At 59.6% G+C, this 41,094-nt stretch carries 53 protein-coding genes, 1 pseudogene and 1 riboswitch (1 of these 55 only partly in view); of the genes and pseudogenes, 47 read left to right on the top strand and 7 right to left on the bottom strand.

Translation table 11 applies throughout. The annotated features are described in order from the left end of the window. The 3 genes from AC1DU9_RS11665 to AC1DU9_RS11655 form a co-directional block, all read right to left on the bottom strand. The coding region (locus AC1DU9_RS11665) for a hypothetical protein (RefSeq protein WP_477810186.1) at positions 1 to 296 on the bottom strand (296 nt) is incomplete at its 3' end. Between the two features lie 193 nt (positions 297 to 489). Then, a complete protein-coding gene (locus AC1DU9_RS11660) occupies positions 490 to 738 on the bottom strand; it encodes a hypothetical protein (RefSeq protein WP_477810185.1) in 249 nt (82 codons plus the stop codon). Between the two features lie 268 nt (positions 739 to 1,006). Further along, the gene (locus AC1DU9_RS11655; RefSeq protein ID WP_477810184.1) at positions 1,007 to 1,894 is read right to left on the bottom strand and encodes a S24 family peptidase; all 888 of its coding nucleotides are present in this window, start codon (positions 1,892 to 1,894) and stop codon (positions 1,007 to 1,009) included. Positions 1,895 to 1,998: 104 nt separating this feature from the next. On the opposite strand from AC1DU9_RS11655, the gene AC1DU9_RS11650 reads away from it, so the two are divergent. The 33 genes from AC1DU9_RS11650 (at position 1,999) to AC1DU9_RS11490 (ending at position 25,810) form a co-directional block, all read left to right on the top strand. Then, the gene (locus AC1DU9_RS11650) at positions 1,999 to 2,193 is read left to right on the top strand and encodes a Cro/CI family transcriptional regulator (RefSeq protein ID WP_151213157.1); all 195 of its coding nucleotides are present in this window, start codon (positions 1,999 to 2,001) and stop codon (positions 2,191 to 2,193) included. An 83-nt stretch (positions 2,194 to 2,276) separates the two neighbouring features. Beyond that, on the top strand, positions 2,277 to 2,699 hold the full coding sequence (locus AC1DU9_RS11645) for a phage regulatory CII family protein (RefSeq protein ID WP_477810183.1): 423 nt from the start codon (positions 2,277 to 2,279) through the stop codon (positions 2,697 to 2,699). Positions 2,700 to 2,768: 69 nt separating this feature from the next. Continuing rightward, positions 2,769 to 2,933, top strand: coding sequence for a hypothetical protein (locus AC1DU9_RS11640; protein ID WP_477810182.1), 165 nt, complete (start codon positions 2,769 to 2,771; stop codon positions 2,931 to 2,933). Positions 2,934 to 2,944: 11 nt separating this feature from the next. After that, on the top strand, positions 2,945 to 3,721 hold the full coding sequence (locus AC1DU9_RS11635; RefSeq protein WP_477810189.1) for a helix-turn-helix domain-containing protein: 777 nt from the start codon (positions 2,945 to 2,947) through the stop codon (positions 3,719 to 3,721). Further along, on the top strand, positions 3,721 to 4,482 hold the full coding sequence (locus AC1DU9_RS11630; RefSeq protein WP_477810181.1) for a replication protein P: 762 nt from the start codon (positions 3,721 to 3,723) through the stop codon (positions 4,480 to 4,482). Before AC1DU9_RS11635 ends, AC1DU9_RS11630 begins: the two co-directional genes overlap by 1 nt. After that, positions 4,475 to 4,684, top strand: a complete 210-nt coding sequence (locus AC1DU9_RS11625) for a hypothetical protein (RefSeq protein WP_477810180.1) — start codon at positions 4,475 to 4,477, stop codon at positions 4,682 to 4,684. The genes AC1DU9_RS11630 and AC1DU9_RS11625 overlap by 8 nt, the downstream gene beginning before the upstream one ends. Continuing rightward, a complete protein-coding gene (locus AC1DU9_RS11620) occupies positions 4,681 to 5,976 on the top strand; it encodes a tyrosine-type recombinase/integrase (protein ID WP_477810179.1) in 1,296 nt (431 codons plus the stop codon). Before AC1DU9_RS11625 ends, AC1DU9_RS11620 begins: the two co-directional genes overlap by 4 nt. Positions 5,977 to 5,981: 5 nt before the next feature. Then, complete coding sequence (locus tag AC1DU9_RS11615; protein ID WP_477748633.1) at positions 5,982 to 6,296, top strand: hypothetical protein; 315 nt, start codon at positions 5,982 to 5,984, stop codon at positions 6,294 to 6,296. 9 nt (positions 6,297 to 6,305) lie between these two features. Then, positions 6,306 to 6,869, top strand: coding sequence for a hypothetical protein (locus AC1DU9_RS11610; RefSeq protein WP_477748634.1), 564 nt, complete (start codon positions 6,306 to 6,308; stop codon positions 6,867 to 6,869). 230 nt (positions 6,870 to 7,099) lie between these two features. Beyond that, on the top strand, positions 7,100 to 7,318 hold the full coding sequence (locus tag AC1DU9_RS11605; RefSeq protein WP_143519183.1) for a hypothetical protein: 219 nt from the start codon (positions 7,100 to 7,102) through the stop codon (positions 7,316 to 7,318). Next, a complete protein-coding gene (locus tag AC1DU9_RS11600; RefSeq protein ID WP_477748635.1) occupies positions 7,306 to 7,815 on the top strand; it encodes a lysozyme in 510 nt (169 codons plus the stop codon). Before AC1DU9_RS11605 ends, AC1DU9_RS11600 begins: the two co-directional genes overlap by 13 nt. 73 nt (positions 7,816 to 7,888) lie before the next feature. Further along, a complete protein-coding gene (locus AC1DU9_RS11595) occupies positions 7,889 to 8,338 on the top strand; it encodes a hypothetical protein (protein ID WP_477748636.1) in 450 nt (149 codons plus the stop codon). A 346-nt stretch (positions 8,339 to 8,684) separates the two neighbouring features. Beyond that, positions 8,685 to 9,230, top strand: a complete 546-nt coding sequence (locus AC1DU9_RS11590) for a hypothetical protein (RefSeq protein WP_477748637.1) — start codon at positions 8,685 to 8,687, stop codon at positions 9,228 to 9,230. Continuing rightward, positions 9,202 to 11,259, top strand: coding sequence for a terminase gpA endonuclease subunit (locus tag AC1DU9_RS11585; protein ID WP_477810178.1), 2,058 nt, complete (start codon positions 9,202 to 9,204; stop codon positions 11,257 to 11,259). The genes AC1DU9_RS11590 and AC1DU9_RS11585 overlap by 29 nt, the downstream gene beginning before the upstream one ends. After that, entirely contained in the window at positions 11,256 to 11,471 is a 216-nt protein-coding gene (locus AC1DU9_RS11580; RefSeq protein WP_030132153.1) for a hypothetical protein, read from the top strand. The genes AC1DU9_RS11585 and AC1DU9_RS11580 overlap by 4 nt, the downstream gene beginning before the upstream one ends. Then, positions 11,468 to 13,078, top strand: a complete 1,611-nt coding sequence (locus AC1DU9_RS11575; protein WP_477748639.1) for a phage portal protein — start codon at positions 11,468 to 11,470, stop codon at positions 13,076 to 13,078. The genes AC1DU9_RS11580 and AC1DU9_RS11575 overlap by 4 nt, the downstream gene beginning before the upstream one ends. After that, entirely contained in the window at positions 13,075 to 14,484 is a 1,410-nt protein-coding gene (locus AC1DU9_RS11570; protein ID WP_477748640.1) for a S49 family peptidase, read from the top strand. The genes AC1DU9_RS11575 and AC1DU9_RS11570 overlap by 4 nt, the downstream gene beginning before the upstream one ends. Further along, positions 14,484 to 14,846 (top strand): hypothetical protein, encoded by a 363-nt coding sequence (locus AC1DU9_RS11565; protein ID WP_477748641.1) that lies wholly within the window; start codon positions 14,484 to 14,486, stop codon positions 14,844 to 14,846. Before AC1DU9_RS11570 ends, AC1DU9_RS11565 begins: the two co-directional genes overlap by 1 nt. 23 nt (positions 14,847 to 14,869) lie before the next feature. Continuing rightward, positions 14,870 to 15,790, top strand: coding sequence for a phage capsid protein (locus AC1DU9_RS11560; protein ID WP_429581231.1), 921 nt, complete (start codon positions 14,870 to 14,872; stop codon positions 15,788 to 15,790). A 100-nt stretch (positions 15,791 to 15,890) separates the two neighbouring features. Further along, positions 15,891 to 16,265, top strand: coding sequence for a head-tail joining protein (locus AC1DU9_RS11555; RefSeq protein WP_477810177.1), 375 nt, complete (start codon positions 15,891 to 15,893; stop codon positions 16,263 to 16,265). Continuing rightward, a complete protein-coding gene (locus AC1DU9_RS11550) occupies positions 16,246 to 16,896 on the top strand; it encodes a hypothetical protein (RefSeq protein ID WP_477748643.1) in 651 nt (216 codons plus the stop codon). The genes AC1DU9_RS11555 and AC1DU9_RS11550 overlap by 20 nt, the downstream gene beginning before the upstream one ends. Further along, entirely contained in the window at positions 16,880 to 17,410 is a 531-nt protein-coding gene (locus AC1DU9_RS11545; protein WP_477748644.1) for a hypothetical protein, read from the top strand. Before AC1DU9_RS11550 ends, AC1DU9_RS11545 begins: the two co-directional genes overlap by 17 nt. Next, positions 17,410 to 17,982, top strand: a complete 573-nt coding sequence (locus AC1DU9_RS11540; RefSeq protein ID WP_477748645.1) for a phage baseplate assembly protein V — start codon at positions 17,410 to 17,412, stop codon at positions 17,980 to 17,982. The genes AC1DU9_RS11545 and AC1DU9_RS11540 overlap by 1 nt, the downstream gene beginning before the upstream one ends. A gap of 7 nt (positions 17,983 to 17,989) precedes the next feature. Next, the gene (locus tag AC1DU9_RS11535; protein WP_141228920.1) at positions 17,990 to 18,346 is read left to right on the top strand and encodes a hypothetical protein; all 357 of its coding nucleotides are present in this window, start codon (positions 17,990 to 17,992) and stop codon (positions 18,344 to 18,346) included. Next, on the top strand, positions 18,343 to 19,173 hold the full coding sequence (locus AC1DU9_RS11530) for a baseplate assembly protein (protein ID WP_477748646.1): 831 nt from the start codon (positions 18,343 to 18,345) through the stop codon (positions 19,171 to 19,173). Before AC1DU9_RS11535 ends, AC1DU9_RS11530 begins: the two co-directional genes overlap by 4 nt. Before the next feature lie 3 nt (positions 19,174 to 19,176). After that, positions 19,177 to 20,055 carry a phage tail protein I gene (locus AC1DU9_RS11525; protein ID WP_477748647.1) on the top strand — a complete coding sequence of 293 codons (879 nt, stop codon included), beginning with the start codon at positions 19,177 to 19,179 and terminating at the stop codon, positions 20,053 to 20,055. Continuing rightward, entirely contained in the window at positions 20,055 to 22,268 is a 2,214-nt protein-coding gene (locus AC1DU9_RS11520; RefSeq protein WP_477748648.1) for a phage tail protein, read from the top strand. Before AC1DU9_RS11525 ends, AC1DU9_RS11520 begins: the two co-directional genes overlap by 1 nt. Before the next feature lie 20 nt (positions 22,269 to 22,288). After that, positions 22,289 to 23,110, top strand: a complete 822-nt coding sequence (locus tag AC1DU9_RS11515; protein WP_477748649.1) for a hypothetical protein — start codon at positions 22,289 to 22,291, stop codon at positions 23,108 to 23,110. Between the two features lie 14 nt (positions 23,111 to 23,124). After that, positions 23,125 to 23,592: a hypothetical protein gene (locus AC1DU9_RS11510; RefSeq protein WP_477748650.1), complete on the top strand. Its 468-nt coding sequence runs from the start codon at positions 23,125 to 23,127 to the stop codon at positions 23,590 to 23,592. A 100-nt stretch (positions 23,593 to 23,692) separates the two neighbouring features. Next, positions 23,693 to 24,835, top strand: coding sequence for a phage tail sheath C-terminal domain-containing protein (locus AC1DU9_RS11505; RefSeq protein ID WP_477748651.1), 1,143 nt, complete (start codon positions 23,693 to 23,695; stop codon positions 24,833 to 24,835). Positions 24,836 to 24,846: 11 nt separating this feature from the next. Then, positions 24,847 to 25,359: a phage major tail tube protein gene (locus AC1DU9_RS11500; RefSeq protein ID WP_030132168.1), complete on the top strand. Its 513-nt coding sequence runs from the start codon at positions 24,847 to 24,849 to the stop codon at positions 25,357 to 25,359. 38 nt (positions 25,360 to 25,397) lie between these two features. After that, positions 25,398 to 25,649 (top strand): phage tail assembly protein, encoded by a 252-nt coding sequence (locus tag AC1DU9_RS11495; RefSeq protein ID WP_477748652.1) that lies wholly within the window; start codon positions 25,398 to 25,400, stop codon positions 25,647 to 25,649. A gap of 20 nt (positions 25,650 to 25,669) precedes the next feature. Continuing rightward, on the top strand, positions 25,670 to 25,810 hold the full coding sequence (locus AC1DU9_RS11490) for a GpE family phage tail protein (protein ID WP_081729416.1): 141 nt from the start codon (positions 25,670 to 25,672) through the stop codon (positions 25,808 to 25,810). 30 nt (positions 25,811 to 25,840) lie between these two features. Here the strand turns inward: AC1DU9_RS11490 and AC1DU9_RS11485 are convergent, their stop codons facing one another. After that, entirely contained in the window at positions 25,841 to 26,089 is a 249-nt protein-coding gene (locus tag AC1DU9_RS11485; protein ID WP_477810176.1) for a hypothetical protein, read from the bottom strand. On the opposite strand from AC1DU9_RS11485, the gene AC1DU9_RS11480 reads away from it, so the two are divergent. From AC1DU9_RS11480 to AC1DU9_RS11455, 6 genes and pseudogenes are all read left to right on the top strand, one after another. Then, positions 26,088 to 26,651 (top strand): hypothetical protein, encoded by a 564-nt coding sequence (locus tag AC1DU9_RS11480; RefSeq protein WP_477748653.1) that lies wholly within the window; start codon positions 26,088 to 26,090, stop codon positions 26,649 to 26,651. The two genes, AC1DU9_RS11485 and AC1DU9_RS11480, sit on opposite strands and share 2 nt — an antisense overlap. Before the next feature lie 122 nt (positions 26,652 to 26,773). Continuing rightward, entirely contained in the window at positions 26,774 to 29,581 is a 2,808-nt protein-coding gene (locus AC1DU9_RS11475) for a phage tail tape measure protein (protein ID WP_477748654.1), read from the top strand. Between the two features lie 49 nt (positions 29,582 to 29,630). Next, positions 29,631 to 30,059 (top strand): phage tail protein, encoded by a 429-nt coding sequence (locus AC1DU9_RS11470; protein WP_095052219.1) that lies wholly within the window; start codon positions 29,631 to 29,633, stop codon positions 30,057 to 30,059. Next, positions 30,056 to 30,262 carry a tail protein X gene (locus AC1DU9_RS11465; RefSeq protein WP_477748655.1) on the top strand — a complete coding sequence of 69 codons (207 nt, stop codon included), beginning with the start codon at positions 30,056 to 30,058 and terminating at the stop codon, positions 30,260 to 30,262. Before AC1DU9_RS11470 ends, AC1DU9_RS11465 begins: the two co-directional genes overlap by 4 nt. 8 nt (positions 30,263 to 30,270) lie before the next feature. Next, on the top strand, positions 30,271 to 31,317 hold the full coding sequence (locus AC1DU9_RS11460) for a contractile injection system protein, VgrG/Pvc8 family (RefSeq protein WP_477810175.1): 1,047 nt from the start codon (positions 30,271 to 30,273) through the stop codon (positions 31,315 to 31,317). 1 nt (position 31,318) lies between these two features. After that, positions 31,319 to 31,639 (top strand): annotated as a pseudogene (locus AC1DU9_RS11455) (cell wall hydrolase); the annotation flags it as partial. Between the two features lie 393 nt (positions 31,640 to 32,032). Here AC1DU9_RS11455 and AC1DU9_RS11450 read toward each other — a convergent pair. Together AC1DU9_RS11450 and AC1DU9_RS11445 are read right to left on the bottom strand one after the other, a co-directional pair. After that, entirely contained in the window at positions 32,033 to 32,224 is a 192-nt protein-coding gene (locus tag AC1DU9_RS11450) for a hypothetical protein (protein ID WP_477748657.1), read from the bottom strand. 1,268 nt (positions 32,225 to 33,492) lie between these two features. Beyond that, positions 33,493 to 33,855: a winged helix-turn-helix transcriptional regulator gene (locus AC1DU9_RS11445; protein ID WP_223457219.1), complete on the bottom strand. Its 363-nt coding sequence runs from the start codon at positions 33,853 to 33,855 to the stop codon at positions 33,493 to 33,495. A gap of 113 nt (positions 33,856 to 33,968) precedes the next feature. Here AC1DU9_RS11445 and AC1DU9_RS11440 point away from each other — a divergent pair, with 113 nt between their 5' ends. Beyond that, a complete protein-coding gene (locus tag AC1DU9_RS11440) occupies positions 33,969 to 34,703 on the top strand; it encodes an SDR family NAD(P)-dependent oxidoreductase (protein WP_477810174.1) in 735 nt (244 codons plus the stop codon). Between the two features lie 70 nt (positions 34,704 to 34,773). Then, entirely contained in the window at positions 34,774 to 35,373 is a 600-nt protein-coding gene (locus AC1DU9_RS11435; protein WP_223457223.1) for an NADPH-dependent F420 reductase, read from the top strand. 167 nt (positions 35,374 to 35,540) lie between these two features. Here the strand turns inward: AC1DU9_RS11435 and AC1DU9_RS11430 are convergent, their stop codons facing one another. Continuing rightward, positions 35,541 to 35,993 (bottom strand): winged helix-turn-helix transcriptional regulator, encoded by a 453-nt coding sequence (locus AC1DU9_RS11430; protein WP_223457225.1) that lies wholly within the window; start codon positions 35,991 to 35,993, stop codon positions 35,541 to 35,543. A gap of 154 nt (positions 35,994 to 36,147) precedes the next feature. On the opposite strand from AC1DU9_RS11430, the gene AC1DU9_RS11425 reads away from it, so the two are divergent. The 6 genes from AC1DU9_RS11425 to AC1DU9_RS11400 all read left to right on the top strand — a co-directional run. Then, on the top strand, positions 36,148 to 37,116 hold the full coding sequence (locus AC1DU9_RS11425) for an SDR family oxidoreductase (RefSeq protein WP_223457227.1): 969 nt from the start codon (positions 36,148 to 36,150) through the stop codon (positions 37,114 to 37,116). 85 nt (positions 37,117 to 37,201) lie between these two features. Further along, positions 37,202 to 38,143, top strand: a complete 942-nt coding sequence (locus tag AC1DU9_RS11420) for an SDR family oxidoreductase (RefSeq protein ID WP_223457229.1) — start codon at positions 37,202 to 37,204, stop codon at positions 38,141 to 38,143. Positions 38,144 to 38,256: 113 nt separating this feature from the next. Beyond that, a complete protein-coding gene (locus AC1DU9_RS11415) occupies positions 38,257 to 38,877 on the top strand; it encodes an NADPH-dependent F420 reductase (RefSeq protein WP_477810173.1) in 621 nt (206 codons plus the stop codon). Positions 38,878 to 38,966: 89 nt separating this feature from the next. Next, positions 38,967 to 39,179, top strand: a complete 213-nt coding sequence (locus AC1DU9_RS11410; protein WP_477810172.1) for a hypothetical protein — start codon at positions 38,967 to 38,969, stop codon at positions 39,177 to 39,179. 233 nt (positions 39,180 to 39,412) lie between these two features. Beyond that, positions 39,413 to 39,464, bottom strand: a riboswitch (Fluoride riboswitch). Positions 39,465 to 39,706: 242 nt separating this feature from the next. Continuing rightward, on the top strand, positions 39,707 to 41,089 hold the full coding sequence (locus AC1DU9_RS11405) for an NfeD family protein (RefSeq protein ID WP_477810171.1): 1,383 nt from the start codon (positions 39,707 to 39,709) through the stop codon (positions 41,087 to 41,089). Positions 41,090 to 41,091: 2 nt separating this feature from the next. Next, positions 41,092 to 41,094: the 5' portion of a hypothetical protein gene (locus tag AC1DU9_RS11400; RefSeq protein WP_477810170.1), read on the top strand. Its footprint extends 162 nt past the window's final position; only the first 3 of its 165 coding nucleotides appear in the window; it begins with the start codon at positions 41,092 to 41,094; the stop codon falls past the right edge of the window.

The raw sequence follows: 41,094 nt of genomic DNA, 5'->3' as shown, positions 1-41,094 counted from the left end.
GATTTTGCGCACTCTAGGCGCTTCTCAAGATCGGCATGGATTTTTGCCAAAATGTCTTGAGACTGCTCAAGAGATGGAATGATCTCATCTTCTGTGAAAACGCAGTTTTTTGCAGTAAGGACTTGAGCGATCAAACTATGAATAGCTTCATTGAACGCATCCATTTGGCGGCGCATAAGGACTAGCGCTTCAATAGTCCCATCGATCACGCGCAGCAGATCTAGCGATCTAACTGCCTCGCTTCTCAGGTAGTCACTCATGCGCTCCATGCGATCATTTTGAGTGATGCCGTGCATTTTGCCTCCGTCATCCATCTTTTAGCCCCAGGAGTGGGACTGGGCAGCGATTATGGTCGCCGCTGTTACTATGTCAAGCGCCACGAAATGCAGCTTGTCTAAAACGTGGCGCGTACGAAACGACTATAGGTCAGACGCTAGGGGTTTGCACTGGTTCCACCATGCTATCGGCTGATTGGTAAGATTATTGAAATCAATTGAAATCCCCAGCCTTTCCGCTTGTGATCAACCCCGCCTTCACCTCATCAGCGTAAGCAGTCAGCCGATCCTCATCAGCATGGAACACGGTGCACATTCTCAGCACGGCTTGAGCATCTGCCTCGTTCCCGGTCAAGCTCAGCCGTTCGGCGATCCGCATCAGCTCAACCGCTGGCCACTTCAGATCGGAGGCGATACCCTGGAGATCGCGCTTCAGGTCCTGCTCTGGTTTGTTGAGTCCCATCATCGCCCCTTACAAATCCCCATCACACTAATCCGGTATTTAACCCGCCAGAGCGATTCTCAGTGCTACCGCAGTCTCCAGCAGCTTATTCGCCTGGGCCGAGACGGCTAGAGCCAGTTCTTCATCTCCTGCATCTCTAAGCATTGCTGCTAATCGAGTAGCTTCCCCATCTCAGCCTCGGTGGTGCGGACGGATTCGCCTATATGGTATCGAAGTGAGTGCGCCATGCCATCAACCTTCAAGCCAGATCACCAGGCCTCGGTGCCAGCTACACTAGATGCGCGTTCCACACCAACAGAACGCGCGCTTGGATGAACGTCATATCTCGACGAATCATCCGGTCTTTGTGCCGGGTGTTGTCGGAAATCATCTCGAAGTGATCTTCATCGGCAACTTGCAGTCGCTTGATGTAGATGTGGTCGTCCCACGAAAACAGATAGATCCCRTCACCGACGAACTCCCGAATGTGCACGTCGACGATCAGCGGGTCGCGATGCTTGATTGTCGGTTCCATCGACTGGCCCCAGCCGGTGACCATCTTCAAGTGGTAGTGCTCTTCGAAGTCCACGCCCAATTCACGCAGATGCTTGGGACTTACCCGTACGTCCTGAAACATTTCTGGGTAATCGGCAGCGATCTGCCCGCCACCCATTGCAGCGCGGATGTCGTAATGAGCGATCCAAACTTCATCGCCGACCAGGCCTGGGCGCGAAAAGTCAGCCGTAATGACATTGGTTTTCTGGGGTTCTTCAGCAGCATCAAGCAAACGCTGTCGGGCATCAGGTGAAAGCCGCTTTCCGCTCCGAGCAAGCATTTCCTTTACCAAATCGGCTGCGCTTGTCCCTTCATCTTGGGCGCCTATGTCATGTCCAGCCATGGGAACCGGGACGCTGGTCAGTTTTCGTATCTCTTCTGCCAGGCGAGGGCTGAATGACTCAACTGGCTCTTGGAGCATGCGCGAAAGAACTGAAGCGAACTGTGCGTTGAGCGGATTAATCCCTTTGAAATAGAGATTTACCGCAGCGGGCGTCATTCCGGCAGCGTCGGCGATTTTCTTCTGACTCAGCTTCATCTCATTCTTTTTTGAAAGAAACAGAGCGTGCGCAGCTTCGCATTCGGCCATGCGGTCCGGCGACAGGATTCGTTTTTTAGTCATCGCGCGAATTTATACCAATGGTTAAAAATGAGAAGAAACCATCGGTATTGATTATAAATTAACAGATGGTTAATATCTGCCTTATCTACAAGAGAGGCACGACCATGAATGAGACTTCCCTCGACAAGTTCGTGGCTGACAAAGGGCAGTCCGAAGCCGCAAGGCTTCTCCGCGTCACTGCCCCAGCCATCCATAAAGCTTTATCCGCAAAACGGGATATTCGCGTGCTTGAGCTCCCCGATGGGAGCTTCCAGGCAAGTGAACTGCGTCCGTTTCCATCCCAAAAATCCGCTGCATAAGTCATCCCTGTCGTTGATCTGTTGAGCGAATGATCGCCGAGCAGCTTCAGCGGTGCTACGGAAACAAATTTGAGGTTTTACGAATGGAAGATTTCTTGAGGGCTTGCCACACCACCGTCAAGGAAAGCGGGGCAGAGGAACTGGCGGGGAAAATGTGCATGGCGCACGTGAGCCTGTTGCAGCGCTCGAACCCGGACAACGCCGCCCATCACCTGACCATCGAGCATCTTTTCGGAGTTCTGCTGCACACAGGTGATATGCGCCCATTGACCGCTCTGGCCGATCAGTTCGGGTACGACTTGGTGGCGAGGGAAAAGCCTGCCGCCAAGCCTTTGATGGTTGCGCTTGGGCAACYATCGGCTGAGTGCGGAGATGTTGGCCGGCTGATCTTTGATGCTGCCGAGGATAACCACATCAGTCAGCACGAAAAAGCCCAAGGCGAGAAAGCCATTTTGGAAGCAATCGATGCGCTGCAGGTTCTGCGCGAATCACTAAAAGCAGCCTGAATCGCAGACACAAAAAAGCCGGGCTGCAACCCGGCTTTTCAACAACTTGTAAAACTCTGTGGGGCCATTATGAACACGATCGTTGCTCCAAGCAATACGATCATCATGTCAAGCCGGAAGATCGCCGAACTCACCGGCAAACATCACCACCATGTCGTGTGCGATATAGAAGTGATGGTGACTCGATCAGGCAACGTCACGCTGGTTGAACAACTTCAAGGAATTACGTTTTGAGTGTCCAAGCAATGTCATGGGCGCTCTCTCTGCCCACCCAATCCCTGAAAGACTCAAGCGCGCGTCACGTGCTGTTGTGCCTTGCCAACTATGCCGGTTCGAACGGTGCTGGCGCCTTTCCCTCTGCCTCGACCCTGGCTCAAGACACCGGACTGTCCGAGCGCACCGTCCGTTACAAGCTGGACGATCTAGAGAAGGTCGGGCTGATCCAGAAAGGTAATCAAGCCATCGCAGCCGTGCATATCGATCGTCATGACCGTCGCCCAGTCGTTTACGACCTTCAACTCTCGCGGGGTGCAATTCCTGCACCCCGTACAAACCGGGGTGCAAATGACGCAACGGGATGCAACTCACAACAGAACGGGGTGCAGCCTGGAACAGAACGGGGTGCAGCGGCTGCACCCAATACGTCAATTAACCATCAAGGAACCGAACAGCAGCCGCAACGCGAGATTTCCGATGTGATCGCCGAGCAGGACCAAGCCGCCATCGATGCGCTGGATGAACGCCAACGCTTCGCCATGTTCGCCACCTGGGTACCGAGCGAGAAAGGATTGGCTGATCAACTCGCAATCGCCGGGCTGCCTGCTGAGTCGGTGACTGATGAGTTGTTCGCTGATTTTAAGGGCTTCTTCGTTGCCAAGTCTATGACCGTCGACAGCCCGTCTGGCTGGTGCTTTCGACTGGTCAAGTGGATCAAGCGTGAGCAGGTGAAGCGTGCCGGAGGCCAATCTGCGCAGCCTGACTTCGATGACTCCAGCTGGGCTGATGATCTGGGGGATTTGTGATGGAGATGAAAGCGCCGCGTAGCGCTACTCAACTGCTCAGCAAGATGGGAAACCTGCCACCCGTTGCGCTGGTTCAACCTAAACAACTGCCGCCCGGCACCACCGATGTCGTTAACGCATTGTTCAAAGAGCTACAGGCGATTTTTCCGGCATGGAAACAGGCCTGGCCCGACGACGATGCCTTGCGAGCTGCAAAACGTAGTTGGATCAAGGCGTTCATCGTCGCTGGAATCAATACCCTTGAGCAGATCCGGTACGGGCTTCAGAACTGCCGACAGTACGGCGGCGATTTCGCGCCGAGCGTTGGTAAGTTCGTGAAGTGGTGCCAGCCAACGCCTGAGATGTTGGGCGTCCCTTCACACGATAAGGCTTTCCGCGAAGCCCTGGTCAATTTGGACCCGAGCCGCGCCTCTTCCCGTGTGTGGTCGCACCCAGCGGTACGTCATGCCGCGCTCCAGTGCGAGATGCACAACCTGAACAGCTTGGTGTCGGAAAAAGCCTGCAAGGTTTTCGATCGGGCGTACGACATCACGATCCGGATGCTGGTCCAGGGTAAGCCGCTTGAGGATATCGCCATCGGCATCGGRCATGACTCGCAGAGACCAGAGGTGCAGCTTGCTCAGGAGTACGGTGATGCGCGGCTACTGGCAACCATGGCTCGGCAATCCATTCCTGTCGATGGTCAAACCGCCCGTGCTCAGTTGCTGTCTCGTTTCGGTATTCGAAATAAAACAAACATCGAAGGCCACTCCAATGCCTGATCGTCTGCTGGCTGTTCCTGACCCGGAGAACTACCGCTTCGCCGTGTTCTGCTGCTCTTACAAGTGGGATCTGGGGAGTACTCCCGATCACGCATTAGCGCTGTTTGTTGATCAGGCGATGGCCGAGCGTTATGGCGCATCAATGTGGCCGAACACCTTTCAAGTCGTCGATCTTTTGGGGCCCGCAGGTAGCCCGCAATGACCGCCCAAGTGAAAACCCTGACCGTGAAACTTTCGGATGCCGAAATCGAGCGCAGCGCCAAGAAACTTCACGTCCGCGACCTGCGAGATGCGAGTCACCCGGCGTTGCACTTTCGCTTCGCGAAGAATCGAACCCGCGGTTCTTGGTACCTGCTCAATAAGCGCACTTGGAACAAGATCGGCAACTTCCCCGACCTGAGCACAAAGCAGGTGGTCGCGGCACTGCCAGCGGTTCGTCTTCGGGTCGCTGCTGATGAAGGGGCGAACCTTTCCAAATGGAGTACCACTGGCGAGCTGCTGGCCTGGTACGCCGAGCGCATGGCCCGTGACCGCAACCTGTCCGAGAAGCGCAAGAAGACCGGCGCCTCGATGATCAAGTGCCACCTGCTGCCGCGCCTCGGTGGTCTGTTGCTGACCGACATCAACAAGGCTGGTCTCGACAGCCAGCTGATGTGGCCGTTACAGGAAAGCATTTCCATCGACTACGTGCGTTCGGTGTTCCAGCTGCTGGCCCTGGCTTTCCGTCAGGCGCTCAAGCTGGGCCTGATTTCGTCCAATCCAATGGCGAGCATGAAGTTCAACGACTTCTCCAAAGCCAAGGTCGGGATCAAGCCTTCACGGTTGCGTGGTACCCAGCTCCAAGACCTGATGACTCGCTTGCTCGGTGCCATGGCGAGCAACCCTTCGGACGGCCTACTGGCTCTGATGATGCTCTGCCATGGCACCCGCATCGGCGAAACCCGGCAGGCACGCTGGTCGCACATCAGCCTGGCTGAGCGTGAGTGGTTCATTCCAGCCGAGCACACCAAGACCGGCGTCGAGCATCACCTGCCGCTGACCGATCAGGTACGCAAGGTGCTCATCAGCTATCGCGAGATCCAGCGAGTCAAAGGGTATGACGGTCAGTTCCTGTTCCCGTCCCGTAACGGAAAGGCAATCAGCGAAGGGCAGGCGAGTGCCGTGTTCGTGCGGCTGGGGGAGGGTGAGTGGACCAGTCACGATCTGCGCAAGGTAGCTCGTACCGGATGGGCAGACCTCGGCATCGACCACTTGATCGGCGAACTGCTGATCAATCATGCCATGGGCCACAACGTGAAGGTGTACATCCAATCGGACGTGATGGGTCGCAAGCGGGATGCCCTGGAGCAGTGGCACGCGCATCTAGATAAAAAGGGTTTTGACCAGATTCATATGTTGACCGGCGTTAGATTCGGAGATTCCGGTAATGCGCTGGAAACCACAGAACATAAGGCCTGCGAGTCCATTCAAGAATCAACCATAGGCGAGGATTAAAAACGATGAAAAAGGTCCATGGCCCCGCCTTCCGGAAGCAGATGATTGACCTGACCCAGTGCCCGGCATGTCATGGGAAAGCAGTCATCAGCGGCCTGTTCCACCAGATCGACTGCGACCGGTGCAATGCTTCCGGATGGGTTGCCGCCGGTACCGGTGAAGCGCTGCCGTTGCAGGATCTGGTCACACAACTGAGCTTCAAGTTGCAGCAGGCCGATCAGCAGCTATTGGGGCACCGTCGGGCATTGAGCGGCCCGGCGCAGCAATACGAACGAAACAACCGCCGCGGTGCCGGCGGATCGAACTACACAGGGGATTGAGGGAACGCCATGGGCATTTATAAAGACGTGATGGGCACGCTGGTCCGCGTACTGGCCGCCGACAACATCGATAACAGCACCAAGCAGAGCTGGCAAAAACTGATTGATGCTGATCTGCGCCAGGGTGGTACGGGCAGCACCATTTCGGTCCGTGACAAGTTCGACTATGACTGCTGCCTGCATGCGTTGTTGCACCGCGAACTGGCACCGGCGCAGTGGGATGTGCTGATTGCAAAGTACTCGACCCATAAGGCCAATAAGGTCGACTCCATCGGTCGCTTGATCAGCCGGATAGTGTCTCCAGCCCCTCAGTTGTTTATCTACAAAGCAGTCACCGCTTGGGCCATTCCGAAACTGTGTGGTGTCCAAACCAGCAAGCGCTCCACCGACATGATCGTGTTGCCTGCCGAGTTCTATGACATGAATACCTGGGACATGGAGGGCAAGCCGGAGTCGACTCGACGCCGTTGGAAGACCGGCATTGCCAAGTGCTTGGAACGCTTAGAAGAGGCCGCAGTGGTGCATGCCACGGAGATATTTGATAGGGAAGAAATATTCATCGACGCTGCTTGACTATGATGGCGGAATGATCGTAAATTGCCCCCATCATGTCGATCTTACGCGTTATGAGATTCGACGACTTAAAGCCCGGCCATCGTGTCGGGCTTTTTGCTTTCTGCACCACTCCTAAGCCTCGCCACTGTGCGGGGCTTCTTTTATTTCACTCTCCCAAAGTTGGAGCGTGAGCAACCTTCAAGCCCTCGGCTCTCAACGGCCGGGGGCTTTTTTATGGGGACAGAAAAGTGAACACAGAATCTGGCCTTGCGGTGACGGTCGCGAAAGCCGCGCCGCCGGTGGCGTATTTCAGCAGCACCACGCTTTTCGGCTTTCAAATTAGCCACCTGATTGGCTGGATGACTCTGCTCTATACCCTGTTGCTGTTGCTCGATAAGGCGTTCCCGTCCTGGCGCACCACGCTGGTTAGTTCGGTTACGTCAGCGGTGACGGCATGGCGAAAATAAAGCTGCCGGCCGCGCTTCTGGCGGTGTTGGCTGCCGGTGGTTCGGCCTATCAGCTGATGGACGTGGCAGTCCCCATCGTCGAGGGCAACCCTCTGCATGCCTATCTAGACATTGGCGGCGTTCCTACCATCTGCGGAGGGGTGACCAAGGGTGTGAAGTTGGGCGATGTTGAAACAGTCGAGGGCTGCACGCGCCGCAATCGTGAGGCCATCGACATCGGACTGAGGGACGTTGCGCGGTGTGTAACCACCCACGACCTGATGCCCGAATCGATGAAAGCGGGGTGGGGCTTGTTTGCCTACAACGTCGGCGGCCCAAAGTTCTGCGGCTCGACAGCGGCCAGCCTGCTTCGCCAAGGGCAGTACGTGCAAGCGTGCGATCAACTCAAGCGGTGGCGATACGTTGCCGGTAAGGATTGCGCGCTGAAGAGCAGCAAGTGCGACGGCATCATTCATCGTCGCTCCCTGGAGGAAACCTTATGTGCGTGGGATTTGTGATCGGCGCGCTGGTAAGTGTTGTCGTGTTCCTGCTGGCCACCGTGGCGGTCGGTCCGTATCAAGTGGTGATGGTATGAAGCTGATTCCCTGGGGTATCGCGTTGCTGGTCGCGGCCTTGGCGCTCTGGCGCATTGAGGCCGTCGATTCGGCCCGCGCGTTGGCCGAACAGGCCAGCAGCAATGTCAGCAATCAGCTGACAACCGAACAGCAGCGAACCGCCGAACAGGCGGGGGTGATCGATGACCAGCGTGCCCAACTGAAGCAAGCGCAGACCGCTGACCGCTTGTTCCGATCATTGGCGCAGACCATCGCTAAGGATGGTGCCGTTACGCGTAACGCGCTACAGGAGCTTAAAGAGAATGATCAAGCTATCGCCGATTACCTGGCCGGTGCTGTACCTGCTGCTTACGGGGTGCAGTTCGCCCGTCCAGAAACCACCGACCCAACCCAGTACAAGCCAAGCGCAGCCCTGTCCGCTGGTAGCCTGCCGCCTGCCGGCACGCCCGGCGGTGCTGGCCAATGAGCAATGGGAGGATGCCGTGTTAGTGACTGAAGACGCCTTGAAGACCTGCGCCGCCCAGGTGCTGGCCTGCATCCAACAACAGGCACCCACCACGCGCCATGATGGTGCGTCGATGGGTCTGGGTCCCTCTGGCTCCAAAATTTGAACCTACGGTCGTCAGGCCCGCGCGGCTCGCGAATTTTTCGGTTTTCGGAAAAGCGCGCCCTTTGTCCACCTTTATCGTTCAATTTTTGAACAGGTGGTCACGTGCAGCCCTTGAATTTACTGGCAACGTGTGCGCCGAACGAGAAGGGCAAGGTGGACAAATAGGCCAAGCGCTCGGCCACCTCTTCGCATTGGTCGACCTATGCCGCTGATTCTGAATAAACGCGAATACGCCGATGCCCGGGGCATGTCCGAACGGACGGTTACGCGTTGGCTTGGCGAGGGGTTGCCGCATGAGGGAAGTGGCAAGAAGGGCGACCCCTTGCGCATCGACATGGCCAAGGCCACCGCTTGGGAAATTGCGCGGGAGGTGGCAAGGCAACTGGGCGACGGCAGCACGCTTGAAGGTCAAACCACCAGCAAGGAACAAGAAGAACTGATGAAGCTGCGCGCCGACCGCAAGACGCGGGAAGCCGAAGCCGAGTTGCGCGCGTTGGAGCTGGGCGAAAAGAAAAAGACCTTGATCGACATCGACCTGGTCGAGCAGACCCTGGCCAGCGCACTGACACAGATGGCGATGATCCTGCGCCCGGTGGGCCGCAAGGTGATTCCCAAAGTATTCACCGCGCGCAATGAAGCGGCGGGCTTGCAGATATTCGACGACGAACTGACCCGGGCCATGTCGGTCGCGGCCGACATGCTGGAGGCGCTAGACATCCATGCCGCACCGTCTGAAGAGGATTCTTAAGCGGGGGGCCAAGGTGTTTCGGCCAGCGCCGCTGCGCGCGGCGTGGCTGTGGGCCAATCAGAAGCGTGTTCTGCCGCCGGGCAGTCCTGAGCCGGGGCCGTGGAACAGCGATCGCGCACCTTGGGTCAAGGGCATCACCGAAGCCATCCGCGACCCGCTGTTCAAAATGGTGACCGGCGTGATGGGCGCGCAGATGTCCAAGACCGACGGCGTGCTGTTAAACGCGGTTGGCTGGCGGATGGACGACGATCCGGGTCCGGTGCTGTACATCGGCCCGACTCGCAAGAACGTCGAGTCGGTGAGCAAGGATCGTTTTTCCAAATTGCTGAAGTCGGTGCCGTCGCTGTTTGAGGCGCTGGCCAAGGGCAAGCAAGACACGATCAATGAAAAGTTCATCAACGGTCAGCGCATCGGCTTCGGCTGGGCGGGCTCGGCGACTGAGCTGGCGTCGCATCCATCGCGCGATGTGTTCGTCGATGAACGCGACCGTATGGGCAATAACGTCGGCGGCGAAGGCGACCCGATCAGTCTGGCCGAAGCGCGTATTTCTAACTTCATCGACGGCAATGTGACGGTCGTTTCGACACCGACCGTTGGCAGCGTGGAAACCGAAACCGACGACGATGGCCTGGAGCGCTGGCGGCCGTCGGACGATGTCCATTCGCCGGTGTGGAAGCTGTGGCAGGAAGGCACGYGGCACGAATGGGCCTGGCCGTGCCCGCACAAGGGTTGTGGTCGGTACTTCATCCCGCGTTTTTCGACCTTGTACATCCCCGACGGGGCGACGCCCAAGCAGGCCTTGGACGACGCCCGGCTGTTCTGCCCGCATTGCTCGGCGATGATCGCCGAGGAATCGAAAGAGTGGATGAATGACCGTGGTGTGTTTGTCGCCCCGGGCCAGCGCCTGGTCGGCTTCAACGTGGCGGGTGCGCAGATCGAGCAGGGCGGCGTGACGGTAACGGTCGAATTCGGTACCTACCTGGCGCCGCTGGAGGCAGACACTTCGGCGTCGTTTTGGGTGTCCGGGTTGTGCTCGCCCTGGCAGACCTTTGGCCAGCGCGCGCGCAAGTTCGTGGTGGCCATGTTGTCGGGCGAGCCCGGCCGGATGCAGGCCGCGATTAACACCGCATTCGGCGAGCTGTTCATGGTCAAGGGTGAGGCGCCGGCCTGGCAGTCGGTTGCCGCGCTACGCCGGCCCTATGCCTTTGGCGAGGTGCCGCGCGGGGTGCAACTGATCTTGGCCGGTGTCGACGTGCAAGGCGATCGTCTGGTCTATGTGGTGCGCGGCTTCGGCTACAACTTTTCGTCGTGGCTGATTGAGCACGGCGAGATATGGGGCGACACCGAACAGGAACAGGTGTGGCAGGACCTGGCCACGCTGCTGGAAACGACCTACGACGGCCGGCCGATTGCGCGGATGCTGGTCGATTCGGGCTATAAGCCCGGCGGTAAGGCCGCACCGGTGCATATGGTCTATCAGTTCTGCCGGCGCTACTACGGCCGCGCGGTGCCGACCAAGGGCCGGCAGCAACAGGACAAGCCGTACAAGTTCGCTGACGTGGACCAGAAGGGCCACGAACGCCAACCGCTGAAGCTGATGCACATCCACACCGACCACTTCAAAAGCTGGGTGCATGCCCGTATCGAATGGCCGGTGGAACATGCCGGCGCTTGGTACATCGCACAAGACGCGACCGACGATTACTGCCAGCAGGTGGTCGCCGAGGCGCGCCTGGTGACCCAGGCGGGGCGCGTGTTCTGGCACAAGCTGCGTACCGACAACCACTATTTCGACGCTGAAGTGTTGGCGGCGACAGCCGCCCATCTTGAGCAGGTGCATCGCCTGCCGCGCCTGGGGGACGAAATGCTAGACCTGCCGGATGAAACCGCGCCTGACCTAACGGACATGCCTGCGTTGCCTGATGGCGCGCGGGTAAAACAAAAACCCAAACCCTCACCGGAACCGGCAGTGCCGGCGCCGAAGCGGAAAAAACGCCGCCGGGGGGCTGTGAGTGAGTGCCAGCTATGAGCCGAAACCGTGGGGCAGTTCGGGCGGAAATCGCCGCCATCGACAAGGCCATTCTTGATGTGTTGCAGGGTGGTCAAAACGTCGAGGTGACGACGGCCGCCGGGACGCGAAAGGTGCAGATGGCGGACCTTAAAACCCTGTATGCACAACGCGATCGCCTGCGGCGCAGCCTGCGCGGCGGACCGGTGGCGCGACAAGGGATTCCGATATGAGTCGAAATGTCTTCGACCGCGTGGTCGGTTTCTTTTCCGCTTCGGCGGGATTGGAGCGCGCGCGGGACCGGATGAGTCTCGACGCCCTGGATTCATTCGCTGGGGCGTCGAAAAGTCGCCCGGCGCTGAAATCGTGGTTTACCTCGAAAAAAGACGCCGACGGCGACGTTAACCCCGAACTGGCGACCCTGCGGTCGCGGTCGCGCGACTTGGAGCGCAATAACCCGATTGCCCACGGCGCCATGAAAACCAAGACGGTCTATGTGATCGGCACCGGGCTACGGCCTGAACCGAGTATCGACGCCGAGTTCCTGGGGCTGAGTTCCCAGCAGGCGGAGACGTTACAGGCGCAAATGTTGCGTGAGTTCAACCTGGCGGCCGATTGCCTGGAGGCAGACGCCGCGCGGCGCAAGACCTTCTTTCAAAAGCAAGCCGAGCTGTTCCATAGCGCCCGGGTGAATGGCGACGCGTTTCTGTTGCTGCCACATTTCGAGCGTGAAGGGTCACCGTACGCGACGCACTTTCAGTCGGTCGAGTCCGACCGCGTGTGCAACCCGAACAACAAACCCGACAGCGAAACCCTGTCGGGCGGTTTCGAGCTGGACGAACACGGCGCCGCCGTGGCGGTGCATGTGCTGCAAACCAACCCGGCCAAGCGTTTTTTGCGCTCGAAAGCGTCCTGGCAGCGGGTGCCGCTGTTCGGTGAGCAGAGCCGGCGCAACGTGCTGATTCACTCCAACCACAACATGCGGGCCAGTCAAACGCGGGGCATTCCTGATTTGGCGCCGGTGATCGAGGTGATTAAGCAGGCCGGGCGCTACATCGATGCCGAACTGATGGCGTCGGTGATTAGCTCGAAATTCACCGTGTTCATCAAGTCCGACCGCGATGGTGGTGGGGATGCTTATGGTCCGGGAGGGGGCAGGACAGGCGCAGCGGATGACGATGACCACGACAGCGACGAAGCCCGTGACCTGCGCCTGGGTGATGGCCTGGTGTATGAGCTGGACGAAGGCGAGAGCATTGAAACGGCCAACCCGGGGCGACCGAATGCGGCCTTTGACCCGTTCGTGACGGCGCTCTGGCGCATGATCGGCGGCGCCATTGGCGTGCCGTTTGAAGTGTTGATCAAACATTTTACCGCCAGTTACTCGGCCAGCCGGGCGGCACTGTTGCAGTTCGCCCATTACATCATGGTCGACCGGGCGAACTTCGTCGTCGACGTGTGCCAGCCGTATTACGAAACCGTGATCGCGGAAGCGGTGGCGCGGGGGCGTCTGCGCTTGCCGGGGTACTTTCAGGACCCGCTGGTCCGCCGGGCCTACTGCCAAGCACTGTGGCACGGGCCGAACCTGGGCGAGCTAGACGAACTGAAGGCGGTCAACGCGGCCGAGAAGCGGCTAAAGATCGGCATCAGTACGCACGAACGGGAAAGCCGTCACTTGCTGGGCCAGGGCTGGGAGCAAATCAACAACCGGCGCGTGATCGAGGAGCGCCGCAAGTACAAACCGGCGGCGCCGAGTGCGCCGCCCAATGACGACAACGTCGAACAAGGCCCCGAAGGCAACCGCCAACGGGGCTTTTTGCTGCCAGGGGAGGACGCATGAAAAAGCTGATGGCCTTGCAGTTTCTGGCCTCACAAGCCTGGGCGCTGCCGCCGACGATGCTGGCCGACATGGAAGCCATCGCCCGCCGAGAGCTGAAGGCCGGCAGCCTGGAGGCACTGGCCACGCAAGACGGCGAGGGGATGAAATCGGCCCCCGCCGTCGAGCTGCGCGACGGGGTGGCACTGATCAAGGTGCGCGGGGTGGTGTCGCGTTATGCCAGCTGGATGCACGAAATCTGCGGCGGTACATCGACCGAGGCGCTGGCCAAGTCGCTGTCGGCTTCGATTGAAGACCCCAAGGCCCGCGCCGTGGTGCTGTGGTTCGACTCGCCTGGTGGCCAGGTCAACGGCCTGAATGAAATGGCCGAAATGATCTATCAGGCCCGTGGCCGGAAAAAGATCGTCGCCTATGTCGGTGGCCAAGCCTGTTCGGCGGCGTACTGGATGGCTTCGGCCTGTGCCGAAGTGGTGATCGATGCGACCGCCGAACTGGGTTCGGTGGGCACGGTAGCGGGGTTTCGCATCCTGCCGCCGGTCGAGGGCGAACAACGCATCGAAGTCGTGTCGAGCAATGCGCCGAACAAGCGCCTTGACCCGACCAGCGAGGACGGCCAGGCCGCGGTGCAGACCATCGTCGACGACCTCGAAACAGTGTTCATCGACGCGGTGACCCGAAACATGGGTGTCGGCCGCGACAAGGTCCTGGCCGACTTTGGCCGGGGCGGCACCTTCATCGGTGCCAAGGCAGTAAAGCAGGGCATGGCGCACCGCCTCGGCAGCTTGGAAGGCTTGATCGCCGAGCTAAGCGGCCGGCAGTCGTCGCGCCCGATTCAACCACTCAAGGCGTCAACCGCCGCCAAGACCAACGTAGGAGCAAACCACATGCCTCTGACTATCGCAGAAGGGGCGACGGCGGCCGCCGTTGCTGACGCCCTGAAGGCCCAACACCCGGACGCTTTCGCCGCCATTGCCGCCACCGGTGCGGCCGACATGGCCACCGCCGTCGAAGCGGCTCGTGTGACGGGTCACACGGCGGGCAAAGCCGAAGGGGAAATCGCCGGCCGGACGGCCGAAACCGCACGCGTCACGGCGGTGTTTGCCAACAGCTTGCCCGGGCATGAAAAGCTGATTCAGGCCCTGGCCTTGGACGGCACCACCAGCGGCCCGGAAGCCGCCGCGCAGATTATCGCCGCCGAGAAAAAAGGCGGTGCCGATTACCTGCACGACGCTGCCAATACCGAAGCCAACAAGGTCAAGGGTGGCGCCGAACCCCAGGGCGGGAAGTCCACCGTTGACCCGAAAACGCTGGCCGCTGAAGCCCGCAGCCTTGTCGATTCCGAAGCCGCCAAGGGCAACAAAATCACTATTTCCGCCGCTGTGCGAATGATCCAAGGGGGTAAAGCCTGATGCGTCAACACATTGAAAGCCGTCGCGCCGGTACGGATGCCGAGCCGTACCGCATTGCCGCCTATGACGATGTCGAAGGCGAGTTCAAGCAAGCCACGGGGCCGAGCGAAGCGCCGTTGATGGGCGTGACCGGCAGCCTCGGCGCGGTGGCAGGCACCGTCTGCGACGTGATCCGAAGCGGCCCGACCGAGTTGGAGTATGGCGACGCTGTTGGGTTTGGTGACTTGCTGACCGCCGACGTCGCCGGTCGTGCGGTGAAGGCGAAACCCGGCGAAGCCTACATCGCCCGCGCCGACGAAACCGGCGATGCCGGCACCATCGGCCGCGTGTTCATCGAGCGCGGCTTTGTGCCGGCCGCTTAATTTGACCCTGGAGTAATTCAAGCATGCCAGCCCCGTTTCCTATTGACCCGGTCCGTACCGGGATCGTCATTGCCTATCGCAATGACAAGCTGATCGCTGATCAGGTGATGCCGCGTAAGTCCGTTGGCGGTGAGCAATTCAAGTGGTTCGAATATGACAAGGCCGAGCGCCTGACCCATATCGATACTGAAATCAGCCGTAAGGGCGCCGCTCAGGAAGTCGAATTCGCGGCCGAGGAAAAAGACGCCTCGACTGCCGATTTCGGTTTGGACGACGTGGTCCCACAAAGCGACATCGACAAGGCTGCTAACAGCAACTATGACCCGCTCGACCATGCCTCAGAAGCGCTGACCGATCTGATTCTGTTGGACCGCGAAGTGCGCGTCGCCCGGGCCACTTTTAACCCGGACAACCATGCCTATGGCAAACCGTTGGCGGCCGCAGAAAAGTTCAGCAACCGCGACGCCGACCTGTTGCCGTTCTTGCTGGCCCAGCTCGACGGCCCGCTGATGCGCCCGAACACGTTGACCATCGGCCGCGCCGAGTGGACCCAGTTGCGGGTCAACCGCAGCATGGTCGCGGCGGCCCACGGCAACAGCGGCGACAAAGGCGTGGTGAGCATCGCCCAACTGATGGAGCTGCTGGAAATCGAAAACGTGTTCATCGGCGAAAGCCGCGTGAACATCGCCAAGAAGGGCAAGCCGGCCGAGGTCAAACGGGTGTGGGCCGGGCATTGCGCGTTCACCTACCAGGCGGCCAACGTCGAGATTCCAGCCGGGACCCTGACCTGGGGGGCTACTGCCCAATATGACGATCGCTTCGCCGGGACCTGGTACGACGAAAGCGTCGGCCTGAAGGGCGGGTACCGCCTGCGCGTCGGTGAGCAGGTCAAGGAACTGGTGATTGCCAAAGAGTGCGGCTTGCTTCTGCAAAACGTGATCTAAGCGTCGCCACACTGTACCGAGAGCCCCGCCCAGTGCGGGGCTTTTCGCAGCCGAAAGCCCACCCAGGCGGGTCGGCTTTCGCATGCGAAAAGGGGGAGTCGTGAGCCGATTTAACATTGTTGAACGAACGATGCTGATTTGTAAGGACGCCACGGCGCAGGTGCTGACGGACGCGGGCGAGCGTTTCGATGTCGAGGGCATTTTCGACAATGCCGAGGTCGATTTTGAGCATCGGAAAGAAGGCACCAGCGACTCTGGCGGCTTGAAGTTCAAGCGCCGGCAACCGGTGTTCACCACCGGCGATCAACGTTTGGCTGGGATCAGCAAAGCGTGGCGGCTGACCATCAAGGGCAAGGTTTACTTTTGCCCCGCGCCCTATGCCGACGGTGCGGGCTGGCTGACTCTCTGGCTGGCCGACAGCCTGGATGAACCCGCCGCAGGGGAGGGCGGAAGCCATGGCAGCCAGTGGCGTTAATTTTCAACTGAACTTCGCGCAAGAAATCACCCGCGTCACCGCGCAGATTCAGGCCACCCCGGAGCAGGTAACGAAAGCCGGCGAGCGCGCCCGGCGTAAAACCATGCGCTGGCTGTCGACACGTATGGCGCGTGAAATCAGCCAGGCCCTACGGGTGTCGCAGAAAAGCTTAAAAACGCGCTGGAGCACGACCACGGCCGGCTCTGGCGCCGAACAAGTGACGATTCTCTGGTTTGGCACGTTGCCGTTGCCGGCGGAGAACGCGGGTCGACCCCGACAGGGCAAGAAGGGCACCACGGTCGCTGGTCGGCGCTTCGACGGGGCGTTCTATCGCAGCGTTTACGACGGGGTTTCGCGGGTCTGGATTCGCAAAAGCCGCGCCCAGGCGCTGGGCCTGCAACTGCCGGCCATGAGTCGGCGGAAGGGCGGGGGCAGTGAGCGCTTTCTTGATCTTGGCGGCAGCAATGACAGCAGCAACCGGGGACGTTTCCCGGTGGTGCGCGTCGGCATCGAGCTGGCCGGCATGGCCGATGAAGTGTTCCGCCGTTACGAGCGGCGCGCCCTGGCACGGTTTGCCGAGCTGATCGAACAAGAAATCAACTACGCGGTGAACCATGAGCGGAAAACCTGATGAATCCCTAGTCGATCTGACCGAATTGCATCACCGGATTATCGCGGCCATACGCGAGCGATTCGGTGCGCGGCTGACGACCGTGGGCATGTACAACCCCGTGGACCCGAACAGCCAGTCGATCAAGACGCCGGCAGTGCTGCTGGAGCTGGCCGAGATTCGCCCCAGTGGTCGCGCCACGGGCGGCCGTACACCGATGGAGCTGGTATGGACCGCGCACTGTGTCCTAAGCGCACAGACCGAAAACGTGCAGCTAGAGGTGCGCAACTTCGCGGCCCATCTGCTGCGCCTGATCGATGGCGCCCGGTGGGGGCTGGATTACGTGGAGCGCGCCGGCGATTTAGAAGCGTTTCCCGGGTTGTTCACCCCGGGCGAAAAGGGCTTCGAGAGCTGGCTGGTGAGCTGGAAGCAAACGGCCCATGTGGGCGAAGCCTGGGAACTTCCCGTAGATGGTCCGGCGCTTGAGGTGTTCATAGGGCAAGACCACGTAGGCAACGATCAGCCGGAGGCGTGATGGACGTTTTGCAGCGCCTGGAAGAGCTGGAACGTCGCGTTGCCCAAATGGTGGTGCGCGGCAAGATTACCGAGGTCGACCCTATCAAGGCCGTCGCGCGGGTCCAGTACGGCCCCGGCATGACGACCGGCTGGCTGTCCTGGAAGCCGATCCGTACCGGCAAGGCGATTGTCTGGTGGTGCCCTGAAGCGGGTGAAGGGGTCACGGTGATCAGTGAGGGCGACCTGGCCCTGGGCGAGATCCTGCCCGGCAGCTATCACAAAGACTTTGTCGCGCCATCGAGCGACCCCGACCTGTTCTTGATCCAGTACGGCGATGGCGGGTCGGTGTCCTACGACCGCAAGGCGCACTTGCATCGCCTCGACTTGCCCGCCGGCGGTCGCGCCGAAGTGGTCGCCCCGGGTGGCGTCAAGATTACCGGCGACACCGAAATCGACGGCACGTTACGCGTAACGGGCGACATCAAAGGCGACGCCGAAGTCGGCGATGCCGTGCGCAATATGAGCGCCGATCGGGCGCTGTACAACAGCCATAAACACGGCAACAGCCCGACCCCTGATCCGCAACAGTGAGAACAGCATGAAACAAGGTATGGACAGGGTCACGGGGCGCCTGATTGGCGGCATCCCCTACCTGTGGCAACGCCTGAGCGATGTCATAGCGACGCCGATCGGCAGCCTGGTCGGACGTCGCGACTTCGGCTCCCGGTTGTTTGAACTACTCGACCGTAACGTCGATTCGCAATTCCACATGGACGCCTTTGTCCGGCTCGCTGAAGCGATCAACAACAAGGCCAACGGCCTGGACGACTTCAGGCTGTTGACGATGCGGGTGGAGGTGGTGGCCAGCAACCATATCGAGCTGTTTCTAAACGGCCTGCTGTACGAGCAGGGAAAAGCCAGTGCGGTGGAATTGGAAAGGATCTTGCTCAAATGACAGGCGTAATCCCGGCTTTGCTGCCGCCTTTGACCGTCGTTAAAACGGTCGACTATGAAGTCATTGTCGCTGAAATAGCCGCCTCGGCCGGAGTGGAGAACAACAGCCCGGCCGACCCGGCCTATCGGGTTGTGCTGGCCTGCGCCTATCGGGAAATGCTGATCCGCCAGGAAATGAACGAGCAGGCCAAGGGGCTGACATTGGCCCATGCCTTCGGCAGCCAGCTCGACCACATCGGCGTCACCTATTACCGCAACCCGGACGGCAGCCCGATCCTACGCCGCGCTGGGGAGTTGGACGACGACTACCGGGCACGCTTGCAGGAATCACCCGAAGGGCTGTCGGTGGCGGGCCCCGAGGGCGCCTATCGCTTTCATGCGCGCAATGCCAGCCAGGAGGTTAAAGACGTTTCGGTGGACAGCCCGCAACCCTGTGAGATTGACCTGTTTGTCCTGGGGCGCACGGGTGACGGCCAGGCGAGCCCCGGGCTGTTGCAGACGGTCGACACCTATCTGAAGCCGTTCCGGCCCTTCGGTGACCGTGTGCGGGTGCGTTCGGCGGAGATTGTGCGCTATGCCCTAAATGCGACGGTGTTTGTGTCGTCCGAGTTGGACCCGGCAATGGCGCTTGAAGTCGCTGAGAAGCGCGCCAAGGCGTATGTAGCGCAAATGCACAAGCTGGGTGGCCAGGTCGTGCGCTCGGCGGTAGACGCGGCGCTGACGGTCGAGGGCGTGACTGAGGTTGTGTTGAATGGCTGGCAGGACATTCGTTGCGTTAAGTCGCAGGCGCCGTATTGCTATGACGTGGTGCTACGGCCGGGAGGATGACCGATGAACATCCTACCGCCACACCTGGCCGAGCTTGAACGCAAGATTGACGCCGGCACGGCGCGCATCGACGCCATTCCGGTGCGTACGGAAACCCTGTGGAATCCCTGGACCTGCCCGGTCGAGGTGTTGCCCTGGCTGGCCTGGAACTTGTCCATCGATCATTGGCGGGCGAGCTGGTCCGAGCAAAAGCAACGGGCGGCGGTGGCCAGTTCCCTGGACCTGCACCGGATCAAAGGGACGTTGCGCGCGGTCGAGCAGGCGCTGTCTGAGTTCGACCTGGCGCCGAAGGTCACGGAATGGTTTGACGCGGTGCCGCCGTTGCCGCGTGGCACCTTCCGGCTTGACCTGGCCACCGACAGCGTTCCGATAACGCCTGAGCTGGACGCGCGGATCATGGCCGCCCTGGAGCAGAACAAGCGCGCGTCGATTCACTTGGCCACCGTCCATATCACGCTGGACGGGCGAAGCCAGTCCCGGGCCGTCGCAGCCTCTGTCGCGGGGGAAGTGACCACGATCTACCCGTTACAGGTAACGCAGTTAGAGCAAACGCATACCAAACGTGCGGCGGCGGGTGTGGCGACGATGACGGAAAACACCACGCTCTATCCGTTACAGGTCACGGCTTTCGAACAGCAATGCACAGTGCATGCAGCCGTCGGCACCTTGACCGCCGGTGATGCCACCACGCTTTACCCGCTTCAACCGACGTTGCTCGAGCAGCGCGCTAACCCTGCCGTGGATTCTGCAGGTGGCGATTCTGGCGAGCAAACCACGATCTACCCCCTGCAAATGACCGAGCTGGAACAGCAAGCCGCGACGATTCAATCAGTCGGTGCGAACGGGGTGGAACTGACAACTATCTACCCGCTGGAGATGTGATGGCAGCGCAAGAGTTCTACACAATTCTGACCAAGGCCGGCTTTCAATATGAAGCCGAATGCAAGGCCAACGGCAAGCCGATCAAGCTGGTAAAAATGAGCGTCGGTGACGGTAACGGTGCGTCCTATAACCCCGTGGACACGCAAGTTGCGCTGAAGCGGAAGGTGTGGGAGGGCAACCTAAACAATCTGTATCAGGACAAGGTCAATACCGCCTGGCTGGTGGTCGAGGCCGTCATTCCTGAAACGGTTGGCGGTTGGTGGGTGCGCGAGGTTGGCGTTTGGACCGACACCGGCGTGTTGTATGCCATCGGTAAATACCCAGAGTCATACAAGCCGTTGATCAACAACGGCGCCGGCCGCGAAGTCAGCATCCGCACGATTTTCACCACGTCCAATGCCGACAATGTGACCTTGATGCTCGACGGGTCGGTCATTCAGGCGACCCGCGCCTGGGTGAAAGACTTCGTCGATGTTGAATTGACCAACATCAAAAAGGACATGTCGGCCGAACACGCGGAGGGCAAAACCCACACCTACCCGCTGGCCAATTTCATCGAAACCGATTGGGTGTCGGAGTCCAGCCAGTCGGAATACCTAGCGGAGATTTTCCGCACCTTTGGTCAGTCGGGAGTTTTGGGCAGTCGCCAATATGGCTCTGCCGGTACCGAGTCGTTCAACCGCACGTTCGACGGCGCTTATTCGGCTATCAATCTGCACAACCACCCGAACCTGCTGGCGACCCCCGGGCTGGGTGAAATCGCGGCCTTCATCAACGGCCACATGGTCAGGACGCGCCATAACGACTACCGCTTGCGCAGCGCTGCGCCAGGTAAATACCTAGCGATGGTGGACATTGCTCCACCAGCGGCCCCCGCCTCGGTGAATGCGGCGGCTGACGTTCCGGCGAAGGTCGCAGAAATGCGCGAATACTTCCGGGCCTTTGCTGCGCGTGACACGTCGATTCGCGACTACCGGCCACATTTTCGCTGGAACCTTTCGGTGCTGGAAATCTGGCCGGAGCTGTTGACCGATGAGGTGAACGACACCTTTGAAAGCTTCCGCCATCTGGAGGAAATCAACGGCTACCGCGACCTGTTGTCGCGCACTTTGTTGATGGGCGCCACCGGCTACAGCGGTCGCAATGAAAACGGGTCGTTTATCCCCGGCTCAGTGCGGCAAGTGTCCAAGACCGGGCGGCCGCAGTACGTGGCTTGGCGTTATCGCATTTCGGTCGCGGACGTGGGCAGCGTCGGGGATTACCCCGTGGAAAAACTCGTTACCCCGCTCGATTTGCCATTGCAGCGTTGGCACGCGAACCTGACAGGGCCGCAGGTGGCGTCAACCCGTCGGCAGCGGTTTCGTATCAACCGTGAGCTGTCGACCGATCCGACCTGGGGCGCGTACAACGAAAGCCCGACCATCGACCTGCTGGACGAAATGATGGCCAAGGTTCCGGGGCTGGACGGCGCCGGGGCGAACTTGGTTGAGCAGTACACGGACAGCGGCGTGGTCACCAAACTGACCAAGTGGGACAGCCCCGAGCTGCTGAACGCGGCTTACTACAACCGCCGGTATGGACACGAACGCAATGCCAGCGGCCGCACCAAGGGCTTGCGTAGTTACAACGACCCGACGCTGTTCGTGGCGTCCAATACGCGCCCTGAAGTGGCCTCGTTTGCGGCGGATGGCCAAACCTACCGCAACAGCTACGCGATTCCGTTGGAGCTGATTTTGCGCACGCCGTTGGAGGGTTGGAACCCCTACGGCATCGCCACGGTTGCCGCCACGGTCGGCGACGGTGGCACTGCACAAACCGCCTGGACCGGGCGCAGTGATAGTTCTCGGCACTACCTCACACCGGCTGAGATGTTCTCTGACACGGTGTTAGACCCCGATCCGGCTGATACCGGGGCGAGTCCACGCTGGGTGTTGGATAGCACCGGAACGCCTCGATTGGTGCGTGCCTCGGGTATCTACGCAGTGCTGCCCAAGGTCGAGGGCGCCGGCGGCTTGGTCCTGCGTTACCCGGTCTATCCGATGTACCACGAAGGGGGGTGGGCCGCAGCGGCCGTCGATGCCTTGGCGGGCGACTGCACGACCGGCATGGTGAATTTGATGCGTGGGCACATCGCGCAAAAAGACTCAATCGCGGAAATGAGTGAGTCGATCCGTGTGCTTAAAAACGAAGTTTCGCAACTTAAACAGAAATAAACCGGGGATTTATTATGGGTATGTCGGCACTGCTGGCTGAGGCTACTCGCCTTGTAACAATGTTTCAGGACAAAGAGAAAAGCATTAAAGACGCCGTGGCCGCTGCTGTCAGTGCGGTCCCGGCGATGAGCAAGACGTACTACGTGAACGCAATTACCGGAGATGATGCCGCCGGTACGGGCGACAAACTCAAACCGTTTAAAACGGTGGCGAAGGCCGTGAACACCATTCCTTACGGCGGTGGTGGTTACATCCGGTTGTTTGGTCATGAACATGTGATCGACAGTTTGATTTTCGTTGCGTCCAAGAACATCACTATTACTGTCGCCGAAGGTGAGGCGGTTATGCCGACCTTGCGCAATATCTGCGTGCCGGCGAACACCTCTGACGGCGCTGGGGCTACGGAAAACTCGACCACCGGTTTTATGATGGACAGTTCCACCGTTGTTTTAGGGGGTATCCGCGTTCGCACGGCCAATTATTCAAAGCCCGAGTCAACGTTGAACAACGTCTACACGGGTTTGTTCCGTCGCTATGACCGCCCGATGGGCATGGTTCATGTGACCACGTGTGAGATTGAGCTGGGTGACACCGCCCTAACTCGCCACACCATCAACGGGCAAACCGGTATTGTTTCGCTGTACTTGAACAAGATCAGTCGCGTAGGTCCGGTAGTTAAGAACACGCCATTAGTCGAGACGGCCGGTTGTCCGATTATTTTTGCCGCGCAATCGAATACCTTGCCGGCGGGCGCGAAGTGGTCGGGGGACTATATTACCGGCATTGTTTTTGACTCCAATGGCGCGACCCGAAGTGTCGTTACTAACGTCAATCTTGTTTAATTCGGTGATTAATAATGCGGCTTAATTTCACACATGAAGACCAGTTCTATTCGGCGTTTACTGTCGAGGATGCGCTGGCGGTAGGGATTCCGGTGTTGGTCCTGGCGGGGGCTGCCGCTGAAGAGATCCAAAAAGGGATTGACGCAGCCGTGGCTCAGGCCCGCGCGCGTAATGCCACGCGGATCGATGGCCAGGATTCCATGTATTTGCTTAAGGCGAACGAAGCCGAACGCTATATCGCGGCCGGCTCGCCAGCGGATGCAAGCGACTATGTGTTGCTGAAGACCGAAGCCGAGGCGTTGCAGATTACCCCGCAGGCGCAGGCAACCCGGGTGATTGAAGCCCGTGATTCCTGGCTGGCCGTGGCGGCTCGCATCGAGGCAGTCCGCATCGGTGGCAAAGGGACCTTGGCTGAGCTGGCCACCGTCGAAGCGGTGGTCGCTGCCGGCGAACTAGTGATCGCCGAGCTGGACGCTATCTAAGCCAGCGCCTCCCCGCTGAGACAACCCAAGCCGCGAAAGCGRTTTTTTTACGCCTGAAAGTCCCCAGTCCGGGGGCTTTCGCTTTCTGCTGGAGATTGAAATGGCAGCTGATTACCTGCACGGGGTCGAGCAGTTTTTTCTCGAAAACCTCGACCGCCCTATCGAAGTCCTGGCGGCATCGACCATCGGCCTGGTGGCCACCGCTGACGATGCCGACCCGCTGGTATTCCCGCTCAATACCCCGGTGCTGTGCAACAGCGACAAGCTGATCGCCAAGGCCGGCATGACGGGCACCCTGCGTGATGCGCTCAATGACATCTACCGCCAGTCCGGCGCGGTGGTCGTGGTGGTGCGCGTCGATGCGACGGAAACCCCTGAAACCCAAATTGCTGGGGTGGTCGGCACTATCGACAACGAAACCGGCAAATACACCGGCCTCAAAGCATTGCTGGCCGCAGAATCCTTGGTCGGCGTACGCCCGCGGCTGATCATCGCCCCGGAGTTCAGTCACTTGACGGGCGTGGGGGCGGCAATGGAAGTGGTCGCGAAGAAGCTCAATGCGATTCCGATCATCGACGGCAGCGAGAAGGGCTATTCCGCCGTTATCGGGGAAGCGGCGTTGTACCAAGAAACACTGTTCGTGAACTGCGGTGTCAAGCTGCTGGACGAGGTTACTGGCCAGGTTGTGACCCGCAAGGCGTCGCCGACCATCGCCGGGCACATCGTGCGCGTCGACAATGAAGAGGGCTATTGGAACAGTGCGTCGAGCCGGAAAATCTTTGGCATCCTCGGCACGTCCGAAGTGATCGATCATGCCATCGGCAGCACCACCAGCAAGGCCAACTTGTACAACAGCAAGAACGTGGCGGTGATCGTCAATCAGCAAGGCGGCTGGTATCTGTACGGCAACCGCTTGGCCAATTCCGTGATGATGCCGCACCAGCGGATTCGCTACATCGTGGGCGATTCGATCCTGTACGCGCACCAGGAATTGCTCGACCGCAACGTCACCCAAGGTTACGTGGATGGCGTGAAAAACCGGGTCAACAAACTGATCCGCCGACTGAAGTCGCGCGACGTGATCAGCGGGGGCGAATGCTGGGTCGACAAGGAACTGAACCAAGCCGCCATCGGCACCGGCCAGGTGTATTGGGATTACGACCTGGGCTTCTACGACGTGGCCGAACGCATGACGTTCCGTCAGCACATCAGCACCGGCTACAACGAAGCCATTTTTGAATAAGGGGGTGAACTATGGGCGCCAAGCTGCCTAGTGTTTTGGTCGACGTGAATTCGTTCTTCAAGGACGAATCATTTGCCGGCCGTTGTAATACCGCCACCTTGCCCAAGGTTGTGACCAAGACGATGGACCAGACTCTGGCTGGCGTCGCGGGCGACATCGAGCGCGACCTGGGACGTCTGGAAAAGCTGGAGTGCGATGTCACTATCTCTGACTACTCCGAGCGCATTACCGGCCTTCTGGGTGCGCGTGACAGCCGTGAAGAGGTATTCACGCTGCGCGGTGCGGTCGATGTGGGCGGGATCATCAAAACGGTGATTGTGCGGATGCAAGGCTTCTGGAAGTCCGCCGAGTTCAACGAATGGGCGCCGGAAAAAGAGGCCACCATGAAATTCGCCATCGCGGTCGAACTGTTCCACTTTGAGGTGGACGGCAAAGAGCTGATTTACATCGACAAGCTCAACAACGAATTCCGCGTCAACGGCGTGGACCGCAACAAAGAAATTCGCGCAGCGCTGGCCCAGTAAGGGTCGGCGTTTTTTTGCCCCATTTTCGAGGAATCCCCATGAGCAAGCCTGTAACCCTGACCCGCCCAATCACGCGCGGCGAAACCGAAATCACTGAAGTCACCTTTCGCGAGCCAGGCGCTGGCGAATTGCGCGGCCTGGATATGTTCGATGTGATCCGCATGGGCGTGAACGCGCACCGTGTATTGGTGCCGCGTATCGCCAATATCACCGCCAACGAGTTCGACCTGCTGGCCCCCAAAGACCTGTTGAATGTGCAGACGGAGGTGGTCGCTTTTTTCACGGATTGACCGCCGTACCGCACGAAGTAATGGAGGCGGAAGCCGACATTTTCCTGGTTTTCACCGGCTGGGATGCGCTGACGACGGAGCGTATGCGGCTTGAAGAGCTGATGCGTTGGCACAAGATCGCGCTTGCTCGGTATGAGCAGGGCCGGGCCGGGCAGTCCTGAAAGGGGCCGCCCGGCCTTTTTTTGGGTTCATCACGGATTGCCGGGAAGGTCGTTCTTGATCTTCAAGCAACCATCGGCGAGCGACCCTTGCACCGACATAGAGACTGACATGTTTTCCAAGGCATGTGTGCCGCCAAAAAAGTAGTTGCGAGCGTTTTCAAATTGTGTTTTAAGGGATGACCGCGAGCCGAAGGGTTCGTGGTGTGCTCCTGGAAGGTGCGCTGTTCGAGTGAGGCTGTCTCCAGGTCTTTTCGAAAAAAATAAAAGGATTTTAGACATGACATCTTTTCAAGATATAAAACCTGAGCAAGTCGATGCGCTCAAAAAGCAATCGCAAGCTGCCTTTGACGCACAAATCAAGCGCCAGCAAGAGGTTGCTAGTGCGAAGCCGGCGCTAAAAGAGGTCCTCGATCAGAAGGTGCACCCGCAATCGTTGTGTGGATGCGGATGCCAGCAGAACATTTGCGGCTACTTCTCGTTCGAAGGTTGCGGTTGCGGTTGCTATCCTCAGACCGAAACCATCCAGATTAGTGCGTCACCCGCCGATATCGGACCAAATGCTCCTCAGCAAGGAACCCGAGTGCGGTTCGTCGGCCAGGCGACAGGTACGGGTACCAATATCAATATTTCCAGTCTCTATCTACAGGGCACCGTCCCTGATGCTGAGAACCTCATCGGCGTCCCGTTGACGCTGCAATTGTCGATTAGTCCAGGTTCGCTCACTCTGTATCTTTTTGAAGGGCCGCGCCTGCTGGCCGCACTGGTCCATCCAGCGCAGTATGCCGGGAACATTAGTGGGCAGTTCTCCGGCACTGGAACCGGCTTTTTCCAGCCAGCGTGATGTAGTCGACCAGAAGTAAACAGCCCGACGCCGGGCAAGAAAGCCCTAGCCTCAAATGCTAGGGCTTTTTTTTTGGTTCTTTCCCGGTAATCCGTGAAGAACCTTTTTTTTTGGGGTGGGCTATGTCGAATTCTATGCGGCTAAACCTGATCATGGGGCTGGTGGATAAAATCACCGGGCCCATTCTGAAGGTGACCGATACCACGTCGCGGATGGGCGAAAAAATCAAGGCGACCCAGTCCGAGCTGTCGCGTCTGGGCAATACCTCTAAGGATATCGAGCACTTCAAAGCGCTCGAGGCGCGCACCGGCCAGACGGCGCAGGCCCTGGCCCTGGCTCAATCCAAAGCGCAGGCCTTGGGGCAGCAGCTGAATGCCACGGCCAACCCGACCCGCAAGATGACGGATGAATTTACCCGGGCGGCTGAACAGGTCAAACGCTTGCAGGCACAACAGCAGTCCGAGCGCCTGGAGCTTCAGCGCACCGGCCAGCAGCTTGCAGCGACGGGGGTGAACACGGGGAGACTTGCCGAGGCAACGCGGCGTATCGAGGTGCAGACGCGGCGCTACAACGAGCAATTGGCCAAGGAACAGATAGCCTTGGCCTTGGTCGCCGAAAAGCAAAAGCGACTGGGTGAAATCAAGCAGCGCAACAGCGACATGAAAATGTCGGCGACGGGTGACGCCATCGGGGTCGGGGTGGCGATCGCCGGCGCGAAACAGCTGGTCGATGCCTATGGCGAAGTAGTCACCGCGCGCAATGACGGTTTAGCCCTGGGGCTGGATGAGGCGGGCATTGATTCGATTACCGCCAAGGCCAAAGAGTTTTCGAACATGTGGTCGGGCACCACGCAAAAGGAGTTCATCGACGGCGCGGTCGAAATCAAGTCGGCGATTGACACCCTGGGCGCCGAGGCTATCGGCGACTTCACCAAAATTGCCGCGTTGGTGGCCAAGTCGACCAAGTCAACCACCGCCGAAATGACCTCGCTGATGTCGACCGGCTACGGCGTGTATCGCCGCCAGTTCGACGAGTTCGGTAAAGCGGTGGTAGCGGGCTGGGACAAGATGAGCGCGGAAGAACGCGACATCGAGTTCGGCAAGTACTTCGCGGCGGGGCTGGTCGAAACGGTCAACGTGTTCAAGTCGGACGGGCAGCAGATGTCGGCGGCGCTGACCAACTTGGGCGCGACCGCCACGTCGGCGAACATTCCATTTGCCGAGCAGTTGGCGATTCTCGGCCAGCTTCAGCTCACGATGTCCGGTTCTGAAGCGGCAACGAAGTACCGTTCGTTTATCGGTGCGGCCGCCGGGGCCAGTGAAAAGCTGGGCGTCTCGTTCATGGATGCCAACGACAAGCTGTTGTCGATGCCGGCGATTCTGGAAGTGCTGCGCAAAAAGTACGGCGCTACCCTGGACGCGATGGAAACCCAGGAGATGAAAAAGGCGTTTGGCACCGACGAAGCTATCGCCCTGATTCAGCTGCTGTACCCCGAAATTGACTCGCTGAAAAAGAACATCAGCGGCATGGGCGAAGCGCTGAAAACAGGTATGTCGACTACTGAACGCATGGCCCAAATCATGAACAGCGGCCCGAACGAATCGTTCAAATTGATGAGCCAGCGCATTCAAAACGCCAGTGTCACCCTGGGCGCGGTTTTCGCCCCGGCGATGATGTTTGCCGCCGGCGCCGTGGGCCAGCTGGCCAGCCTGATCGGCAGCCTGGCCGAGCGCTTTCCGTTTCTTTCTCAGGTGATTGGCTTCGCCCTGGTGGGGCTGGTGGGCCTGAAGGTGACGTCGATTGCCGCTCGCTTTGGCTTCGCGTTCCTCTCTGATGGGCTGATGCTGGCCCGGCGTTCGCTGATGTTCTTTACGGCGGCCAACCTGCGCACGCAAGCGGCGTTACTTGTAACGCGGGTACGATCGATCGGGGCTGCGGCGGGGGTATTGCTGCTGGGCACCACCAGTCGTGCCTACGCCGTAGGCGCGGCGGTGATGACGGCAGCGCAATGGGCGTTAAACGTGGCCATGTCGGCCAACCCCATCGGCCTGGTGATTGCTGGCATATTGGCATTGGTGGGTGTGGTGGCCCTGGTGGTGCGCTATTGGGAGCCGCTGAAAGGCTTCTTTGGTGGGCTATGGGAGCGCATCAAGGTCGTGTTCTCGGCGGCCTGTGAAGTCATCAAGGCGCTGTTGGCCTATTCGCCGCTGGCCTTGCTGATGCAGGCATGGGCGCCGCTGACCGCCTTTTTCAGCGGCCTATGGACCAGCGTCAAAATGGTGTTCTCGGCGGCTTGGGAGTTCATCAAAGCGCTGATGAATTTCGCCTTTGTCTGGTCGATTTTCCTAGTATGGGAGCCGCTGGTGGCGTTCTTTAGTGGGCTGTGGGAGCGCGTCAGGGTGCTGTTCTCGACAGCCTGTGAATTCATCAAGGCGCTGATGGCCGATTCCCCTCTGGCGCTGGTAACCGAGGCGTGGGAACCACTGTTTTCGTTCTTCGGTACGCTTTGGGATCGCATCAAGAGCGTGTTTGCGGAGTCGACCCAATGGCTGACGGACAAGGTTCTGGCACCGGTCACGTCCATCATGGACAAGGTCGGGGGCTTTCTGGGCGACGGCGCAGTCGCTATCACGCAGAAAATCACCGGTGCGACCGACGCGGTGAACGCCGCACTGCCGCCGTCTGCCCCAGGCGCGGGGGCGGTAGCCGCACCGGGGGCGCCCTTGGCGGCGCCAGTGGGTGGTGTGGCATCGCCGGCCGGTCGGCCGCCTTCAACGCAGCAGGTCAATCAATACGGCGGCATCGTCGTGCAAGCGGCCCCGGGCATGTCGGAAGAGCAAGTCGCGAAGAAAGTGCGCGCCGAGCTGGATGCCCGCGACCGCCAGGCCAATCGGTCGCAGCGCGGCCGCCTGGGTGATGGCCAAGGCTAATAAGCGAAATAGCGAAGCCGCCCCCGGGCGGTTATCGCGGGGGAGGGGTATGTCTGAAGTAATGATGGCGCTGGGCGACTTTCGCTTCAGCGTGGCCACGACCGAATATCAAGGGCTGTCGACCTCGATGGCCTGGCGCTGGGCGAAAAAGGATCGTTACGGGGCCAAGCCTGGCAAGCAGTTTCACGGCCCCGACAGCACCAGCAAAACTTTCGACATCACCGTTTACCCGCAGTCGCGCGCGGACGTGTTGCTGTTCGACCGCCTGCGCATGATGGGGGACGCGGGCGAGCCGTTGCGCCTGGTATCGGGCGGGACGGCCAAGGTGGAGGGTCAGTTAAAGCAGTCGGGGGCTGACCTGGGCCTGTGGGTGATCGATGGCCTGACCGTGGCGGATGAGTTTTTCCTCAAGGACGGGACGCCCCTGGTACGCAAGGGGTCGCTGTCAATTTCCGAGTACGGGGAGGATGAAGCATGAGGACTTACCGCACCCGTCCGGGGGACATGCTCGACGCCATTTGCCATGTGTATTACGGCGCTCGCCCGGGGACCGCCGAAGCGGTTTTAGAGGCCAACCCGAGGCTTTGCCGGCAGGGCGCGGTGCTGCCTGAAGGACTGTTGATCGAATTGCCAGACCTTGCCCCGGCGCAAGCGCCTGGGCAAGTGTCGTTGTGGGATTGAGGACGACCATGAAAAAAGCTGACTACCGAATCACGGCCAACGATGCCGATATTACCGCCATGCTGCGCAAGCGCTTTATCAAGCTGACCTTGCAGGATTCCGCCGGTGAGGACAGCGACACCGTGGCGATTGAGCTGGATAACCGCGACAACCTGATTCGTCTGCCGTCGACGGGCGCGGAGCTGAAGGTGTGGATTGGCGAGCCGGGCGCCCTGGTGTTCAAAGGCGCCTATCAGGTCGACGAACTGGAAGAGCCGTTAGACGATCAGGCCCTGGTGATTCACGGCAAAGCGGCCAAGATGCTGGGCGGGATCAAGGCCCCGCGTGACGCCACGTTCGACGGGATTACCCTCGGCGCCCTGGTCGGCAAAATGGCCGCCGAGCATGGTTACATTGCGGCTGTAGCGCCGGATCTGGCGAAGCATGTTTTCAGCCATATCGACCAGCGCGCCGAATCCGATATGAACCTACTGACGCGCCTGGCACGTGAACTGGGCGCCGTGGCGAAGCCGGTCGGCGGTCGTCTGGTGGTGGTGCCCAAGGGTGTGGCTCAGACCGTCACCGGTGCCGCGCTGCCGACCGTCGTGATTAGTGACCCGGAGAACAGCAGCGGCCGGGTCACGATTCAAGAGCGCAACGACTATCAGTCGGTGGTCGCGTATTGGTTCAACGAAGCCGAGCAGCGCAAGGTGCCGGCAGTCGCGGGCATAGTCGCCGGGGCGGTGTCGGTGTACGGCGATGCCCCGGACAATGCCGGTGAGGCCACCGAGGACGCCGACAGTCAGTCGGGTCCGCGCTACATCATCCGAAAGACCCATACGGATCAGAAGAGCGCCCAAGAAGCGGCAACGGCGCAACTGAAAAAGCTTCAGCGCGGCAAGTCCACCATGTCCATCACCCGACCGCTGACGCCTGAGATTGTCGCCGAGGGCCGGCTCGATGTGCGCAACCATCGCACCAGTGCGAACAGGCTTTGGCAGGTGGAGTCGGTTTCGCATGTCATTGGATCAGGCGGGGTGTCGTCGTCGGCGGCGGAATGCGTGACGCCGGCGTGAGGGAGAGGCTCGCGGGGAAGGGTTGTCCGGTCAGATTGCTGTCGGCTGGACGATCCGCAACACGTGAGTGACGGCAAGGCCAAATCGTGGTGGGGAAGGGCTATGCCGGTGCCCGTTCCGCGAGCTTGCCCAGGCGCAGGTTGCCGCTGACCAAGTGATTGCTGGCAAAGTGGCAGATCCCACCGGCGGTGCTACGCACTATTACGCGACCACTATGCCGAAAACACCGATTTGGACGGCGAAGGCCAAGCAGACACCAAGGCTTGGGCATCATGTTTTTTTTAAGATGTGCCATGACCATTTAGCTCTAAATCGAAGCTAAGGCTTTGCGAGGTACTTTGGCTGCGGAAGGTAAAACTTACCGTTGAGGTAGTGGTAGCAGGTATCGACCAAGTGGATTGACCGACCTCTGCCTGGCCATTCAAAGTGGAGGACGACATCACTGGTTTGATATTTAGTGTGCACCGAGCTAAAGGTGGGGACACCTAGGTGGTAATGCCAAAGGTGGTTCGCGTGTGTGTAGTTGTAGTCAGCCGAGCCCCTGATGAGGCCTCTCCATGATGGAGAAACCTTTCCAGGGTACCTTTGGAAGTCAGTTAGCCCATGCGCCAGAAAAGTCGCAACAAAACTTAGAACAGCAGTCTGTTGGTCGACGGGGTAATTTTTGAATTCCAGGGCAAACAGATCATTATAAGAGACAGAGTAAGCCAAGCGATCATCCTTGGTGGGTTGTCAGATTCCCTTCCGCCCGCTCTGCGGCAGCCAGAATGTGCTCTCTTATCTGTTCAATGGTCAGACCATCGGGAATGGTTCTGCGCGGCATGTTTTGTGCCGTTTTCATGCGCTCGACATCAATCGCGACGGCGACGTTATCATTCGTTTCTGCTGAAAAGTGCATTGTTGCCATGACGTTTACCCCGGAGGGTGAGGACTTACGAGCTAGAGCCTAGCTGAAATGCTTTTAATCGCTAGGATCAATTCGGCCTAAATTGAATAAAAAAAATGCATGAGCGGCGCATCGTGATTTTTTGTCTTGTCAATGTCAATCGATAAAAAAAATCAGTGACGAAGCGTATGGATGGTAGACACCTTTTCACCCAGAGAGTGCCAACATTATTCTCCTGTATGCCTCTCCGATGCTGTCATTGCTGGCATAACAAGCCAAAACCTTCCCCACTACTGCTGCATTACCGCCAACGCAATCGAGGATCGATCGCGTTGCGGTCACGCCAGGCGTACGTCAGAAACCCTTACTTTGTTAACAGTTTCTGGCCAAGCTTGTAAGCACCCCATCCCAATCCACCCACTACGGCCGCACCTCCGATGGCGCACGCCACGATTGGTAGTATGGCGGTGCTGGCTGCGGTGCCAGCTATCACAGCAACCCCGCCAGCCATTCCTGTTCCACCAGCTGCAACAGCTCCGCCGCCCGCGGCTGCAATCGCTGCTGTAGTAGTTGCGGCCGATGCTCCGGCCGCGATTGCGGCAGTTGCCGCAGCCTCTGCGGCTGCAACGCCTATAACGCCAACCCCATAAGCCGCTCCGAGACCGGCCCCAGCAGCTGCTCCTACGCCCACGGCGGCGACTTCACCAACTTGCTCTGTTTTCATATGACCTAGCAGCCTTTGGGACTCAAAATAGATAGCGATCATAGTGAAGGCTAATTGCTATCTTTCAAAGGGAGGCCTCACTATTTTTTTTGTAGCGGGGGGGGGGCTTTGGAGCTTAGGGGAGGGGGAAGCGGTTGGCAGGACGCCGGGAGGGTTGTGCGCAAAACCTCCGCTGCAGGCCACGGTTTACCGTTTGCATAAGCACAAAAAAACGGATGTTTTGCCATCCTTGAAAATACCTATTATCCTTATAAAACAAGTGCTTGGATAGCTACAGTCCCCAGCATGGGGTGCTAGGGGTCGAGTGTTCGAATCACTCCGTCCCGACCATATAATTAAAAAGGGCCGCGAGATAAATCTCGCGGCCCTTTTTATTTGCCTGCATTTTTATCCCTCACAAGACAGCCGGCTTTGAATGGGCTTTCGGACGTGGAATTACTAAGGTGCGCTGGGTTTTTTTAGCTATTGCGTCCGTTGTTGGCTTGGCGGCTCAGGTGTTCGCTCGGCGAAAATACGGCGCGCGCCTTCGCAAAATCGTCCCGCTCAGCGGTTCGTCTGCATCCCGCTAGGCCAAAGCGTCGCGCTTAGCGAAGATGCTTGCCATTTGCGCCGCGTTCTCGGTTCCCCAGGTGCACAGCGGGACGATCGCCTCAGCCAGGCTGCGACCGAGCGGGGTTAGCGCGTAGTCCACGCGCGGCGGCACCTCCTTGTAGTCGGTCCGCGCCAACACGTGATCGGCTTCCAGGTCTTTCAACTGCTGAATCAGCACCTTGTCGCTGACGCCCGGGATCAAGCGCTTGAGTTCGCCGTAGCGCTTCGGGCCGTCGCGCAGAAAAAACAGGACCAGCGGTTTCCACTTGCCCGAGATGATGCGTAGCGTGGCGTTGAGCCCACAGCCGGTGTCGCAGATTTCAGAAGATTTCGTCATTTTTTCGATACTTACCAAAAGGTGCATACTTGTCCTTAGGTTATCAGCGCTGCATCCTCGTCTCAAGCAAGCAATTTCCTGCTTGCGTACCACTCCAACGAAGGATGCACGACATGACCAGACTGAATGGAAAGACCGCCGTGATCACCGGCGGCGCTACCGGCATCGGCCGCGCCGCAGCAAAGCGCTTCATCGAGGAGGGCGCCTTCGTCTTCATCTTCGGCCGCCGACAGGCAGCGCTCGATGCCGCGGTGGCCGAGCTCGGACCCAACGCCCGTGCGGTGAAGGGCTCGGTCTCGGATGAGGCCGACCTCGACCGACTCTACGCGGCGGTGAAGGCCGAGCGTGGAACCCTCGACATCGTCTTCGCCAATGCCGGGGCGGGAAGCCAGCTTGCGCTCGGCAAGATCACCGCCGAGCACATTGACGAAACCTTCGACACCAACGTGAAGGGGGCGATCTTCACGGTCCAGAAGGCGCTGCCGCTGATGGGCGAGGGCGGCTCGATCATCCTGACCGGATCGAGCGCCGGCACCACGGGCGCCCCGGGAATGAGCGCCTACAGCGCGAGCAAGGCGGCAGTGCGCAACCTCGCGCGGACCTGGGCCGAGGACCTGAAGGGCACCGGCATTCGGGTAAACGTGCTGTCGCCCGGGGCGACGGCGACCGAACTCGCGAAGGAAGCGCTGGGCGAGGAGGGCCAGACAGTCTACGCCGCGATGACTCCGCTTCAGCGCATGGCCGATCCGGCGGAAATCGGAGCAGCGGCCGCGTTTCTCGCGTCGCCGGACAGTAGCTTCATGACCGCCAGCGAGGTCGCCGTTGACGGCGGTCTGGCGCAACTCTGACGCCCTACGCCCAGGCGCTCCATTCGATTGTTCGGCGCGTCGTAGAACCCGGTAAACCCAAGGAGAACTTATGAGCTACGCAATTATCGGCTTCGGCAAGCTCGGTCAGGCCTTGGCCAAGGCGTTTGCCCGCAACGGCATCGAAGTATCCGTTGCAACCACGCGCGACCCGGAAAGCTTTACCTCCGCTGCGGCCGCGATCGGCCCCGGGATCATTCCTAAAACACTGGCGCAAGCCCTCAAGGCGGACATCGTCTTTTTGGCTGTCCGTTTCGAGTCGCACCCGGATGTCGCGAAGGCGCTGCCGACCTGGAAGGGAAAGACCATCATCGATATGACCAATGCCTACGGCGTGTCCCCTGAGGAACTGGGAGGAGAGCCTTCTTCCAGGGTCGTCGCGCAGGCCTTCACGGATGGACGACTGGTCAAGGGCTTCAACCATTTGGGCGCCGCCGTCCTTGGCCAGGATCCGGCCGTACAGGGTGGCAGGAGAGTCGTGTTTCTGGCGAGCGACGATGACAGCGCCGCAGCGGAAGTGGGTGCACTTGCGGAAAATCTCGGTTTCGCGCCGATCAAGCTGGGCGGGCTTTCGGAAGGTGGACTGCTTGTGCAGGCGCGCGGAAATAGCTGGGGTCAGCTGATCTTTAAGGACTTGGTCAAGTTCGATTGATGGATCGTGATCGTCAATTTTGATGCGATCTCCCTCGTGGAAAAGGGCAGCCACAGTCTGATTGAAGTGAGGGCGGTGCCGGCTTCAGGTCCTCGCTGACAGGCCCACAACTTATACGATTGGATAAGTGCCAATTGCGCCCTGACAAGGCGCGTTGGCCGCCTTGTTCATCCCCCGCTCTCAGGAAAGATGCACCCGCCATTTCGGACCAGCGCCTTCACTTCCTCGCTCACCTGCATCGGGTTTTGAGTTAATCGAGCAACAAACTCCTCGCGGCGCCGCACGTACGACTTCGAATCATGCTTCGCGCTCCAGAGCACAATGTTGATCACAATTGGAATGAGGTCCAGGCCCTTCTCGGTCAACGTGTAAAAGTCCTTGCGTCTGTCGTCGGGGTTGGGTGCCTTCGAGAGAACGCCTTGCTCCTCCAGAAAGGCAAGTCGGGAAGCAAGGACATTGGTCGCGATTCCCTCTTCCGATTTCAGGAAATCCCCATACGTCTTCTTTCCAACAAAAACGATGTCGCGAATGATCAAGAGCGACCACCGGTCGCCGAAAATCTCCACGCCGTAGTTCACCGCGCAATGGGACCGAAGGTCTTCTTTAAGAGTTTTTTTCATGGCTGGATCTTAGCATCACTTGCATGTCGCAAGTAAAATTCAGTGGGTTGCTTGCTTTTTGCAAGTGAAAAGACCGGCATTGATCCTACGTTGAGTGAGTTCACCGGATCGCACCAGCACGTCTCGTATCACATTGCTTAGAAGGGCCAATAACATGCTCGTTTTCGTTACTGGCGGCACCGGCCACGTCGGTTCGTACGTCATCCCCGACCTCATCGCAGCCGGCCACGAGGTCGTCGCTCTGGCAAGGTCAGACGCGTCCGCGGCAGCGGTGTATGCACTCGGCGCCGAGGTGCGTCGTGGAGATCTTGCCGACCTCGAAGGGCTCAAGGCTGCGGCGGTCGAGTCCGACGGCGTCATCCACCTCGGATACAGGGCCGAACTGCTTCCGTCCGGCGGGATCGCCGCCTTAGTCGAATCGGAACTCGCGACTATCCTCGCGTTCGGCGAGGCGCTGGCGGGCACGGATAAGCCACTGGTCGTTGCAGGCAGTATCGGCACGCCCATGAACGTGGGCAGAGCGGCGCCTATCGGCGCACCGGTCAGTCTGGGCCGCCCGGCGACCGAGGATGATCCCGCTCTACCTGGCGGCCCGATCGATTCAGGCACTCTGTTGGCACGCAATATCGTGGAAACCGCCGTCGTGGGCCTCGCCGAGCGACGTGTTAGATCGTCGGTCGTGCGGATTCCCACTCTCTTACACAGTGCGACCGGTCGCCTGCAGCTGATCATGCTCGCGAAAACAAAGGGTTTCGCCGGCTATCCGGGAGACGGCAAGAACCGGTGGCCCGCCGTGCACGTCCGCGATCTTGCCTCGCTGTTCCGCCTGGCGCTCGAGAAGGGGGCCGCAGGCAAAACCTGGCACGGGATCGGCGACGAGGGAATCCCGTTCCGCGAGATCGCCGAGGCTATAGCCGCTCGCCTGGGAATACCCGCCGTGAGCATCCCCGCGGACGAACTGATGCTGCCGGGCTACTTTGGGTTCCTGGCGGCAGTGGCCACGCTAGACCTCCCCGCGTCGAACGCCATCACCCGCCAGGCTCTTGGCTGGGACCCCGTTCAGCCCGGTCTGATCGAGGACCTGGACAACGGCCATTACTTTCCGCCGACTGACTTGAGCTGACGACGGGGCACTGGATCGCAAATGCGTCCGGCACAGTCCCCTTAGCACCTTTTCCCGCACCCTATCACCCACGAGGAGCACGCATATGCACGTTTTTGTTACCGGCGGCACCGGCCATTCCGGTCCGTACGTCATCTCCGATCTTATCGCCGCCGGCCATGAGGTCACTGCTCTGGCTCGGTCCGACACGGCCGCGGCGCAGGCAGCTGCGCTCGGCGCCAAGGTACGTCGCGGCAATCTCGAGGATCTCGACGGGCTAAAGGAAGCGGCCGCAGCCTCGGACGGCGTCATTCACCTCGCGCATCGGCAGGACCTGATCCCAACCGGCGGGATCAACGCCGTTGCGGCCGCGGAGCTTGAGATCATGCTCGCCTATGGCGAAGCATTGGCCGGAAGCGGAAAGCCGTTGGTCGTGTCTGGAAGCGTCGGCTCGCCCGGGTGGGAGGGCTTGGGCCGGCCGGCCACCGAGGAGGATCCGCCCCTTCCCGGCGGCGATCCGTACAAGAATACCCTGCGGGTTCGGAACATCGTGGAAACCACGGTGATCGGTCTCGCCGAAAAGGGCATACGGTCTTCGATCGTGCGGATCCCTGAGATCATGCACAGCTCCACCGATAACGCCGGCTTCCTTCCGCTGTTGATCGGGCTGGCCAAGGAAAAGGGTGTCGTCGGCTACCCCGGAGAAGGTGCCAACCGTTGGGGGGCCGTGCATGCCCGTGACCTCGCCACCGTGTTTCGCCTGGCGCTGGAAAAAGGCGCGGCGGGCAGAAGCTGGCATGCAATCGCCGACGTGGCTGTCCCGTACCGCCAGATCGCCGAAGCCATTTCCAGCCGGTTGAATCTGCCGGCCGTGTCTATTCCCGCGGACGTGCTGATGCTGCCTGGCTACTTCGGGTTCCTTGCGAATCTGGTCACGCTGGACACCCCGACATCGAACGCCATCACGCGCCGGGTTCTTGGCTGGGAACCGACCCAGCCCGGACTCTTCGCCGATCTTGATAGCGGTCACTACTTTCCGGCCGACTGATGAGGTGACGGCACACCGCCGGGTCGCACTGCGCCCGGCGGGTGGCCAAGCCGTGACGGCGTAACCCGTCCAGAAACGATGGAAAACTACCCGATTTCAAACGGAGACTGCACATGAGCACTATCAGTATCATCGGTTCGGGAGGCATGGCCGCGGCTGTCGGCGGCCGTATCGCCAAGGCCGGACACACCGTCGAGGTTGTCAGTCGCGATCCCGCCAAGGCGCAGGCGCTTGTCGACAAGATCGCATCCGGAGCGATCACAGGGACTTACGGCACCACTCCGGCGGGCGAGATCGTCATTCTCGCCGTACCGTACACCAATGCGGTGGCTGTATTGGCCGACTTTGGGAAAGCGCTCGACGGTAAGGTGATCATCGATATCACCAACCCGGTCGCTCCCGATCTCTCGGGCCTCGTTACCCCCCACGGCAGTTCCGGTGCGCAGGAGATCGCCAAGGGCGCCCCGGCCAGCGCGCATGTCGTCAAGGCGTTCAATACCCTCTTCGGCCATGTACTTGTGAAGGATGAACGCCTCGATGCGTTCATCGCGGCGGACGATGYGGACGCCAAGGCGCGCGTCTCGACCTTCCTCGAGAGTCTCGGGCTGCGTCCGTTGGATGTCGGCGGCCTGCAGATGGCCCAGACGCTCGAGTGGCTCGGTCTGATGATGATCGGCCTGGCTAAAAACGGCGCCGGCACCTGGGACATCGCCATGAAAGTCGATATCGGCTGAATCACCGACACCACGTCCTCACCAGCAGGCCCACAACGTGTCCGGTTAGATCGGACACGATCCTGGGTAAAGGAAATGGAGAGATTTCGATGAGCACACAAGAGAATGTCCAGACTGTGAAGAATTTTTTTGCAGCCATGGGCCGCGGCGATAAGCCAGGTCTGCTGGCGTTGTCTGCCGCAGATATCGAGTGGATCGCCCCCGTGCGGCGCAGGTCATGCGGTCAGCGACTCGAGTTCTTTGATGGTCATTTCCCCCCACAAAAACGTCGGCTCTTGATGGACGTTACTGGACTCTCGTAGAGCAGAACACCGCTGGAGCTCAAGTAAATACTGGCTTGGAAAAATCCAGAGTAAAATTTTGTAAGCTTTCAAGAAGTATGAAAAAGGAGATGGGGTGCCAGGGGTCGAATGTTCGAATCACTCCGTCCCGACCATATAATTCAATGACTTAGGTCAATGTTCACAGCATTGGCCTTTTTCATGTGCGTGACTTTTGCGTGACTTCTCGATTTTTCACGCGTGCTCTGTCCAGGGTTCACGTAGGCATCATCAGCACAAAGGAGGAATGCCATCTCCTGTTTTCACCTATAGCAGCGGCGCCAAGACTTTCAGGCTACCAAACACTCGTATCAGTACAGCCCGTAGAGTCCAGATTGCTTTGGTACACCTTTTTCCCTCCAAGAGGCACAGTACGGTGACATGAGATCTTGGTGAACAGTTTTGGCACTTGCCCTGCGTTAACCGCCGCGCCTGTATCGCCTACGGCTGACTCAACTACGCTTTAAGTGAAGGTTGAAGACTGCCGAACCCGCTCCTGGGAGGGTCCCGTGAACAGTCACTGGTGGCGCCGCCTGCTCTTGGTGATGATGCTGGTCTGGCTACCGACGGTTTCGACGACGGCGTCGGCTGCGGGCAGTGTCGTGATTCTGACCGTCAACGATGCTATTGGTCCGGCCAGCGCCGACTACGTGGAGCGCGGCTTGATACGCGCGGTGACTGAGGGCGCACAGTTGGTGGTCATCAACCTCGACACCCCCGGCGGGCTGGACACTTCGATGCGCTTGATCATCAAGGCGATTCTGGCCAGCCCCCTGCCAGTGGTCAGTTTCGTTGCCCCTAGTGGCGCACGCGCGGCCAGCGCCGGCACCTATATTTTGTATGCCAGCCACATTGCCGCCATGACCCCGGGTACCAACCTGGGCGCCGCTACGCCGGTGCAGATCGGCAGCCTGCCCGGTACCGCACCCGAACCACCTCGCTCACCCACCACTGACAAGAATTCTCCGCCTGAGCTACGGGACACCTTGACTCGAAAACAGATCAACGATGCGGCAGCTTACATCCGTGGTCTTGCGCAATTGCGCGGACGCAATGCCGACTGGGCCGAACAAGCGGTACGTGAATCGCTCAGCTTGTCGGCCGACGAAGCGCTCAAACTCAAGGTGGTCGATTATGTGGCCAATGACGTGGCAGACCTGCTCAAGCAACTGGACGGTAAGAGCCTGAATGTCGCCGGTCAGACGTTGAAGCTGAGTACCGCCGGGGCTGCACTCATCGATCATGCGCCTGATTGGCGCACACAACTGCTGGCGGTGATCACCAACCCCAGCGTGGCATTGCTGCTGATCATGTTCGGGGTCTATGGGTTGATATTCGAATTCATGAGCCCAGGGTCGGCCGTCGGTGGAGTGCTCGGTGGCATCTGCCTGTTGCTGGGGCTGTATGCCCTGCAACTGTTGCCCGTGAATTACGCCGGGGTCGGACTGATTCTGCTAGGGCTCGCCTTCATGATCGCCGAGGCGTTTCTACCGAGTTTCGGTGTAATCGGCTTGGGTGGGGTGGTTGCCTTTGTAGTCGGCGCAGTGATTTTGATTGACACCGATGTGCCGGGTTTCGGCATTCCGTTGGCGCTGATCATCGGCATGGCACTGATCAGCGCCCTGTTGCTGATGACTCTGGTCGGTATGGCGCTCAAGGCACGACGCCGTGCCCTGGTCAGCGGCGATGCGGGCCTGGTCGGCAGCCTGGCCACAGTGACGGGACTGCTGCCGGATCTGCCGATGAGCGGCTGGGTGCAACTGCAGGGCGAAAAATGGCAAGTGCGCAGCCGCTCGCCCCTGCACCTGGGCCAACAGGTCCGGGTGGTGGCGCGCACGGGTTTGATGCTGGAGGTCATTGCATTGGATGAAACGCCACCGCGAGGAGGTTGATCATG

This window comes from Pseudomonas sp. P4_C1 (assembly GCF_056402155.1).
The sequence above is the reverse complement of the archived record's forward strand: the minus strand, read 5'-3'. Positions and strand labels throughout refer to the sequence as shown.

Bases quoted from the DNA above. Each gene is read 5' to 3' on its own strand.
- AC1DU9_RS11660 (WP_477810185.1), bottom strand. From the start codon at position 738: ATGGGACTCAACAAACCAGAGCAGGACCTGAAGCGCGATCTCCAGGGT.
- AC1DU9_RS11650 (WP_151213157.1), top strand. From the start codon at position 1,999: ATGAATGAGACTTCCCTCGACAAGTTCGTGGCTGACAAAGGGCAGTCC.
- AC1DU9_RS11640 (WP_477810182.1), top strand. From the start codon at position 2,769: ATGAACACGATCGTTGCTCCAAGCAATACGATCATCATGTCAAGCCGG.
- AC1DU9_RS11635 (WP_477810189.1), top strand. From the start codon at position 2,945: ATGTCATGGGCGCTCTCTCTGCCCACCCAATCCCTGAAAGACTCAAGC.
- AC1DU9_RS11625 (WP_477810180.1), top strand. From the start codon at position 4,475: ATGCCTGATCGTCTGCTGGCTGTTCCTGACCCGGAGAACTACCGCTTC.
- AC1DU9_RS11620 (WP_477810179.1), top strand. From the start codon at position 4,681: ATGACCGCCCAAGTGAAAACCCTGACCGTGAAACTTTCGGATGCCGAA.
- AC1DU9_RS11615 (WP_477748633.1), top strand. From the start codon at position 5,982: ATGAAAAAGGTCCATGGCCCCGCCTTCCGGAAGCAGATGATTGACCTG.
- AC1DU9_RS11610 (WP_477748634.1), top strand. From the start codon at position 6,306: ATGGGCATTTATAAAGACGTGATGGGCACGCTGGTCCGCGTACTGGCC.
- AC1DU9_RS11600 (WP_477748635.1), top strand. From the start codon at position 7,306: ATGGCGAAAATAAAGCTGCCGGCCGCGCTTCTGGCGGTGTTGGCTGCC.
- AC1DU9_RS11595 (WP_477748636.1), top strand. From the start codon at position 7,889: ATGAAGCTGATTCCCTGGGGTATCGCGTTGCTGGTCGCGGCCTTGGCG.
- AC1DU9_RS11590 (WP_477748637.1), top strand. From the start codon at position 8,685: ATGCCGCTGATTCTGAATAAACGCGAATACGCCGATGCCCGGGGCATG.
- AC1DU9_RS11580 (WP_030132153.1), top strand. From the start codon at position 11,256: ATGAGCCGAAACCGTGGGGCAGTTCGGGCGGAAATCGCCGCCATCGAC.
- AC1DU9_RS11575 (WP_477748639.1), top strand. From the start codon at position 11,468: ATGAGTCGAAATGTCTTCGACCGCGTGGTCGGTTTCTTTTCCGCTTCG.
- AC1DU9_RS11570 (WP_477748640.1), top strand. From the start codon at position 13,075: ATGAAAAAGCTGATGGCCTTGCAGTTTCTGGCCTCACAAGCCTGGGCG.
- AC1DU9_RS11565 (WP_477748641.1), top strand. From the start codon at position 14,484: ATGCGTCAACACATTGAAAGCCGTCGCGCCGGTACGGATGCCGAGCCG.
- AC1DU9_RS11560 (WP_429581231.1), top strand. From the start codon at position 14,870: ATGCCAGCCCCGTTTCCTATTGACCCGGTCCGTACCGGGATCGTCATT.
- AC1DU9_RS11550 (WP_477748643.1), top strand. From the start codon at position 16,246: ATGGCAGCCAGTGGCGTTAATTTTCAACTGAACTTCGCGCAAGAAATC.
- AC1DU9_RS11545 (WP_477748644.1), top strand. From the start codon at position 16,880: ATGAGCGGAAAACCTGATGAATCCCTAGTCGATCTGACCGAATTGCAT.
- AC1DU9_RS11540 (WP_477748645.1), top strand. From the start codon at position 17,410: ATGGACGTTTTGCAGCGCCTGGAAGAGCTGGAACGTCGCGTTGCCCAA.
- AC1DU9_RS11535 (WP_141228920.1), top strand. From the start codon at position 17,990: ATGAAACAAGGTATGGACAGGGTCACGGGGCGCCTGATTGGCGGCATC.
- AC1DU9_RS11530 (WP_477748646.1), top strand. From the start codon at position 18,343: ATGACAGGCGTAATCCCGGCTTTGCTGCCGCCTTTGACCGTCGTTAAA.
- AC1DU9_RS11525 (WP_477748647.1), top strand. From the start codon at position 19,177: ATGAACATCCTACCGCCACACCTGGCCGAGCTTGAACGCAAGATTGAC.
- AC1DU9_RS11520 (WP_477748648.1), top strand. From the start codon at position 20,055: ATGGCAGCGCAAGAGTTCTACACAATTCTGACCAAGGCCGGCTTTCAA.
- AC1DU9_RS11515 (WP_477748649.1), top strand. From the start codon at position 22,289: ATGTCGGCACTGCTGGCTGAGGCTACTCGCCTTGTAACAATGTTTCAG.
- AC1DU9_RS11510 (WP_477748650.1), top strand. From the start codon at position 23,125: ATGCGGCTTAATTTCACACATGAAGACCAGTTCTATTCGGCGTTTACT.
- AC1DU9_RS11505 (WP_477748651.1), top strand. From the start codon at position 23,693: ATGGCAGCTGATTACCTGCACGGGGTCGAGCAGTTTTTTCTCGAAAAC.
- AC1DU9_RS11500 (WP_030132168.1), top strand. From the start codon at position 24,847: ATGGGCGCCAAGCTGCCTAGTGTTTTGGTCGACGTGAATTCGTTCTTC.
- AC1DU9_RS11495 (WP_477748652.1), top strand. From the start codon at position 25,398: ATGAGCAAGCCTGTAACCCTGACCCGCCCAATCACGCGCGGCGAAACC.
- AC1DU9_RS11490 (WP_081729416.1), top strand. From the start codon at position 25,670: ATGGAGGCGGAAGCCGACATTTTCCTGGTTTTCACCGGCTGGGATGCG.
- AC1DU9_RS11480 (WP_477748653.1), top strand. From the start codon at position 26,088: ATGACATCTTTTCAAGATATAAAACCTGAGCAAGTCGATGCGCTCAAA.
- AC1DU9_RS11485 (WP_477810176.1), bottom strand. From the start codon at position 26,089: ATGTCTAAAATCCTTTTATTTTTTTCGAAAAGACCTGGAGACAGCCTC.
- AC1DU9_RS11475 (WP_477748654.1), top strand. From the start codon at position 26,774: ATGTCGAATTCTATGCGGCTAAACCTGATCATGGGGCTGGTGGATAAA.
- AC1DU9_RS11470 (WP_095052219.1), top strand. From the start codon at position 29,631: ATGTCTGAAGTAATGATGGCGCTGGGCGACTTTCGCTTCAGCGTGGCC.
- AC1DU9_RS11465 (WP_477748655.1), top strand. From the start codon at position 30,056: ATGAGGACTTACCGCACCCGTCCGGGGGACATGCTCGACGCCATTTGC.
- AC1DU9_RS11460 (WP_477810175.1), top strand. From the start codon at position 30,271: ATGAAAAAAGCTGACTACCGAATCACGGCCAACGATGCCGATATTACC.
- AC1DU9_RS11450 (WP_477748657.1), bottom strand. From the start codon at position 32,224: ATGGCAACAATGCACTTTTCAGCAGAAACGAATGATAACGTCGCCGTC.
- AC1DU9_RS11445 (WP_223457219.1), bottom strand. From the start codon at position 33,855: ATGACGAAATCTTCTGAAATCTGCGACACCGGCTGTGGGCTCAACGCC.
- AC1DU9_RS11440 (WP_477810174.1), top strand. From the start codon at position 33,969: ATGACCAGACTGAATGGAAAGACCGCCGTGATCACCGGCGGCGCTACC.
- AC1DU9_RS11435 (WP_223457223.1), top strand. From the start codon at position 34,774: ATGAGCTACGCAATTATCGGCTTCGGCAAGCTCGGTCAGGCCTTGGCC.
- AC1DU9_RS11430 (WP_223457225.1), bottom strand. From the start codon at position 35,993: ATGAAAAAAACTCTTAAAGAAGACCTTCGGTCCCATTGCGCGGTGAAC.
- AC1DU9_RS11425 (WP_223457227.1), top strand. From the start codon at position 36,148: ATGCTCGTTTTCGTTACTGGCGGCACCGGCCACGTCGGTTCGTACGTC.
- AC1DU9_RS11420 (WP_223457229.1), top strand. From the start codon at position 37,202: ATGCACGTTTTTGTTACCGGCGGCACCGGCCATTCCGGTCCGTACGTC.
- AC1DU9_RS11410 (WP_477810172.1), top strand. From the start codon at position 38,967: ATGAGCACACAAGAGAATGTCCAGACTGTGAAGAATTTTTTTGCAGCC.